Source organism: Lachnoclostridium sp. Marseille-P6806 (genome assembly GCF_900625025.1).
In the GTDB taxonomy this organism is placed as follows: domain Bacteria; phylum Bacillota; class Clostridia; order Lachnospirales; family Lachnospiraceae; genus CAG-791.
This window is the reverse complement of the sequence record NZ_LR130584.1, coordinates 1-57,671: the sequence shown is the minus strand read 5'-3', so window position 1 is coordinate 57,671 and position 57,671 is coordinate 1. Positions and strand designations below refer to the sequence as shown.

Below are 57,671 nucleotides of genomic sequence, written 5' to 3'. Positions count from 1 at the left end.
GTCCCCCACAATTACGTAAACCTGTACTGGGCGACCAGCATCTTTAATGTGATTTTTGCGCTCGGGATGGTCGCTTACTATAAGTTCGGAAACTGGAGCAGATACGTGGTGGTCAATCGCGGAATTGACTTCAGGGAAGAGGTTTGAGATGGATGCCGGGCTGCCGTACCGGCGGAGAATGTGGCTGGTTTCTGTCCGGATAATAAATATCAGGAAGGTATTTTTGCTTTTTTTATCCTGATTCTCTGATTTTTGCAGCAGGGAACGGGAGACAGCAATAAAAGCATAAACAAATTGCATAAAAGATTAAAAATAAAATAGTGAATATTGTACAAATTAACCTATAATTATAAAAGATTCAACGGGAAACAGCAAAAAACGTATAGTGTCCGGGTGGACAAACCATTTTTATTCAGGGGGCGTAGTGTGAAAAATCATGCCGATGCGATGATTTTTCACACGGCGATTTGTGCCGAAGCCCAAATCGCCTCCCGTCGCAGCCGCAAAACCGCCTGCGCGGACCTTTCAGCAAGCGAAAAATGCTGTCAGGCGGAGGGATGGCATGAGCCGCAGAGCGGCTCGACAGCCTGCGCGCCGGCGCAGGGTGATTGCGGCGCGTGCCTCGCACAAAGTGCTTCGGCATGGTGATTTTTTATGGAAGACAAGAATATCCACAGAGAAAAACCGTTCTTAAGATGGTTGGTACTGCTTTGCGGAATACTTTCGCTTATTTCGCTGGCATTGCCCTTTGGCAGCTACCGTCTGGACAAAACGTATTATGACATCAGCGGTCTGCAGCTGATTACCGGCAAGACGATCATGGGCGGCAGGGTTGTCATTCCGCCGACCGCGCCGCTGATCATCGGCACCATTGCGGCGATTGTCATGCTTGTTTTCCTGATCGCCGGCTATAACAAAATGACGCCGAGAAAATCGGGCCTTCTTGTATTGCTCTGCGGTTTTGCGGACACGATCGTCGGGATTATTCTCGTCGTTACGATGACGACCGCCATCCTGTCGGAGGCAAAGAAGCCCCGCATGGGCGTCGGCGTTTATCTTTATCTGGCGCTCGCCGTTCTGACGGTGGTTCTGGCATATACGATTCTGGCCATGAACAAAGCGGTCAGCGCGCTGGATTTTATGGTGATTCCCGGCGTGATCTATATGATCTGCAACAATTACATCCCCATGGTCGGCATCAGCTTTGCGTTCAAGAAAATCAATTACAGCGTGGGGATCTGGAAGAGTCCGTGGGTCGGCTTCGAGAACTTCAAGTTTCTGTTCCGCTCTCAGGACACTCTGATTATCACGAGAAATACGATACTCTATAACCTCACGTTCATCATTCTCGGCAATGTGCTGGGTGCTCTCGTCGGCATCTGCCTGAGTGAGATTTTTTCGAGGAGACTGCAGAAGCTGTATCAGACAACGATTCTTCTTCCGCAGCTGATCTCATGGGTCATCGTGGCATACATCGCCTATGGCTTCCTCAGCAATGAGGCCGGATGGATCAACAAGACCGTTCTCGGCGCGGGGAATGAAATAAACTTTTACGGAACGACGAAATACTGGCCATTTATCTTAGTATTTTTCCATTTGTGGAAAGGCCTCGGTTACAGCTCCATCGTATATCTGTCGTCCATCGTCGGCATTGACCGTTCGCTCTATGAAGCGGCCAGTATTGACGGCTGCAGCCGGATCGGGGCGGTGCGGCACATTACCGTTCCGCTGCTCAAGCCCACCCTGATTACGCTGATCACGCTGGGCGTAGGACGTATCTTCTTCTCCGACTTCGGTCTGTTCTATCAGGTGCCGATGAATTCCGGCTCGCTGTATGCCGTAACGGATACGATCGATACCTATGTATATCGCGCCCTGATGCAGCTGAACAACGTCAGCATGGCATCCGCAGCCAGTGCATTTCAGGCGATCGTCGGCTTTGGAACCGTTCTGATATTTAACACTATCGTCCGCAGGGTAAGCCGGGAGAACGCATTGTTCTGACAGAAAGGAGCATAAGCCATGGATGACAGATCCGTAAAAGGCGCAAGCGATCACATATTTCAGACGATCATTATCATCGTTTTGACTATTCTGCTGCTTTGCGCAGTACTTCCTTTTATCCTGCTGGTTTCTTCGTCCTTTTCCGATGAAGCGCAGCTGATGCAGAAAGGGTACGGATTCATACCGAAGAACTTTACGGTTTACGCATACAAGTATCTGTTCGTTATGAACAAGGACAGCGTATTCCGCGCGTATGGAATCACGTTCTTCGTGACGATTGTGGGAACCATTGTGAGTCTCTTAGTAGGCCCCATGCTTGCGTGGCCCCTGTCGCGGGCTGACTTTCCGAGGGCAAGAGCTCTTACCTTTGTCGTGTTTTTCACGATGCTGTTTAACGGCGGTATTGTTGCGCAGTACATCATGTATACCAGTATTTTTCATATCAGAAATACTCTGTTTGCATACCTGATGCCCAATATGCTGTTCAACGGCTTCTATATCATTCTGTATAAGAACAATTTTTCGAGCAATATTCATCCCACGCTGGTAGAGGCGGCGAGACTGGACGGAGCGGGAGAGTTCTACATTTACAGAAAGATCGTGCTTCCGCTTTCGCTCCCGATTCTCGCCACGATCGGACTGATGACCGGTATCGGCTATTGGAACGACTGGACAAACGGCCTGTATTATATCAACAATACTAATTTATACAGCCTGCAGGTTCTGCTGAACAACATGATGCAGAATATGAGAGCGCTGGTGTCCATGTCCTCCGGTGTCGGTACGGATCTGGGCATCTCCGAGCTGCCGTCCATCAGCATCAGAATGGCGATCGCCGTGATCGGAACCATACCGATCATGGTGCTGTATCCTTTCTTCCAGAAAGCATTTATTGCCGGCATTGCACTCGGCGGGGTAAAGGAATAGCTTCCGGAAGCGCTTTCACATGGATATGGCGATTTGCTCCGAAGCCCAAATCGTCTTCCATCGCAGCCGTAAAACCAGAAAATGCGGTTTTGCGGCACGTGCCTCGCACAAGGTGCTTCGGAATGGTGATTGTTTTGGCAGCTGATAAAATTAAAAGTTCGCAGATCGACCTGACAGAGGGCGGCGTTGCATCCGGGCTTATGCGCTTTATGTGGCCCATTATTCTCGGCAACCTTTTCACGCAGGTCTACAATATGGTCGACTCCATCATCGTCGGCCGGTTTCTGGGAGGCGAGGCGCTTGCCGCGGTGGGCTCGAGCTTCTCGATCACGATGATGATCTATTCTTTCTGCATTTCGGTCGGTGCAGGCGCGACGGTCGTTATTTCGCAGTGCTATGGCGCGCATGACAAAGAAAACATGGACAAAACGGCAAACACGGCGCTCGTTCTGGCGCTGGTTGTCGGGATTGCCATCACGATCGGCTTCGGACTGTCCGCAAGAGGACTGCTGAATCTTTTGAACACACCCTCCAATATTTATGAGGATGCGTATACCTATTACATCATCGTCGTCATCGGTACGGTCGGCCATCTCTATTATCAGATGGGCAGCTCCATACTGCGAGGGCTGGGGGATTCGGCATGGCCGCTGAGACTGCTGATTTTCTGCAGCGTTTTTAATATTCTGGCCGATCTCCTCTTTGTGGTGAAATTCGACATGGGCGTTGCGGGGGCCGCGTGGGCGACCATCCTTGCGCAGCTCATATCCGGCATCGCGGTTGTTTTCCGCCTGTGCGGGAAGCGGTACGGCATCACGGTCAGCCCGGGGACGCTGCGCATTGACGGCTCCATCGCAAAATCCATGCTGAAGATCGGAATTCCCGCGGGAATGCAGCAGCTTGTTTTCGCGGCCGGATCTTCGGTTGTGCAGTCTTTCACAAACAGCTTCGGCAGTGATGTCGTCGCCGCGCAGAGTACGATCATCAAGATCGACGGCTTCATCATGCTGCCGATGCAGGCGATCGGAACGTCCATCCAGACCTTTGTGGGACAGAATATCGGCGCCAACAAGACCGAACGCCTGAAAGAGGGCTCGCGGCTTGCGATGCTTTTCTGCGCTGTGATTTCCGTTGGTCTGGGCATTGTTATCATGGCCATCGCGCCGCTCGGCGTTTCGCTGTTCACCTCGGAAAAAGAGATCATCCGGATCGGAGCGATCGGGCTTCGCACGCTCGGCTGCTTCTACATCTTCATGGCGGCGAATCAGGTGCTGACCGGCATCGTGCGCGGCGCCGGTGCGTCGTTCGTGCCGATGGTCTGCGCTTTCATCAACATTGCCGTGCGCATCATCATCGGATATCTTCTGGCGATCAGGGGTGTTTTCGTCTATAACAACGAACCGTTCCGGGGGCTCTGGTATGCCATGATCATCAGCAATTTCATCAGCATTGCAATCATGTGGATGTATTACCGCAAGGGAACATGGAAAAATGCACGCATCGCTCAGGTGCGGGCCAAAATATAAGGAGGTTGCGTTTATGTTTGACAGTTATTTGATCAGGAAAGACAGCCTTGAAAACGTATATGAAGACGGCAAAGCGGTGGGCTTCAAATTTGCCGTCCGCATTGCGGATTATCGCGGCTGCTATCTTTCGCTTCACAACGGATATTACATCAGCGTCGATGGCGCCGAGTATCCAAGAGAGCTTCAGAGCTTTGAAATTAACGGCAAGGCGCCCAGAAGCTTTGAGGAGATCAAAAAGTGTGTGTGGGAACACTGGGACTATGATGACGAGGGCTACGTTTATGTAAAGAAAGACGGCGGCCTTGAGCCCGGAAAGCATAGGATCGGCCTGCAGCAGTCCGTCCTTGCGCAGTACGGCTACTTCCCGTTCCACGATGAAGAATGGGTCAAGAATCCCCCGGTTCCCGGAAAGGGCGCAGGCGCCGGCAAAACGGCATTCATCTGTTATTATGAGCTGGAGCTCTCGGAAGGAGGTAACAAGTAATGGGGATTAAGAGAGGCGTTTCTTTTTACAGCTATCAGCAGACACAGTTCTTCGGGAAAATGCACTGGAAAGACATGGTCAGAGAGCTCCATGATAATCTGAAGTGCGATGGCGTAGAGATTATCGACGAGTCCACGATCCCCCATTATCCTTTTCCGCCGGAAGAGTTCATTTATGACTGGAACAGCTTTCTTGCACGCTATGACATGAAAGCCGTCACGAAAGATATCTATCTTGATGTGCATCAGTTCCGCGACCATGTGATGACGCACAGGGAAGCCGCGGAGCGCCTGAAATACGACATCAGGCTCGCGGCGGAAATGGGCTTTGAGAACGTAAGATGCCTCTGCCTCGTGCCGATCGACGTGATCGAAATGGCGCTTCCCACAGCCGAGAAGTATGGAGTCCGCATCGGAAAGGAAATCCACGCCCCGCTTCCGATCAACACAAAGGGAAAGAAGCAGCCGACGCAGGGGATGGCGGGTGCTCTCAGCATTCACATGGTGGATGAGGTGATTGAGCTCGCACGGAGAACCGGCTCCAAGTATGTCGGGCTCGTGCCTGACTTCGGAATCTTCCAGTTTCGTCCGACGGACCTGCATATCGCCTATGTTAAGAGGCATGTCAGGAATACCGACGAGGTGGACTGGCTGCTTGAGAACAGCAAGAATTTTGCACCGCATGATCTGGATGCGGCACAGGCGGCGTTCAAGGCGAAGTTCCCGCACGGTGAGCTCAGCATGGGTGAGATCGAGGGTCTGTCCCTGCATGAATCTTCTGCGGATCCCGAGGATCTTCGCGCGATCGTCCCGTATATCTGCAGCATGCACGGCAAGTTCTATGAGATGACGGAGATCGAGGGACAGCCCGGCCACTATGAGGACAAGGCGATCAACTATGCCGATCCGATCCGCGTCTTAAACGAGGAGGGCTATCAGGGATACATTGATTCGGAGTATGAGGGCCAGAGAGATCAGCAGGACCGCGGAGAGGAGTTTCTCCCGAATGAAGTAGAGGAGGTGCGGCGGCATCACGAGATGCTTCAGCGGCTGTTTGACGCCACGCCGAACAAAAACGGCTGATTTTATTTTCGCTCGGCGAATACCGGGTGTGATTTCCACACTCTAATGTTATATCCGTCATCCGGAACCGGCGCCCGCCCTTGTCTCCGGCATGAATCCATGATATAAATATCAGATAGCAGGCAGAAGCCTGCGGATTCCGGCACAGAAGTGCCAAGCTTCATTTTTTGATATTATCCGGCAAGTAGGTCATGAAGGCGTACATTTCTTCAGAACGAAGAACTGTACGCTTTTTGTGTGCACATTGATAGCGGGGGGCGGTTTGACAACAATCCTTTCTTACAGGAAAAGCAGGCGACGGCAGGCAAACGCCGTCATGCTTCTTCTGATCGCGGTGATTCTGCTTGCGTTTGCGGGGCTGTTCATCGGATCGTCGCATATGACAATGCGGGACAGCTTCGGTGCGCTGTTCAAAAAAGGGAACGCCGCGCAGGTCCGGATCCTGTGGAACATCCGGATCCCGCGGATTCTGGCAGCGATCATTGCGGGCGCGGGGCTGTCGGTTTCCGGCCTCATCATGCAGACCAATCTGAACAATCCGATGGCGTCGCCCGCAACGCTCGGTGTGTCCAACGCCGCGGTTTTCGGCGCGAATCTGTCCATCATTGCCTTTGCGGGCGGTTTTCTTTCGACCGGAAACAACCTGAATCATTATGCCGTGGGGGCGAATCCCTATGCCACCTCGCTGGTGGCTTTTCTTTTTTCGACGCTGTCGATTCTGGTGATTCTTGGCTTATGCCGTCTGCGGTCGTTTCAGCCGGACGTCGTGGTTCTCGCCGGAATTGCCGTCGGCTCTGTCTGGACCGCAGCGACCACCATTCTTCAGTTTTATGCCACGGACGTGGGACTTTCGGCGGCGGTGATCTGGACCTTTGGAGATCTTGGCCGGGCGGCATACCGCACGGATCTGATCATGGCGGTGGTCGTGCTGGCCGGAGCCCTTTACTTTTATGCCGTGAGCTGGCGGCTCAATGCGCTGCTTGGCGGGGACGCCGCGGCGAAAAGCATGGGCGTCAATGTGGAGCTGCTGCGCTTTTCCTCCATGCTGGCAGCGTCGCTGATTACGGCCGTCTGCGTCTCTTACCTCGGGATCATCGGCTTTGTCGGCATCATCTGTCCCCATGTGGTAAAGCGCCTGCTCGGGTATGATCACCGCATCTCCATTCCGGCGTCCCTGTTATCCGGCAGTATTCTGCTGCTGCTGGCGGATACGCTCTCCCGCAGCATCGGGAACGGCTCCGCGCTGCCGGTGGGTGCGATCACCTCTCTGGCAGGGGCACCGTTTTTTCTGGCGATTATCTTCAGCAGAAAGGGGGAGTAGCACGGATGCTGGAAATCAATAAGCTTTGCTTCCGTTATTCCAGACGTTCTCCTTTCGTGCTGAGAGATGTGGATCTTGTGCTTGCGGACGGAGAGATCGGGATTATCTTAGGGAAAAACGGCTCCGGGAAAACCACGCTCTGCAAAAACGTACTCGGGATTCTGAAGCCCGTGAGCGGGAGCCTGCGCTTTGACGGCGAGGATCTGATAAGGATGAGCCGCCGGGAGCGGGCGCGGCGCATCGCATATGTTCCGCAGAATATACAGTTCGGTGCATTGAGCGTTTACGACAGCATACTGGCCGGCCGCATTTCTTACTTCGCTTACCGGGCCGGAAAAGAAGACGAAGAAATTGTGGAAAAGGTGCTGGACGATATGGGGCTGACCTCCTTTGCGGATCGCAATGTGGAGGAGCTTTCAGGCGGCGAACGCCAGAAAATCGCCATCGCCAGAGCGCTGGTTCAGGAGCCGCGGATGCTGATTTTCGACGAGCCGACCGGGAATCTGGACATTGCCAATGAGCAGCTGATCCTCGCGGAGGCGCGGCGTGCCGCAGCAGAGAAGCACATCGGCATTCTCATTTCTCTTCATGATCTGAATCAGGCGCTGGAGATCGGCGACCGGTTCTTTCTTATAAAAAATGGCCGGATCCTCTATACGGGAGGAAAAGAGGTCATCACCGAGGCGGCGATTCGCGAGGTTTTTGACGCGGAGGTGCGCATCGTGGAGATAGATCATAAAAAAATCATTATCAATGGAGGAAAAATATCATGAAGAACAGAGCTCTGGCGTTTCTGCTGACGGTATTCATGCTGCTCTCTCTGTGCGCCTGCGGACAGACCGCGGCGCCGGCGGAGACAGCGCCAAAGGAGGCGGCTTCCGCAGATATGGCGGCGCCGGATTCGGAAGAGACATCCGCAGAGGCGGCAGATTCTGAGGAAGCGGCGGAAACGGAAGCCGCAGAGGCAGCGGAAATCGTGCTTACTGACATGATCGGCCGTGAGGTGACCGTCACGCCCGGAAGCTATACGCGCGTTGTCTGCATCGGCGCGGGGGCGCTGCGTATGTACAGCTACATCGGCGATGTCAGCCTGCTCTGCGGGGTGGAGGACATCGATAACCTCTCTCTTGAGGAGCGGCCGAAGATGTTCGATTCCGTAGCCCGCCCCTATGTGCTCGCGTTCGGGGAGCACTTTGCCGTTCTGCCCTCCTGCGGCGTCGGCGGCCCGCAGGCACAGACGGCGGAGGCGGAAAAGATTCTTTCCTGCAATCCGGATATTGTGATTTCCGAGTATGAGGACGCGGAAAAAGAGGATGCGCTGCAGGAACAGCTCGGCGTTCCGGTCATTACGCTGAAAGCCGGCCCGGGCGGCGTGTTTGACGAGAGCTTCTCCGGATCCATGAAAATGCTGGGGCAGCTTTTCGGACAGGAGGAGAAGGCGGAGGCGCTGGTCAGCTTCATCGAAACGGAGCGAGCGGAAATTGCAAAACGCACGGCGGACATCCCGGATGAGGAAAAGCCTCTCGTCTATATCTGCGGTCTGGGGAACTGGGGGACGACCAACCACCTCATGACGGCGCAGAACTACGTTCCGTTTCAGGTCGCGAATGTAAAGAATGCTGTTACTGATCTTGAGGCGCCCGGAATTCAGGAGATCGAGGAGGAAAAATTTGTTGCCGCCGGCGAGGATATGGACATCATGATTATGGACGCCGCGGCGGTAAAGAACATCAAACCGCTCTATGCTGAGGACCCTGCCATGTTTGACAGCTGCAGGGCGTGGAGGAACGGAGAGGTTTATCTGGAAATGGCGTATAATGCCTACTATACGAACTATGAGATTGCCCTGATCAACACATGGTTTATTGCGAAGACCGTCTACCCGGACCGCTTCGGGGACATCGACATGACGGAGAAGATGAACGAGGTCACGCGGAGGTTCTTAGGGCAGGAGCTCGCGGAGCAGATCGAGGCCGCCCCGTCCAGCTTCGGCGGCTACCAGAAGATTGACACGGCAGCGTTTTTTGAGTGAGCGATGATTAAGACAAGCGAAGTAATTGATTTTTTTGATCGTCTGGCGCCGGGCTGGGATGCGGAAATGATCCGGCATGAGGACGTCATAGCGATGATCCTCGATAACGAAGATATTTCCGCGGGAAAGGATGTTCTGGATGTGGCGTGCGGAACCGGGGTTCTGATTCAGGATTATCTTGACCGAGGGGTTTCGTCGGTCACCGCGGTCGATATTTCCCCCAAAATGGCGGAGATCGCAGAGAGCAAGTTCCATGATTCACGGGTCACGGTCCTCTGCGGAGACGCCGAAACGATCGTATCGGACAGAAAATTCGACCGGATCGTGGTTTATAACGCGTTTCCGCATTTCCCTGATCCGGAAAGGCTGATCCGGAGGCTGGCGTCCGGATTAAGGCCCGGCGGCATGCTCACCATAGCGCACGGGATGAGCCGCGAAAGGATCGAGGCGCATCATCGCGGGAGAGCGGCCCATGTCTCCAACGGACTGATGCCCGTGGAGGCTCTGGGCGAAATCATGGGGCGGTATCTTGATGTGACGACGCTCGTTTCCAATGGGAAAATGTATCAGGCGGTCGGAAAATGTGTCCGGCGGCCGGGCAGAGGGCATTCTCACAGCATTCCGGCGCTCCGCAGCAGCATGATGATGAAGAACAGAGAGCCCATGCTGAGTATGCTCGTCCACACAATGATCTGAGAACAGAGCTTCCCGTCTGCGCCCATCTCGGCGCTCATCACTGCGGAGGAAACCGCCATCGGAGAGCCGAAAGCGGCGACCAGAACGCCGGTCATGGCCGGCGTCAGCGTGTATAAATGCAGGGCATACGAGGCGGTCAGCGCAATGGACAAGCCGACCGCCGGCGCGCCGATCAGCCGCATGACAACGCCCGATATCAGCTCTCTCCGGAAGCCGCCCGCTTCACTCCTCTCCAGCTGCCCGCCTAAGATAATCAGCGCCATCGGTGTCGTGAGACGGGCCAGATAGGAGATGGACGCGTAGAGCCATGTCATGTTGTTCCTTATCGTAAAAAGCGGATTTTCCCCGGAAAAGCAGGGGAACGCTTTGCGGGCAAGAACAATGGTCAGCCCTGCGGAAATCCCCTGAATGAGGGGATTGGAGAGGAGGTCTCCGGCCAATCTCTTCGCGGAAAAATTCACGCCGCTTTCAGAAGCTCCGTGATAGAGGCTTAGAATAACGGTGCTGACGATATTGTAATACAGTATGGCCGGTATCTGGCAGATGGACGCCAGCGCGAGCCCCTCCCCGCCCGCCAGAGATTCCGCGAGGGCAAGCCCGATGACCGCGTAGTTGGATCGGAACATGGCCTGAATCAGAACGGGCTTCCGTCCTTTGACCGCGGTGATTCTGTCTGCCAGAAATACGCCGGCGGCGGTGAGAACAAGATAGGAGAAGACCAGAAGAAGAAAAAATATCCACGGAACCGGCGCATCCAGATCCATATCATAGATATTTTTGAACATGATGGCAAAAAAGCCGAAGCGATAGACAAATTTGTTGGTCTGGGTCAGCGTGCCGGGGCTCAGCATCCCGCTTTTTCTGCCGCAGTAACCCAGCAGGATCAGGACAATAAGAGGAGCGATGGCGTTAAAGGCAAATTCGATGACAGCGATCATACATTCCTTTATAAAAACGGCGATGAAACAGGTGATGATGAATCCGTGTTAAAATCCGGCTGAGGCATTCATTCTTCTATTATCATACCGAAAAGGAAGTACGGCAATGCCGGTCATGGCAATGCTGTGATTCCGGCGGTTTCTTTTCTGTACTGAACAAGGGCGATCAGCAGGGAGAGGAGCGCTGCGCCGATGTCTGCGGCGGTGTGCGCCGCGGCGATGCCGGTGAGCCCGAAGAAATGATGCAGCGCATACAGCAGAGGAATGAGCATTATCCCTTGGCGAAGAACGCTGGTCACGGTCGCCATGGGGGCGTTTTTTGCAGCCTGCAGGAAATTTGTGGAGATGTAGTAAAAGCCCATGAACGGCGCGCCGAGGACGAGAAAGGGAACGAAAACCTCGCCGAGAGCGGCCGCCTCGCTCTGCCGGAGGAACATGCCGATGAGCGCGCGGCGGAGGGCAAAGCACAGGACGGCGCTGACGGTCCCGATTCCCAGAGTGAGGAGAGTGAGCTTCTGAAGAATTTCCCTCATCCGGGCGTGATCCCTTGCGCCGTAATTGTAGGCGATGAGGGGCTGGACCCCCATGCAGATGCCCATCATGACCATGGCGATGATCATGCCTGCTTTGCCGGCGGCCGCCATGGCGGCGATGGCAGCGGTACCGTATTCGGAGAGGAGCCGGTTGCTGAACGTGGAGGCAAACCCGCTGAGAATCGTACTGACGGCATTCGGGATGCCGAGGGCCAGAATGGGAAAGAGCATGGCAGGGCTCTCCATGGCGGCAGCGGGGGAAACGGTGAGAACAGCGGCTTTCCGCTTCATATACAGAAGATAGAGAAACGTCGCGGCGGCGTTGCCGATAACGGTCGCCGCGGCAGCTCCCGCTACGCCCCAGCCGAAAACGAGGATGAAGAGCGGGTCCAGAATGATGTTGGTCAGAGTTCCGGCGATGTTTCCGAAAAGCGCATCCCGGATCGCGCCCTCCGACCGGACGATGTTCGCCATGGTTGTGGAAATGAGAAGAAAAGGCGTCCCCAGAGAGAGGATCGTCAAATATGTTGAAGCGTAGCCCCGCATGTCACGGGTTGTGCCGAGAAACGATAAAAGCGGCTGCCGGATCATGAGCAGGACTGTGATTAGGGCAAGACCGATGAGAAAGGCGGCCCAGAAGCAGACGCTCGAGGCGCTGCGGGCTTTCTCTCTGTTGCCTGCGCCGAGCTCATTCGCGATGATGGTGCTTCCGCCGATGCCGATCATAGTGGCAAAGCCCATGATCAGGGAGAATACCGGACTTACGACAGAGACGGCGGCGACCATGGAGGTGTCGCCGAGCCGGCCGATGAAGAACATGTCGGCCATGTTGTAAAAAATCATGACAAGTACCGTGATCAGAGCCGGAATTGCCATGGAAAGAAGAGATCTCCAGACGGAGCCGGTTTTATAAAGCTTTTCGTAGTTCGGCATGTTCTGCACCTCAAAAACAACAGTTGTCGATTAACTGTGAGCCGATTATAATGGACCTGTGAGTGCATACGCAAGCATCAAAACGGCGGCAGATGAAACTTACGCGGCAGAAAGGGAAAAAATGACGATTAAGCGGTGGTTTATGTAAGAAAATATTCAGAAACGGGGGACGACAATGAATCAGAATGACGCAAGAGTGCGCTATACGACGCAGGCAGTCCGGGCGGCGTTCATTGCGCTGCTGCACGAAAAGCCGCTTTCAAAGCTCACGGTAAAGGAAATCTGTGTGCGGGCGGGGATCAACCGCGCAACGTTCTATAAGCATTACGCTGACGTGTATGATCTGATGGAAAAGACGGAGGGGGAAATGCTGCGCCACATCCGGGACAGTCTGGGGAAGATCGATGAGCGCGGCGTGGAAGCGGTTCTCACAGAGATGCTCATGCAGGCAAAGGAATTTGCCGCGCCGTATCTTATCATGTTCACGGAAAACGGAGATCCTTTTCTCGCGCACAGAATCGGCAGAATCTGCCGTGACATGATGATAGAGAGACTGCCGCGGCCCGCCGGCGCGCAGGAAAACGGCGAGCTTACGGAGATGTATTACGCCTATCTGTCCGGGGGGACGGCCGGCGCCGTCAGCGTCTGGTTCGGCGGCGGGATGAAGACGGAGCCCGCGGCCGTCGCAGGGGAAATCATGAGGATGACCGGGGCGGCCGCAGGCAGCATGCGGGAGCCGCGGGAAAACAGGGAGTGAATGGGGAGGTTTTCTATGAAAGCGTATCAGTATGAGACTCTGGAGCTGGTTTTTGAGGCGCGGCCGGAACACGGCTCGGAGGCGGCGATCGACCTTGCCGCAGAATTTACCGTAAATGGCAGGACGCACACCGTAAAAGGCTTTTATGCAGGAAACGGACAATGTAAGCTGCGCTTTCTGCCGGAAGAGGCAGGGCAGTACCGCTATGTGGTCAGAGGGCTCGCGGAAGAAAGCGGCACGGTCGAGGTCGCGCCTGCGAGGCCGGGGCAGCACGGAATTGTCCGCGCGCAGGGTATTCACTTCTTTTATGAGGACAGTACGCCGTATTACGGCTTCGGTACGACTGTCTACGCGCTTGCCCACCAGTCCGACGAGCTGATGGACGAGACGATAGAGACGCTGCGCTCCGCGCCGTTCAATAAGATTCGGATGTGCGTGTTTCCGAAGCATTACAGCTATAACAGCAACGAGCCTAAGTATTATGCCTTTGAGAAAACAGAGGATGGCAGGTGGGATCCCTCGCATCCCTGCTTTGCGTTCTGGGATGCCTTTGAGAAGCGGCTGAATCAGCTGTTCGAGATCGGAATCGAGGTCGACCTGATTCTGTTCCATCCGTATGACCGCTGGGGATTTTCCTCCATGCCGCAAAAGGACAATCTGATCTATCTCGATTATCTGCTGCGCCGCTTTGCCGCGTATCCGAAGCTGTGGTGGAGCCTTGCGAATGAATATGATCTCTGCCCGGCAAAGTCCATGGAGGACTGGCATGAGATCGAGCAGTTTGTCGCGGATCATGACCCCTATCACCATCTGCTCTCGAATCACAACTGCTTTATGTACTACGATGCGTCGCGCGCAAACATCTCACATATGTCATGGCAGACAAAACAGCTCTCCCGCATTCCCGAGATGCAGCAGAAATTCGGCAAGCCGGTCTCCATCGATGAGTGCTGCTATGAGGGAAATCTTCCGGACAGCTGGGGCGCCATCAGCGGAGAGGAGATGACCGCAAGATTCTGGCGGGCGATGGTCCGCGGCGCCTCCTGCACCCACGGCGAGACGTTCTTCCCGGATGAAACGGAAATTGTGTGGTGGGCAAGAGGGGGAAAGCTCACCGGCAGGAGCCCGGAGCGGATTGCGTTTCTCCGCGGAATTATCGAAGCACTGCCGGCGCCGCTGGAACCGCAGCTTTCCGGCCTGCAGAAGCTGGCGCAGTTTATCGGCGTGCAGGGCGGAGAAGTGGAAAAAGTGCTGGGCGAGCAGAACGTTCCGGAGAATATGCGCTTCTTTATGAAATCGACGCTCCGCATGCCGAGGGAAGAGGCAGAACGTTTCTTTGCATGTGAACCGGAGAGCTTCGGGAGAACAGCGGATGATTCCGCCATTCTTCACTACTGCGATATTCTGTGCAGCTGCAGGACGCGGATGGAGCTGCCGGAGAATAAAAAATATACGATCGATGTGATCGACACATGGAATATGACCCGCGAGACGGTGCAGACCGGGGCCTGCGGAACGATATGGGTCGAGCTTCCCTCGAGGCCGTGGATGGCGGTTCTGGCGGTGGAAGAAAAACAGAATGCAGATTGCTGACCATCGTCCCGGCGGGCGATTCGGCGGCTGTCGGCATCGCGGAGGAGAGATGCCATGAGCGAAGCATATAAAAATACTGCGTTATCACCGAAAGAGAGGGCGGATGCACTTCTGGAGGAGCTGACGCTGGATGAAAAAATCGCCCAGATCCGCGGAATCTGGGGTCTGACGGACAGGATGCGGGGAGAGCACGGCATCGATGATGCGGCATATGCCAAGCTGTTTGAAAACGGCATCGGTCAGGTTTCGACGCTGCATGTCCGCGAGCTTCACTCTCTGGAAGAGGTGGTGAAGTTCCAGAGAGATACGCAGAAGAAAATCATGGAACAAAGTCCGCATCATATTCCGGCGGTATTTCATATGGAGGGCTTGTGCGGCCCGTTCATCATCGGCGCGACGAGCTTTCCGTCCGGAATCGGCCGGGGCTCCTCTTTTGATCCGGAGCTCGAGAGGAAGATCGGCGGGATTGTGGCGCGCGAGGAGTTGGCGGCGGGCATCACACAGATTCTGGCGCCGGTTCTTGACGTTTCCCGCGATTCCAGAATGGGACGGCAGGGAGAGAGCTATGGCGAGGACCCGACGCTCGGGGCGGCTCTCGGAGCCGCGTATGTCCATGGAATTCAGGAAACAGGAACAGACGGAAGACACGCCGATGCCTGTGCAAAGCATTTTTTGGGCTTTCATAATTCGCAGGGCGGTATTCATGGCGCAAATGTAGATATCGGGGATGCGCTGCTGGATGAGGTTTACGGAAAGGCTTTTCAGGCGGCCATTGCAGAAGCGGATCTTCATGCGGTCATGCCGAGCTATAACTGTGTCAGCGGAATCCCGAATTCTGCGTCGAAAAAAGTTCTGACAAGGCTGCTTCGCGAGGAGATGGGATTTGACGGCTGTGTCGTCTCGGACTACGGCGCGGTCGGCAATGTCCACGAGGTGCAGAGAGTCGGTGAGACGAAAGCACAGGCTGGACTGAAATGCCTGAACGCCGGGATGGACTGTGAGCTTCCGGATGGGGATGCGTTCGGTCAGGCGGAGTTCCGGGAGGTGCTGGAAGCAGAGGAAAGACTTCATCGGGAGACCGGGACAGCCTGCGCGGAGCTTGCCTCGCTGGACCGCGCCGTCCGGAATGTCCTTGCAGCGAAGTTCCGTATGGGCCTCTTTGAGCATCCGTATGCACAGGATGCAGAAAGTCTGAAAAAGCTCTTTGACAGGCCGGAGAACGATGAGGTTTCTCTGCAGTCTGCGAGGGAATCCATCGTGCTTTTGAAAAACAACGGTGTGCTGCCGCTGGATTCTGAGCGGATGGCAGAGCTCAGAAAGAACGGAAAAGAAAAACTGGCGATCGCACTCATCGGACCGCATGGGGGTAATGCCCGCCAGTTCTTCGGCGGCTATACACACCTGTCCATGGTGGAAGCGGTGCACGCCGTGGCGAACTCCACGGCCGGTGTCGGAGAATCCGGAACGACGGAGGGAAAGACGTATCTTCATGTGCCCGGGACGGATATCCAGAGCGATGAGACGGAGGAATTCGATGAAATCCTCCGCTGGATCCATCCGGACTGTCTCAGCCTGCGCGAGGAGCTTGCAAGGACTCTGCCGGAAGCGGAGATACGCTGTGCTCACGGCTACTATATTGCCGGCGCGGATGAATCGGGCTTTGATGAGGCTCTGAGAGTCTGCGGGGATGCCGATGTGATTCTCGTGACGCTTGGCGGAAAGCACGGATCGTGCTCTGTGGCGTCCATGGGCGAGGGTGTGGACGGGACAGATATCAACCTGCCGGCAGCACAGGATGCGTTTATTCTGAAAGCACACGAGCTGGGGAAACCGATGATCGGTCTTCACTTTGACGGAAGACCGATTTCGAGCGATGTCGCAGACGAATATCTCGATGCGATCCTCGAGTGCTGGAACCCGTCGGAAAAAGGAGCGCAGGCAATCACGGAGACGCTTCTCGGGGTCAATAATCCGTCGGGAAAGATGCCTGTGACCTGCGCAAGGAGCGCCGGACAGATTCCGATCTACTATAATCATCCGAGCGGCTCGGCATGGCATCAGGGCGGCAGCATCGGCTTCAAAAACTATGTCGATATGTCGCATCTGCCGCGGTATTTCTTTGGGCAGGGGCTGTCCTATACGACGTTTGCATACAGCGGTCTGAACGTGGGAGATGCGGAATGCGATGCCGTATCGGTGGGGCCGTCCGGAAAGCTCAGAATCTCCTGTGATGTGCAGAACACCGGAAGTCGGAGCGGCACGGAGACCGTCCAGCTGTATCTGAAAGATGTCTATGCGTCGATGACAAGGCCTGTCATGGAGCTTGCCGGATTTGTGCGCGTGAAGCTTCGCCCGGGGGAGAAGAAGACCGTCACATTCACTGTGGAACCGTCTCAGACGGCCTTTCTTGACGAAAGCGGGCGCTGGAAGATCGAGCAGGGCAGGATTGAGGTTCTTATCGGGGGAGCTTCCCATGAACTCCCGCTGCGCGGCGCCTTTATCATCGCCGGCGATCAGTACATTCAAGGGAAGGACCGGAAATTTTATGCAGCGGCGGAGGTGAAAGAAAGCGTATGAAGCTGAAAAAGAATGCGGATCTGATCCGCTTCATAAAGACCGCTGCCCGCTGCAGAGGCGAGGTTCTCTATCAGACGGCGGAGGGAGACCGGCTCAATCTGAAATCGACCCTGTCGCAGTATCTTTTTGCGACGGCGGCAGGCGGTGAGGGCTTTATTCCGGGAGGAGAGCTGTGCTGTGAGCTGGAGGCGGATGCAGAGCTTCTGAAAGAGTTCCTGCAATGACAAGATCAAAATCAGATCAAAAATGACGAAAGATTGTGCAGGAGGAAACACCATCCATTGATATGATCCTTTCAGCAGCAGCGGCAGTTCTTCGGGAAAATCCCCGGAACATGGGCGCCGGGAGCGGGACTGCCGCAGGGGAGATGATTTCCATGGAGGGGTACGGAATGGATAGGGCAGCAGAGAAAAGGGGAAAGGTCCGGGATCCGGAAAGCAGAATCGGATTCGGAAAACTGATGATCTGGCAGAGCAGGATGATCTCAACGACGATCCTTGTTTTGCTCTATGGCTTCCTGATGATTTACTGCACGGATACTCTGAAAGTCAATCCGGCGCTGGTTTCGGTGCTCCTGATGGCCTCCAAAGTCGTTGACGGAATCACGGATGCCGTCGCCGGCTTTCTTGTCGATAAGACGAAGACCCGCTGGGGGAAAGCCCGACCCTATGAGGTGTTTATTGTCGGCTTCTGGCTCTGCACGTGGCTGCTCTTTTCCACGCCGGTCGGATGGAGCCAGACGGTAAAGGCGGTCTGGATCTTCGCGATGTACTGTCTTGCGAATGCGGTCTGCTACACGTTTCTCAATGCAAACGGAACGCCCTATATGGTCCGTGCATTCAAGGACAAGCAGATTGTGAAGCTCACCTCCTACGGCTCGGTTGTCACGATGCTGGTGGCGGTTGTTTTCAACGTTGCGTTTCCGATGATTATGGCAAGGGTTGCAACCAGCGCGGCCGGATGGTCCGCTCTGGTCGCCATGTTTGCCGTACCGTTCGCGGCAATCGGACTGCTGCGCATGCTCTTTGTTCCGGAGAAATATGATGTCGATGCGAAAGCCGGTCAGACGGAGCAGCTTAAGCTCAGGGATATCGTCACCTGTGTCAAAACGAACCGGTATATTCTGATTCTTGCACTCATGAATCTGGTGTTTAATTTTGTCTGCAACATGGGTGTCAACGTTTACTATTATACCTACATCGTCAAAAACGTCGACCTGATGGGTGTGGCCTCTCTGGCAACCGTTGTCGTGATTCCGCTGGCGTTTCTGTTTCCCCGGCTGATTGCGAAGTTTTCAACCATCCGGCTTATGACGGCCGGTTTTCTGATCTCTGCGCTGGGCTATCTCCTCAACTTCTTTGCAGGCTCTCATATCGTGCTCCTGCTGATTGCGGCTGTTCTGACCGGCGCCGGCACCGTTCCTGCAAGTATGCTGATCGCACTCGTCATCATTGAGTGTGCCGACTTCAATGAATGGCAGGGAAATCACAGAATGGAGGGAACCATGAGCTCAATCACCGGACTGGCAAGCAAGGTCGGTGCGGCTGCCGGAACCGGCATTCTGGGGATTCTCCTTGCGATATCCGGCTTCACCGGCGATGCTGCGACGACTCCGGAATCCTCCGTCATCATGATCCGCATGCTGTTCTCTCTGGTGCCGATGATCCTGTACATTCTTACTGCGCTGACGCTCAGACAATATAAGCTCGGCGGACAGATCGAAGAGATTCGTGCGGATAATCAGAAGAGACGCGACGCGATTGCCGCACAGAACGGAACGGATACCGCAGAAGAGCGGTAAATCTCCTGTATGCGAAAGCTCCTGTATGGTAGAATGAGGCCATCAGGAGGACGGCACGGCGCCGACGGACAGGAATGGGGTATGTTCCGGTTGAGGAAAGAATACGGCTCATAGCGGGAGAGCTCTCGTGCGCCAATATCGGGACGTGGTGCTTCGGGACGGAGGGACAGTTTTATTATTCCACCAGCCCGAACGAGAAAGAGCTTTTGCCTCTGTTTCAGCTCGGCGTTCTGGACAAGATCCGAAAGAAGAAAGAGCTTTCAGAGCCGCAGCTCTTCAGCGATGCGCTGGGGCTTCTCTGGTGTGCGGAAAGAGCGCCGCTCGAAAGCGGGGGAGAGCTTCTCATCACGTTCGGCCCGCTCTGTTATAATCGGATGACCTTGAAGAGTCTGGAGGAGCGGCTCAGGGAGATGACGCTTTCCGTTTCGGTCAAAAGCCCGCTGTTCCGGATTTTCAAAGAGATTCCGGTGATGACGGTCGGCGAGATTGAGCGGCTGGGAAGCGCCCTGCATTTTATGCTGACGGAGGAGCATCTGTCGCCCGGTGCAGTGGTATTCCATCAGGATGAGGAGCAGAACCGGTATCAGGATGAGGGAGAGATCCGGCACCCGGCTTCGGAATATGATTCCTCTGGGCCTGCCGCGTATTCGCAGCTTGATGTCGAAAGGATGAGCCGCGCGGAGGAGCAGATCCTGAAAGCGATCCGCGACGGGAATCCCGATTATATGCAGGTGATGGAGGAGACGGGAGCGCTTGGCGGGGAGCTGATCTCGCAGACGGGAGATCCTCTGCGGGATGGAAAGAATACGCTGATGATCTTCTGTGCGCTCTGTACAAGAGCTGCGGCGGAGGGGGGAATGTCCGCCGGAGCCGCCCGGGATCTTCGGCGGGAATATGTGTCAAAATTTGAAGCATGCCGGAATATGAACGATCTCATCCCGCAATCGGAAGAGATGATTGAACGCTTTGTCCGGGGCGTCCGCGAGGCAAAATCCGATCCGAATGTGTCTGATACGGTCCGCGCCTGCTGCGATTATATCCGCGCTCATCTGAGGGAGTCGCTTTCGGCCGAGAGGATTGCGCAGGAGCTGGGCTATTCGGGATATTATTTTACAAAAAAATTTTACAGAGAGACCGGAATGCGGATGACGGACTACATCAATAAGGCCCGCATCGAGTATGCGAAGATCGAGCTGATCACAACCCGGAAAGGGATTCAGGAGATCAGTGATGATCTTCAGTTCGGCACACGGAATTATTTCGGAAGAATTTTCCGGGAGCTTGTCGGTATGACGCCGGCACAGTACCGGAGCCGGAGGAGAGGGAGAAACCCGGCCCGGGAATGATCTGTCTCATGATCAAAGGCCGCCAAAATTTATCTTCAAGCGCCAATTTATATTCAGAGTACAAAGCCTCTTTTTACTATACTGCAGATACAGGGCGGTCTAGTAAGTTCTCCTTTTATATTCCGGCAAAGGAGAATTTCAGGGGCCGTTTTTTTCAGTATCTTTCTCCTCTTCCGGGGCCTGACGAGGAGTTGGCTTCGGTGCAGATCATCCCGAGGAGATTCTGGCAAAGCTGGGGCCCGGCGATACGGTACGGCTGGATAATTCCGACTATATTGCGATGCAGTCCTATTATCGCTATCGGGTTCCGGACAGGAGTTTTCATGCGTGGGATCAGTTCCGCGATGAGAACGGCAATCCGGTTACGCCGCAGAGAGCGAATGTCATGGGCTACACGCTGAACGGCACAGGATACCGTGGTGTGCGGACTGGTATTCATGGTGATTGTTACGACCGGCGCAGAGTCATTTGAACAGCTGAATGTCTCCGCTCCGGTTGAGCTGCACCAGAATCGTGGCGATGATGGGCAGGCCGAACAGCCCGACAAAGCCGAACAGATAGGTGCCGACAAACATGCACACCAGCGTCACCAGCGGATACAGACCGATCTGCTTGCCCACCACGCGCGGCTCAAGCGTCTGGCGCACGACGGTGATGACGGCATACAAAATGAGGAGCCCGATGCCCAGCGGGAAGTTGCCGAGGATCAGCATGCCCGCCGCCCACGGGAGGAGCACCGTGCCGGTGCCGACCACAGGCAGGATATCGAGAATGGCGGTGAGCAGCGCGATGAGCAGGGCGTAATCCACCCGCAGCAGCGAAAAGCCGATGAGAAGCTCTACGAAAGTAATGCTCAGCAAAATGGCGTAGGCCCGGCCGAATTGGAAAATAACGACCACGCCCTTTTCCTTTGCCTTGAACAGCATGTCCCGTGCTTTCGGGGGCAGCTGCCGCGCAAGGAAAGAGGTGATGGTGTAATAGTCCGCAACGAAGAAAAACGACGCGACGATGGTGATGATGAACTTAATGAGGAACGACGGCACGGAACCGGCGACATTCGTCGCCGCGCTGAGGGCGCCCGCAGAAATCGCCGTAACCATGGAGGACAGCGAGGACGACAGATTGTTGCCGGTGCTTTCCACAACATCCGTCAGCGTGGGATTCAGGGCCAGTACCCAGTTTTCCAGTGTGTCCTGCAGCGAATTCAGCGCCGGGGCCACAGCCGTGTCGTACACCTGCGGCATCGCGTAGAAAATATCGCGGAAGAAAATCACGAGCCGCGTACCCAGCACCGCGATGAGCGCGGCCGCCAGAACATAAAATGCAATGAGCAGCAAAACCGAAACGGGCTTGCGCCCCAGTTTTGTCCTCTGCGTCACCCGGTTGATCACGGGCTTCAGGATAAAGGCGATGAGAAATGCAACCAGAAAGGGCATCAGGAGCGGCAGCGCGTATTTCAGCACGGCGTAGGCCAGCCCGAGGATAATGCAGTAAAACAGGATTCTGATGATAAAGGCATGCATCTTTTCGATCTGCAAGCGTCCACCTCCATATCCGGCCGCGCGGCGCGCCGGTGATCGTGGCTGTCCTCTTTGAATCAACAAAGCAATATCAAAAATTCCCTTTGGCCGGAATTCCGGGTTATCGCAGGCGCCGGGATTTCGGGTTATCGCGGGCGGAGCCGCCTCTCCGGCCTGACGCCATCATTATACCAGAAAAGTTTGAACCGCCGCTTTATCCGACGGTTCTGATTTTGAGAATCTATGTTCCGATGACAGAGACCGGCTTTTATATTCTGTATTGTCTGCAAACCCCGCAGCACGGATACGGAATCAGTCAGCAGGTAAAGGAAATGACCGGGGCGCCGTCACGATCAGCGCGGGAACCATGTACGGAACGCTTTCAAAAATGGAGAAAGACGGCCTGATTCATTTCTGCCGTAAAGAAGAAAAGCGAAAGCTGTACCGGATCACAGAGCTGGGACGGGAAATTCTTTCCGCGGAAATCAGAAGAATCGAGAGGCTGTATAAAAACAGTAAAGGAGAAAGTATTTCATAAAAAAAAACGTTGATGCGCTTCTTTTCGATTGCCGATTTCGCCGAGGAGGAAATCTGGCTCAGAGAGCAGCATAAGAAAGGCTGGAAGCTTGCCAGAATGGTTCCTCCGTGCTTTTATATTTTTGAGGCCTGCGAGCCGGAGGATACCATTTACAGACTGGATTACAGGAATAAGGAGCAGACCGCCGAATATATGCAGATGATGGAAGATTTCGGCTGGGAGTACTTTGCGAAATGTGTGGGGTGGTTATATTTCAGGAAACCGGCGGCAGCCGCCTCCGCAAAGGAGGACTGGGGCTGTTCTTGGGCATCACATTCGGTCTTCTGTTTGTCATCTGCGATTTCCTGATCGTATACTGCGGGATCAAGCTGAAAAGGCTAAAGGACGAAAACCGGATGAACACATAATTCCGGAAGAAGAGGTATGCTGCGCATGAGCTTGTACGCGATCGGTGATCTGCATCTGCATTATCAGTCGGTGCTGAAAGCGCCGGGACAGCTCCATGACCGGGTGTGGAGGAATCATGAGGAGAAGCTGCGGAAGAACTGCGAAAAGCTCCTTGGCGGCCGGGATACCCTCGTGCTCGCGGGCGATCACAGCTGGGGCAGAAATCTTGCAGAATGCGAGGCGGATCTGCAGTATATCTGCGATCTTCCGGGCAGGAAGATACTTACCCGCGGCAATCATGACATGTTCTGGGATGTGAAGAAGACGCGGCAGCTGAATGAACGGTATCAGCCGCAGCTGACCTTTTTGCAGGACGACTATGCGGTCTACCGGGATTATGCCCTTGTCGCCACCAAGGGATTTACGTTCGAGGGGCCGTTTTATCTGGACCGCCGGGGACGGATCACGGGCTGGGATGAGGAGGCGGAGGAACATGCAAAGAAGCTCGTTTCGCGGGAGCTGATGAGGCTTCGGACGTCCTTCGAGCTGGCAAAAAAGGATGGCTGCCGCAAATTTATCATGTTTCTGCATTATCCTCCGACCAATATTATGGAGGAGCGGAGCGGGTTCACGGATATGGCCGAGGAATACGGCGCGGAGCAGGTGATCTATGCGCACTGCCATGGAGAGAGAAGATTTCATGACAGCATCCACGGCGAATACCGCGGGAGAAGCTATCATCTGGTTTCGGGGGACTATCTGCGCTGGAAGCCGCTGAAAATATTGGAGTGATGCGGCGGCAGGCAGCGTTACGGGATATCGTCTGTGATTGAGTATCTGATTCGGATCGGTGCGCCTTTCGCTGTAATCAGAATTTTTATCCTGCCGTTCGTCGGGTAAATCATGGAAGTGTAGTTATATTTCCCGTCGAAAAGGAATATCTCCAGAACATTCCCATCCCGAAGTAGATCGAACAGAATGACGGTTTCATCTTCAATGTCAGACTTGAAAATCTTGATCCCATTCGCAGTCCAGACATCTGCTCCTGTTGTATTGGCAATGATATTGCCAAACAGAAAATCCATAGTAAGCTCTATCCTGTGCTCGTCTTCATCACATAAAGAGAGAGTCACTGCGGAACTGGCTTTGCCTTTTTCGATGACACCCTGCAAATGTATTATCGTGTTTTCTGCATCGGAGGATACAAGCTCTGCAGAGGAACCGCGTGAGATTGTTCTGGACAGCTGTTCTGCGTATCTTGAAGCGGCATCATTTTCTTCGAGTGTTTTACCTCCGTGTGCATTGATGTACGGTTTCATCCGTAGTCTTCCGTTCTCATCCAGTGAGACGAGGCGCGGATAGGACAGAATGCCCCGATAACCATTTTTTTCTGACGGCCCGTGATCGTGGATCCAAGGCATCCATTCCCAGCCTCCCAGCCATGCCATCGACACTGGCTGACGGTATCTGTCATAATAAACCTGTGAAGCATAAAAATGCGGGCCGTAGTCCAATGTTCCTGAATATTCCTTGCAGAACAGGCAGTTTTTGAAATTCACAACACCAGTCATATACACTGTTGGCCGGAAATCAGTGCGATTCATCGGCGATGCAGTGATAATCCATTTTCCGTTGATTTCAAAAAGATCCGGGCATTCGAACATGGTTCCCTCGCCGTCCGGCGCCTCATATAGAATTCCATCATAATTCCAATGGAACAAGTCCAGGGAATGATACAGATAAATGCGTCCGTGGCTTTTCAGGTCTGCGGCATCGCCGCTCGAGCCCCCGACAATCATCTGCCAGCGGTCCTTGTAAAATATGACTTTCGGATCGCGGAAATCATGGCTTTCACATGGCCGCTCCGGGATGATGGGGTTTTCCGCAGGCTTCACGAACGTATATCCGTCATCGGAATATGCGATGCACTGCGCCGGAACAGGCTGCCCGCCCCGCATCGAGACAGCGGTATAGAAAGCATACAGCCGATTTTTATGTACAATGACTGATCCGGAAAAACAGCCCCCGCGCTGGTAATTCTCGTATAAATGATCCGGTATCAGAGATGGAACACATTCTTCCCAGTGGATCAGGTCTTTGCTTACGGCATGTCCCCAGTGCATCTTGCCCCACTCATTGCCGTAGGGGTTGCATTGAAAATATAAATGGTATCGTCCTCGAAACCATACAAGGCCATTGGGATCGTTGATCCAGCCATGCCGCAGGGCAAAATGCCGCTGCGGACGGATAATGATCGCCTGTGTTTTTGTCATGGGCATACTTTCAATATGATCGCATTCTGCGTTTTGAATCACTGTCTGCCTTGCTTTATATTCATTCACGATTTTACGGCTCCGAGCGTCATACCGGCGGTCATTTTTGTGTTCAGAGAGAAATAAAGCGCTAATGTTGGAAGAATAGAAAGAGCAATGGCCGCATACGTTGCGCCCCAGTCCTTGAGTCCCCGTGGCCCGATAAAATCAGTGAGTCCGATGGAGATGGTCTTGAGCTCCGTGCTGTTAATGAAAACCAGACTAAAAGTGTAATCATTCCACACCGTGATAAAGTTCATTGCAAGTACAGTCAGTATGGTGTTCAGCGAGAGCGGAATAATGATTTTGGCGTAAATTTCATAGATACTTGCACCGTCGATTACCGCGGCTTCCACGATTTCGTCAGGAATAAACGCATAAAAATTGACAAAAAGCATAACCGAGACTGGAAGCTGGAATGCCAGAAGAGGCAGGATAACGCTGATTCTGGTATCTACCAGACCGATACGTGCAAACATGGTAAACAGAGGAATCAACGTTATGGAATACGGAACGGTAAGTCCGATCAGGAAGAAACGGTAGACTTTTCTGCTTCCGGCGAATTTCATCTTCGCAATGGCAAAGGAAGCCATTGAGCTCAGAATCACAATAAGAGCCAGAGAGATCATGGAGACAATGGCGCTGTTTTTGATATAGGTAAGAACATGGCTGGTGGTAAAGATTGTCACAAAGTTTTCCGAAGTCAGTTGTTTCGGAAAACGGAACGGTTCGGTCAGCAGTTCCATGTTCGGGCGAAAAGCTGCAAACAGGAGCCAGAGGATCGGATATGCCTGAATGACCAGAAATGCAAGCATAACAAACCAGTAGATTAATTTTTTTAGTCTGTTGCGAAGTATATAGTTCATTTTCTATCCTTTGTCACGATCACGTATCTTCTCTGTCCATATACCGGCTGATCAGGAGAACGCCGATAATGCTCAGAACCACAATCACGACAGCAATGGCACTGCCATATCCGTAGTCCCGGCTGGTGAAAGCTTTTTTGTACATATATGTTGCAAGGATCTCGGAGCGGTGGTTCGGACCGCCTTTCGTCATATTCATAGGAGCGGCAAAACCGCGAAGCGCGCCGACAAGACTCAGGATACAGGCAAGCATGATTACGTTTGCAATCGAGGGGATCCGGACGCGGAACAGAAGTTGAAGCTCTGTGGCACCGTCAATTCTGGCGGCTTCCAGAATATCCGGGGAGACCGATACAAGTGCGGAGTAGAAAATAATCATATAAATGCCGATGTACTGCCAGCCCTCTACTGAGGCAACAGCGGCCAATACTGTCTTGTATTCGCTTAAGAATGCAATCGGTTCCAGTCCAATCCACTCGCGAAAAATATTGAACAGGCCGATCGGTTCGTATGAATAAAAGCTCGTAAACAATTGCGCAATCGCAATCACAGTGATGACAGAGGGGATATAATAGACTGTCTGAATAAATCCTCTCCCTTTTTTCAGATAGGTCAGCAATACGGCAATGATAAAGCCCAGTCCCAGCTGAAGCGACATGACAATCACTATATAAATCAGATTATTGCTGAATGCTCTTACAAAAACATCGTCGCGGAATAGTTTGATGAAGTTATTTATACCGACGAACTTCTTCGGCCCGATGCCATCCCAATCGATCATACTGTAATAGACGGAAACGCCTATCGGAATCATGACCATGATGGAATACACGATCAGCCCGGGAAGAAGGAAGAATGCGATTGCCTTTTTATCACGCAGAACTTTCATGTTTTCTTTCTTCACTCCGATTATGACGGGATGAACTGCCGCATTAAACTGAATTTGCACAACATGCTGCGGATGTCATTGTTCTCATTCACGGCTGTTTGTGTCAGATTCTGGTAATGCAGCAGTTCTATCCGGAACCTATTATGTGTACTGGCCGGTATGGTTATTTCGCGTTAGCCTCAAGCGCTTCGTCGACAGCGGCTGCGAAATCCTCAGGCGATTCTTCGCCCATACACAGACCGGGCAGATTGTCATTGATTGTTGCAATGACATCCTCATTCAGTACAACATCCCATGGGCGTGCTGCCGTATCGCCGATTTTTGCCGTATCATCCATCACCTGCAGGAACAGAGGATCAAACATGGAGGTGTTGTCCGTTTCAACTTTCTGCGGCGCAAGATGCTGGTGTGCAAAGTATGCGGGGCTGTAATTCTTAACGATGAAGGTCAGGTAATCTTTATACTGATTGTCAAAGACATTCGGGTTGACGGCCAGACCGATGCCGCCGAATGCCCAGTATTCGTTAGGTTTTGTTACAGCGCCGTCACATACAGGCATATAAAAATAGCTTACGTTCAACTCTTCCGGACGGTTTTCATCGGTAAAGTAGTTCAGCTCCCATGTGCCGGTCGGATACATGGCACATTTACCGCCGAGAAACAAGTTAAGACCGGTTGCAACGTCTGTTGTAGAGAATCCGGGCTGGAAATAAGAGCCTATCTCTGCCATGAACTCACAGGCTGCAGTGCCTGCGGCATCTGTCATTTTCGCTTCACCGGATGCAAGCTGATTCAGAAAATCATTGCCTGTCATACGGAAAGGATAGGTGGCAAGGAGCCTGAGGAGAGGCCAGCCATCACCGCCGCCGATGCCAAAGGGAGTATAGCCTTTGTCCTGCAATGCTTTGCACACCGCCAGAAGATCATCCAGAGTTTTGGGTGCTTCCACGCCGGCGTCTGCAAACATGTCCGTGTTATACCAGATCATTTCGGTGGAAAGCTCCAGAGGCAGTGTATACAGCTTACCATCCGAAGTGCGTCCGTAATTCAGAGCAAGAGGAATGTAACTGTCCTTTTCTCCGATTTCCTCCAGAAATGCATCCATATCTGCCAGCATTCCCTGCTCACCCAGTTCAACGGCATACGGTGTGGCATCCAGATCAAACATATCAGGCATTTGGCCGCCCGCGATCATAGTACGCAGCTTCTGGTCATAGGAAGATCGATCCGCATTGCTGTCGATGACGAGCTTGATGTTTCCTCCCTGCGCATTATATTCATCCGTAATCTCCTGGAGAGTGACCATCGTGTCGTCCGATGCGGATCTGGAAGAGAAATAGTGGATCTCTCTTGCCTCTCCGGAAGACGCAGCGGGTTCCTGTACCTCCGCTGCGTCTGCTGTGGTCTGCGCTTCTGATGCGGAAGCTGCTCCTGTGCCGCAGCCTGCCAGAACCATTGCCGTTGCAAGTCCCATTATCCCAATACCTCTAAACTTTTTGTACAACATGTTGTCCTCCTTTGTGAGCTGTTTATTCAGCTCTTGAAAACATATGAACATCAGAGATTTCTATACTTCCGTCATTCACCAGAAATCCCCAGTGTTTACGTTCTGTGACATACCCCCTTGTTGTGAGCGCGACCTCGTCGTTAACATACAGGCAAAGGATGGAACCATCTGCAATCAAGCGGAGATGAATTTTATTCTGTTCCAGTTTTCTGTAATCAAAAGGCCTTTCCAGCTCGAGCATAAAGGGCTTGTCGCCGTCGATATACCATTGATTCACACCTGCCGGGCGCCTTGGCCACATATCCGCTACGATTCGATTGTAGAACGGCTCAAGCCGCAGGAAATATCCCTCCTCCAGCAGAGAGTCCTGCCTTACTGCGAGAGCAAAGGACCTTGTATTCTCTGAAAACGTAATATCGGCTTCAATCATGCAGGTTTCAGGCATTCCGTTTACAGCAATTCCCCTGCGGCCTTCCTGATTAACAAGTTTTACTGTGGTGTCCGTCAGCTCTTGCGGCGTGATCTCCTGATGAAACGATGCTGTCAGAGCTTCCGGCGGATGAACGGTCAGCTTTCCATCGGCCTGTTGCTGTATTTCATGCACGATCAGTGTCCCGCCCCATTCATATTGACCATAATCGCTGTCACCGCGTTTTGTGGGAACCCATGCGAAAGCGAAGCGGTTGCCGTTTGTCGCTGCGGTCTTGGCGGCATAGAAAGCGCGTCCGTCAAAAGTATCTTCGATTGGTGCGATCCATGGTCCGCAGATGGAATCGGCAACGCGGTAATGTGTAACAAACTTCTCAGAGAAGGTTGAATAAACGAGATACCACCTGCCGCCCATCTTAAACAGATCCGGACACTCATGCGTCATATAGGATTTCGGACTATAAAACGGCTGCTGTGCTTTCCAGTGGATCAGATCCTTTGATTTGCATAGGCCCACACATCCTCCGTTTTTGCTGCCTGCACCTATGGTTCTTGCGGCGAGCAGCATGTTGTAGCAGCCGTCGTCTTCATTGAAGAACACATAGGGATCACGCCAGTCCCACGGCTCATAGATCGACTCGCCGGCTCCAAAGGTTGACGCTGGATCCTTGTCCCAGTGAATCAGGTCGCTGCTGGTTGCGTGGGCAATAAACTGCAGTGGACGGCCGTTCTTATGGTATTTGGGATTGTAATTATTCTGCGCTGTGTAAAAAAGATGAAAGCCTCCGGCCTTATCCTCAATAACCGAACCGGTATAACAGGCATAATCCGCTTCGTTATATCCGCCAACCGGCAGAACCACGCCATAGTCTGTTATATTGACGCCGTCTTCTGTCACCAACAGGTTCCAGCTGGTACGGTAGCCGTATTCATCCTCCGTATGGCCTTTTCTTTCATCGTGAAGATAAAAGATATAAAACTTTCCGTCATGTGCGAATGGAATGGTGTCACCGACCCATCCATCCTTTGGCTGATAAAAAACGTTCTTCATGTGGATACACTTCCTTATTTAGGATACCCATATCCTACGGTATTTTATTGCGGCATAATATACGCAATTAAAACAAAGTTTTCATCCCTTGATTATGCAAACCATTGTTTTCTTGCCTTTTCATTGAAAATATGCAACTATTTTCATAAGTTTCATGATCTGTGCTATTTGCTTTCATTTTGGGTTTTCAACGTTCGGAGTTTATATGGTTACAATCAATGAAGTTGCGGAAGCTGCAGGCGTTTCAATTTCAACGGTTTCCAGAGTCATGAATCAGAGCGGCATTGTTTCAGCGGAGACGTGCCGCCGGGTCATGGAAGCGGTAAGAGAGCTTGGCTACATTCCAAATATATCGGCAAAAAAGGCCGCCCATAAATCCAATAAGCTTATTGGTGTGCTTTTTCCGGACATATCGAATAATGTTTTCGGCAGAATTATGCAGGGGATCAATAGTGTTGTCACGCCGCTTGGGTATAATCTCATTATCTGTGAAACCGACGGGGAGCTCGAGAAAGAGATCCATTTTCTTAATGTATTGAAGAACAAGCAGGTTGACGGCGTTATCATGGCAAATATCCATATTCCCGGAGAACATATGATGTGGATCCACAGAAATCACATACCGGTCATTTATGTCTGTCAGGATGTACCGGAATTTGATCTGAAAGTTCCATGCAGCTCTGTCAACATGGACAACAAACAGGCTATCTGTGATATGGTTCATTTTTTATATCATATGGGACACCGGCAGATTGCTTTTGTGGGAGGCCCTCTTCACGACCTCTCGGCAGGAAAGAAAAGATATGACGGTTATATGAAAGGAATGAAAGAATGCAGCCTGCCGATACGTCAGGATATGATTGCTTTTCAGGATGCATTTACGATTGATGCCGGTTACAGGGGCATGCATGAGATCTATGAAAAATCCTCCGCTCTGCCCACGGCTGTTCTGTGCGCCTGCGATAATATGGCAGTAGGTGCGATTGATTTCATGTATGACAATCATATTAAGGTTCCGGAGCACATTTCCGTAACCGGAGTGGATGATACGGAGCTTGCAGGAGCAATCCGTCCATCCCTTACGACTATCCGCCATGCAACACCAGATACCGGTGTCAAAGCGGCGCATCTGCTGCTCGAATACCTTGCGGCTCCGGATTTTGACGGAGGCGCGTTTAATGTGCCATATCAGATTCTGCGCCGTCAGAGCGTGCTACAGATCAGGAGTTTGCCATAAAAGCAGTTAGTGTGAAAAATCACGCTGATGCGATCGCGGCCGAGAAATCGCCTGTATGGATTTTTCGGTGCGTGCTGCCCGGATTAATGAATGTGGCGGCGGGGAGGGGGCGATGTTCAAGAGTCCGACCTATGGAAAAATGGACATCTCGGAGATTCCGGACAGGATCCTGATGTTCTATCAGAAGCATATGGAGTACGACACGCCGATTCATATCATCGTGGGTACGGATTCTCAGAATTTTGACCACACGAAGCTCGTCTCGGTGATTGCCGTCGTCTGCGAGGGGCACGGCGGGATCTTTTTCTATGAGATCACGCGGCAGCCGCTGGTGCGCGATGTCAGAACCAAGCTGCATATCGAGACGGACGACAGCCTGCGGGTGGCGGAGGAGCTGGTGAGAATGATGGAGAGCGACGAAAAGTACGAGGAGATGTACCTTAACTGTCCGATCGCAATCCATGTGGATGCCGGCAACAGTACGAACGGCAAAACAAGAGAGCTGATCCCCGAGCTGGTCGGCTGGATCAGGGCCTGCGGCTACGACTGCCAGATCAAACCGGACAGCTTCGTGGCGAGTACGATTGCGGACAGAATTACGAAGTGAATGCGATGGGAGAATAATGCTGTAAATTAAGCTAATTTATTAAGTTTATATGTGTTAACTAGAATTTAGAATGTATGCGCATAGACTGCTCGGTAACGAGTCGATATAATAAATTTGTTATATGTTGTATTTTATAGAGATTGAGGCTTGTTAAATTATGAATGAAACACATACATTTTACTATGATAAAGAATTATATCCTAAGGTTGCTGTGATTAAAACGGCGTATCATTTTACAGATTGTGCATATATTCATCTTGATAGTGATAAAGATAATTATATTGTAACGATTACTCCAAAATCTGGCTGTTCATTAGAGCATCAGGACTTTGATAACGAAGTGCTGGCACAGACGGCGAGATACGTGATTTTTCAGCAGACAAAGGAATTGCGAAAAATAACTCTTGCGCGAGCTATGGCATCCAGCATAGTCGAAATCAATCCTAAAGATTCAACATATAAAGAAATCTCGTTGCCGGCAGATGATATTTTGAAGAGTTGGTTTGACTCATGAATAATAAATTGTATCTTTCATCGGAAATATATAGTATTGAATCAATTAGAGAGGCAATAGAGGCATATCGGGAGTTGGCAGATATTTCTATTGAAGAAATAAACGGCATTTATGTCTTATCATTTAGGAATTGTCAATATGATGAGTATATTACAAAATGTGAGTTTGAAAATTACTGTATTGGACTAACAAATGATATGTGAAATTTTGTTATTAATGATGTGCATCATAGTCTGTCTGTATGCATCCTATACCGATATTCGTTACGGCCTGATTAAGAACGCTATAATTTTTCCCTTTGCTGTTATAGGAATATTTATCGATACATTTTACTACATAAAAATATTTCCAACGGGTGTTCGTGCATTTTTACTAAATGTCATAACAATGCTTATATTTTCCTTTATTCTTTATATGACACATATATGGGCAGCCGGGGACAGTAAGCTGCTTATACTAATATCCATATTAATTCCTATACGAATAACTGTGATCGAAAATGGATATTATTACGGATTTATGATAGTAGTTTATGCTTTCGCTTTCGCATTTTTTTATCTCATAGGAGATACTATACGCGGATTAATAAAAATTAAGGGGCATGTGTCAGGGGAAAAAATATGGAATCAGTTTAAGCAATATATTAAACGTTTGGTGATAAATAGCATATATATACTGACTTTGTCAAAGCTTGAAAGATACATATTTATGAAGCAGGGATTTATGAATATGTATATTCAAATCATTATTAATATATGTGTCCTGCTGCTGATAGTCAGGATCCCTTTGTTTCAAAAAATATATATTCTGGGACCGGTCTCCATAGCATCATTTGGATTTTCATATTTTACGGGACTTTGGATGCTAGGGAAAGATAGAGCAATTTATTATTGTATTGTAGCTATCTTTCTGCTGCTAGAGATATTAATGGGGGAATTCAATTATGAAATGATTCCGACAGACAGCGTAAAGAAAGGTATGATTCTGTCCAGATTTACGACAATTACATTTACTGTTTCCAGAATTAAGGGACTTCCGGCAGTTTCTACGGAAGATCTCCGCAGTAGGTTGACAGAAGAGGAAGCAAAGGCTGTCTTAAAATGGGGAAAATCTAAAATGGGGGCGGAGAGGGTTCAGGTTGTAAGAAAAGTGCCTTTTGCGATATTTATTACGTTGGGAACCGCCATGTTTATGATTGTAAGTTATATATTTAGGTGATCAAAAAATGAATATCAAACTGGAAAACTTCAATGGATGTGGCATCTTTTATTCTTATACTTCTTCCGTTCTTATAGCAGAGCGCATGATATCAGATGGTAGAAACGTTTTTTTTAAGAATGGGCAGCAATGTACGTTAGCTCCCGAGGGGAAAAATTTTCCTGTTAGTTTAGATGAGGCGTTAGAACTCAATAAGTTATCAGAAGAAGATGTACTGATCAATGTTGGTCGAAAAAGGCTTGACGTTATATACGAACACGCCTCGTTGGACAATACAATAGTTGTGACAGAAGCCTGCAATTCAAATTGTGTAATGTGCCCTGTTCCAGAAAGTGTTCGACGCTACGATCAAGGCTTCACAATAAATGAATTATTGGACTATGTGAGGTATATTCCGGAAGACGCGGAACATATTACCATAACTGGTGGAGAGCCCTTTCTGGTAGGGGAAGATATTTTTAAGCTATTCAAGGCGCTTCAGCAGTATCATAATAATACAGAATATTTGCTTTTGACTAATGGCAGAATATTTGCCAATCTTAATTATGAACAGCAATTTGCTTTATCCAAACCGGATAATCTTACTGTCGGAATTCCGATTCATGGATATAGTGCGGAAACTCATGATGAAATAACGCAAGTTCCGGGAAGCTTTATGCAAACTGTCTTGGGGATTCACCATCTTGTTAATGATGGCATAAACGTTGAGATACGTTTTGTTGTCAGTGGTCTTAACCATCGTTTTATTACCAAAATGTCTAAATTAGTAGTTGACCAATTTCCTGCAATTGATAGTGTGAAATTTATGGGATTGGAAATGATGGGGAATGCTGCAGTGAATCAAGAAAAGGTATGGATACCCTATGAACTTGCATTTAATGATTCTAAAGAAGGGATTGATTATCTTCTGACTAATGGAATAGATGTTGAATTATATAATTTCCCTCTTTGCGCGGTTGAGCAATCGTATTGGGGAATCTGTCGGAAGAGTATAACAGGGTATAAGATACGTTATCAGGAACAATGTAATAGTTGTGTAGTTAAAGATGCGTGTGGCGGACTTTTTGAGGGAACAATACGACTGGTGAATACGTTGAAACCGGTGTTGTTTGAAAAATAATGATAAATTATTTTAATTTTAAAATTTTTAATGATAAATATCTTATCATTAATGATTTGGGATATTCCTCTTTTGTAACAAAAGAGGAACTCTCCCAATTAATATATGATAATATTGATATAACGAATTCAAAGGGTAAAGAATTAGTACGCAAATTTTTTGTAGTTGGTGGCAGTAAGCAGGATTTTTTGAGTAGAACAACATACCTGTTGCGAGAGAATAAAAGTTATCTGCTTCATAGCACATCGTTACATATATTTGTGCTCACAACAGCATGTAATTTGCAGTGCGTTTATTGTCAAGCGCGATCTGGAGAAGAGACATCATATGGAATGATGGATTGTAAAACAGCAGAAAAGGCTGTTGACTTTGCGCTGCAGTCTCCAGATCAATTTATTACCTTTGAATTTCAAGGAGGAGAACCATTATTAAATTTTCCCACAATAAAGCATATAATCGAGTATACGGAAGCTCATCGTGGTAAAAAACAAGTGGACTATACATTAGTTTCAAATTTGCTTTTACTAAATGATGAGATTTTAGATTATATTTTGCAACACAAAATTAGCTTATCAACCTCTCTTGATGGCAATGAGGCTGTTCATAATATCAATCGACCATTTATAAATGGGGCTCCAAGTTATGGTATTGTTGTAGAAAAAATTCGATATTTGCAAAATAAAGGGATCAATCTTGGAGCTATTGAAACTACAACCGCTTACAGTTTGCAATATCCAGAACAAATAGTTGATACATATGAAAAACTTGGATTTAAATCTGTTTTTATCAGGCCACTTACTCCTCTCGGGTATGCAGCGCGGAATTGGAAAACAATTGGCTATAAACCGCAAGAATTCGTAGAATTTTATCGAAAGTGCCTAGAACGCGTCATACAAATTAATAAACAGGGAAAACAATTTGCAGAAAGTCATGCTGCTATACTGCTGAAAAAAATAATGTGTAACGATTCCGGCAATTATATGGAATTAAGATCACCATGTGGAGGCGTAATTGGACAGATCGCATATTTCTATAATGGTGATATATACACCTGTGATGAGGGCCGAATGCTTGGGGAGATGGGGGACCCTATTTTTCGGCTAGGCAATGTATATAATGACAGGTTTGATGATGTGATATGTTCAAAATCATGTAAAGCAATGATGGCATCCAGTTTACTTGAGGCATTGCCGGAATGCTGTGATTGTGTTTATCAGCCATATTGCGGAACTTGTCCAGTGTTGAATTATAAGCAGGGAGGTGATATATATTCGAATGTTCCAAATGATTATAAGTGCAGAATCTATAAAGGAATAATGGATATTTTGTTTGAGTATATTAGTCAGAATCAAGAAGATATCATCAATATATTTCATTCATGGATTAGTTGAATTTCGTCAGAGGGAAGAATGAACGTATGAATAATGGGCTTGAGATATAATAGGGATACAGAGGAAAAAGCTTGATAAATAGGAGCTTTCAGCACTGTATCCCTATTTTTAAAATCAAACAAAATATCGAAAAGGAGGCTTTTATGATATGTAAAAGAATATTTCAAGCCATTATGTCAGTTATTCCATTAGCAAAGGCGGTGGAGAATAAATGAGATGGATATTAAAAATAATTTTATTTCCGATCAGCCTGCTGTTAAGTATTCTTACTGCATTTTTAACATTCTTACTAAGCATAGGAACAGCGTTACTGTATCTGCTAATGCTGATGTGTGTATTTGCGGCAATAGGCTCGTTCTTTATGTTGCACAACACAAGAGCAGCAATAGAAGCACTCATACTCGGATTTCTGCTAAGTCCTTACGGAATACCGATGATTGGAGCTGTAATTATAGCTTTTATACAAGGAATCAATGAAGCCATAAAATCAATATAAAAAATTTTATAAAAATGGTTACCAAGGGCGATAGATAAAAACTATCGTCTTTTTTAGTGGAAAAATATCATGGAAAGGAGAGCTTTTAGATGAGTATGTATTTATTTGATGAACAACCTATCGTTGCAAATAAGACATTGGCAAGGGAAATAGGTTTAAATGAAGCTCTTATCTTACAACAAATAAACTATTGGATAGAAATAAATAAGAAATCCGGCAATAACTTCTATGACGGAAGATATTGGACATATAACTCAATAAGAGCATGGCAGGAAAAAGATTTTGACTATATGAGTTTCGATACTGTAAAAAGAACCTTTGCGAAGTTGGAAAAGGCAGGTTTTCTACTCGTAGGAAACTACAATAAAGATCCAAGAGATAAAACAAAATGGTACACCATAAATACCGAAAAGCTGGAGGAACTTTATGCTGAAATTGAGAACAAAAAGAAAAAAGAAGAATTACAAGCCTTAGAAAAAGCTGTGCCTAATGCATTAGGGCAAAATGCACCAATGGAAAAGTGCAAAATCCACCAATGCACAAGTGCAGATTGCACCGATGCAACAGAGCAAAATCTGCCAATGCAAAATGGCAATATGCCCCAACCATTACCAGAGATTACTACAAATAATTCATCAAAGATTACTACAGATATTTCATCATATAATTTCACCCATCATTCCGTCATAGATGCCGAGTATTCAGAACCAAGAAAAAGGATGGATGGAGAGGCGGAAATAGAAAACAAAAATATATATCAGAAATATTTAGATGAGTTAAGAACACAGACAGGCTATTATGAACATCTTGAGTTGGGCAATAAATTTATAGTTAAAGACTTTGATGAGATATTAAAGATACTGGCAGATATTATGATACTTGATGATAGAGAGTTTGTTACAATCAATCAAACGAAGCTTCCGGCACATATAGTAAAAGAAAGATTTAGAAAACTTAGATCAGAGCATTTAGAGTATTTGTCAGATGTTATTAAGGAAAATGAATACAAGATTAGGAATATCAGAGCATTTGTCCTAACAGCAGCATATAATGCACCAAGCGGGATAGATGCACACTACTCTGCCCTTGTAAGTTATGATATGAGAGGAGGATATTGAATGTGGTTAACGAAGAAATTGCAAGCAAGACATTAAGCCTTGAAGTTAAGGCTGCTAAAGTAACAGGAAAACTTCTTTTAAATCTGTTGAAAAAACTGATAAAAGAAGCAGAGAAACTGGGAGGACTTGAAAAGCTCGTTAAAGTAAACGGAAATGAAGTCAAGCTCAAAGATATGGCGAAAAAAGGGCAACTGGAAGAAATACCGGTAGAAGAAGCGGAACTGAAAGAACTGAAAAAAGAGCTTAACAAATATGGTGTTAAGTTTTCGGTAATGAAAGATAAAGAAACAGGCAAATACTCCGTATTTTTCCAAGCCAAAGATATGAAAATGATGGAGAAAGCCTTTAAAAATGCCCTTGCAACATCAGAAAGAAAGGCTGAGAGGAAAGAGTCCATTCACAAAAATATTGAGAAGTTTAAGGAGATGGCAAAAAATACTGTTTCTAAGGATAAAGTTAAGAATAAACAAAAGGAGCAGAGCTTATGAGCAACTTAATAACATTTGAAAATATGGAATTTGGGAAACTCACTGTAATGGAAAAAGACGGTGAGTTTTTCTTTATCGGAAAAGAAGTAGCTGAAAAGCTTGGCTATTCAAACACAAGAGATGCTTTGGTAAGACATGTGGATATAGCTGATAAAGCTGATGTCGTGTTTCACGACGGCAGGCAAAGAAGAAGTATGGTATCTATCAACGAGTCAGGATTATATTCTCTGATCCTATCTTCAAAGCTACCACAGGCAAAGGAATTTAAGAAGTGGATCACCACAGAGGTATTACCGAGTATTCGTAAGAATGGAGGATATATCAAAAATCAAGAAAAAATGAGCAATGAAGAAATATTGGCAAATGCGGTACTCCTTGCCAATCACCTGATTGCTGAAAAAGAAAAAATCATAGAAGATTTAGAGCCGAAAGCCAAGTATTTTGATGAACTGGTGAATAACAATCTGCTGACCAACTTTAGAAACACAGCAAAAGAGCTTCATATCCCACAAAAGGTATTTATTCAATTCCTCTTAGAGAAGGAACTCATTTACAGAGATAAGAAAAACAGACTTCTACCCTATGCTAAGAACAATAAGGGATATTTTGAAGTAAAGGAATGGTGTAGAAACGATAATGATGCAGTGGGCATTCAAACCTTTATAACACCTAAAGGAAGACACTTTCTTTTACTCTTGATTGGAGGTGAAAAGACTCGTGATAAATAAGATATTAAAAGACATCAAAGGCTTATTCAAGGTTCAAGATAAGGCAAAGTTTGTAAAACAAAACATTCCCTATCTTGCATTTTTCTATTTAGGAAACATTTTCTCTCATCATGTAAGAAGTTATGTAGGTGGAGATATGATTGATAAGATATTTCAGGGGATATTAGAGCTTAATACAATGAGTTTTATCCCAAGCATACATCTTATTGATATACTGGTAGGAGTTGGAGTAGCAGCCTTAATTAAATTTATTGTCTATACCAAAGGAAAGAATGCCAAGAAGTTTAGGCAAGGCAGAGAGTACGGCTCGGCAAGATGGGGAAATAAAAAAGATATCGAGCCATATATGGACGAGAAGTTTCAAAGCAACATCTTGCTAACACAAACAGAACGACTGACAATGAATGGCAGACCGACAAATCCGAAGTATGCGAGAAATAAAAATGTACTTGTCATAGGAGGTAGTGGAAGTGGCAAGACGAGGTTTTATGTCAAACCGAACCTTATGCAAATGCACTCGTCATATTGCGTAACCGATCCGAAAGGAACGATAGTCCTTGAGTGTGGCAAAATGCTTGAAGATAACGGATATGAGATAAAAATTTTAAATACCATCAACTTCAAAAAGAGCATGAAATACAATCCATTTGTCTATATTCGTTCTGAGAAAGATATATTAAAACTTGTTCAGACTATCATTGCAAATACCAAAGGTGAGGGAGAAAAGGCAGGTGAGGATTTTTGGGTAAAAGCCGAAAAACTCTACTATACAGCCCTTATAGGATATATCTTCTATGAAGCACCAAGAGAAGAAAAGAACTTCGCTACTCTCCTTGATATGATAGACGCTTCAGAAGTCAGAGAAGATGATGAAACCTATATGAATCCGATAGACAGACTCTTTGAAGCATTAGAAAAGAAAGAGCCTACACATTTTGCGGTGAAACAATATAAGAAATACAAATTGGCTGCGGGAAAAACTGCGAAATCTATCCTTATAAGCTGCGGTGCAAGGCTTGCTCCATTTGACATTCAGGAACTTAGGGACTTGATGCAAGAAGATGAATTGGAACTGGATACTCTTGGTGATAGAAAGACTGCCCTCTTTGTTATTATATCCGATACCGATGATACTTTTAACTTTGTAGTGTCCATTATGTACTCGCAGTTATTTAATCTTTTATGTGATAAAGCGGATGATGTATATGGTGGCAGGCTTCCTGTCCATGTGCGATGCCTGCTTGACGAATTTGCAAATATCGGCTTAATTCCAAAGTTTGAGAAGCTGATTGCAACCATCAGAAGTAGAGAGATTTCAGCAAGTATAATACTTCAAGCACAATCTCAGCTAAAGGCAATCTACAAGGATAACGCCGATACAATTGTAGGTAATTGTGATAGTACCCTATTTTTAGGCGGAAAAGAGAAAACAACTCTAAAAGAGCTATCAGAAACGCTTGGTAAAGAAACCATAGACCTATATAATACTTCTGAAACAAGGAGCAATCAAAAGAGTTTCGGATTAAATTATCAAAAGACGGGAAAAGAGCTGATGAGTCAGGACGAAATAACAGTAATGGACGGTGGTAAATGTATCTTTCAACTTCGTGGTGTTCGCCCTTTCCTATCGGATAAATTTGATATTACAAAGCACAAGAACTATAAGCTACTTGAGGATTATGATAAAAAGAACCTGTTTGATATAGAAAGCTATATGAAAAGAAGGGGCAAGGCTAAACTAAATAAGAATACGGTTATTATGAAGTTATAGCTGTTAGATATTATTTGCATTTGGTATAATAATCAAAGAGAAATACACAAGGAGGAAACATTATTGAACGATAAAGAACTGATAGGAAAAGTTCATTCATCTATGTATCACCAATTAAAAAGAAAAGGATATGCAACAGCAGTAGATGTGCTTATGGATTTGGAAATACTTTCAAAGACCGACTATGAACTTTGGAGAAATGGAAAAGTTTTGTATTTGGAAAAAGTATGCAAGGTCAATCTTAAAAAATTGTCTACAATACTGCATGAAATGAGGGTATATGCAAAGAAAGGAAATCTAAAACCGTCGTTTTGTGTATATAAGAAATGGGCGATTAAGAAAAAGAACGGGCAAGGGAAAAAGCCGGTTATTAAACTACGGTTTAGCAAAAGTGATTCTGAAGATATTGAAAAATGGTATGCTACTCACTTTGTAGACACGAAGAAGATAGAAAAGATAAAAGAAGAAAAACAAGTAAACAGCAGTGATGATAAGCAGTAAGTCTAAAAATAGATTTGCTGCTTTTTTCATACTCAGAAAATCAGGAGGCAAGATGATAAGGATAAGAAGTCCCACTTAATGGACAGAAAAATTTAATATCGAGGTTATGAAGCGATTGAAAACTTAAACTTTCAGTCGCTTTTTTTATTTGAAATGAAAAGGAGAAATTAAAAACATGAAGCAGGAAATGATGAACATCAACGCCAACTTGGTTGCAGAGCCTACTTTCTCAAGTTTTGAAAAAGACGGAGAAACGGTAGAAGTCGTTAATTTTGCACTTGTGAAGAAGTACGGGAAAGGCAAGGAATATATCAACTGTGCAGCTTATGGAGAGAAAACGGAAGTGGCAAAAGACTTTGAAAAAGGCGATCTCATTCATATCTTTGGATATTTCAAAGAGCGTGAAAAAGACGGTAAGACTTATAAAAACTTTGTAGTAAAGTCATACAACAAAATTGAGAAGAAAGAAAATAGGGAGGAAGAATAAAATGGAATTTTTTACACAGGCGGTAGATGTATTAAAAATATTAGTTATGGCGGTAGGTGCAGGACTTGGTGCATGGGGAGTTATCAACCTGATGGAAGGGTACGGTAATGACAATCCCGGAGCAAAATCACAGGGTATAAAGCAGCTTATGGCTGGAGGAGGTATTGTCCTTATCGGCTTAAAGCTTATTCCGCTACTTGCAAATCTTTTGAAGTAAGGAGAAATCTATGTTTGGTATTTTCGATAAGATAGAAGAATTTTTCAGAGAACTTCTGCTCGGAGGTATCAAGGCAAACTTAGAGTCCATGTTTCTTGACATAAACAATCAGGTAAACAGCGTTGCAGCAGATGTAGGAAAGACACCTATGGGGTGGAACGGAGAAGTATTCAGATTTATTAAAAATATTAATGACTCCGTTATTATTCCCATAGCAGGGCTAATCATAACGGCAGTCCTTTGTATCGAGCTTATCAATATGGTCATGCAAAAGAACAATATGCACGATACGGATACCTTTGAGTTTTTCAAATACATCATCAAGATGTGGATTGCTGTATGGTTAGTATCTCATGCCTTTGAGTTTTCAATGGCGGTTTTTGATGTTGCACAAAGTATGGTAAACAAGGCGGCAGGGGTAATCAACACCTCTGCCACCGTTTCCGGAGATCAGATTGTTCAGATGGTGGATGCCCTAAAGGATAAAGGACTGGGTGAGCTTTTAATGATTCTGTTTGAAATCTCACTTGTAAAAGTTGCAATACAGGCAATATCCATCGTGATTATGCTTGTAGTTTATGGAAGAATGTTTGAAATCTATGTGTACTCATCTGTTTCAGCCATTCCTTTTGCGACGATGGGAAACAAAGAATGGGGGCAGATAGGAACAAACTACATCAAAGGACTGTTTGCTTTAGGGCTTCAGGGATTGATTCTAATGGTTTGTCTTGGAATTTATGCAGTATTGGTTAAAACGATAAACTTTACGGACATACACACGAGTATATTTATGGTACTCGGATATGCCGTATTACTGGGACTGATGATGTTAAAGAGCGGAACGCTTGCAAAAAGCGTGATGAACTCGCATTAAGGAGGAAAAGATGAAAACAGAAAATAAAGAAAGACTCTTTTTAGCTGTGGAAGTTTTACTTGCAGGATTTGCAGTAGCTTTTACTGCACTAAACAGGAGAAAACTAAGCAGACTGGAGAAAAAGATTGATACTGTCAAAAGAGACAGCAATTCCATTTTGATGTTTCAAAGTGAGAAAAATAATGAGATGGAAAGAGAAATCGAAGAAGTAAGGGACGAAGTTTCAAGCGTATATGGGCATATAGAGGAACTTTTGAGAATAAAGGAAGATGGGAGGTAGCTTATGGCGTATGTACCAATTCCAAAAGATTTAAATAAAGTTAAAACAAAAGTTGCTTTTAATCTTACCAAAAGACAGCTCATAGGATTCAGCGTTGCAGGACTTATAGGAATCCTCGTATATATCTTTACAAGGAAATTTGTACCAAATGATATAGCGGTCATACTTCTTATCGTATCAACGCTTCCTATATTTTTCGCAACTCTTTTTGAAAAAGACGGACTGCCCTTTGAAAAGTATTTTAAGCATATCTATTTGCACAAGTTTTACCAACCGATGAAGCGTGTGAGAAAGGAGGTTTACCTTGAACAGCAAAAGAAAAATTCAGCAGATAAAGTTAGAAAGAAACAAAAAGGCACTGAAAAGTCAAAAAAAGGACTTAAAGCAAAATAAGGGAAAGATTAAAAAAGATGGAAGCCTACTTGACCTTATCTTTAAGAAAGAGCAAAAACGCTATACCGTAGAAGATACCCTTCCCTATCTTAGAATGGTAAAAAGCGGTATATGCCAAACAGATGAAAGGCACTTTAATAAAAGTATCGTCTTTGAGGACATTAACTACCAGCTTGCCTTAGATGAAGATAGGGACTTGATTTTTAACCAGTTTGCAAACTTTCTAAACTCCTTTGATCCGAGTGTAAGTATCGAGCTTTCATATATCAATCAGCTTGGAAGAAATGAAGAAATGCAATCGGCAATACAAATACCGGATAAAAAGGACGGCTTTGACGATATACGATTAGAGTTTAGAGAAATGCTAAAAAGCCAGATAGTAAAGGGAAATAACGGACTGAAAAAATCAAAGTATGTAACATTTACAGTAGAGGCGGACAATATGGAACAGGCAATCTCAAAATTGGAAAGACTGGAGATAGACATCTTATCCAATCTTAAAAATATGGGAGTAAGGGCGGAAAGCCTTACCGGCGAAGAAAGGTTAAAGATTCTTCACGATATATTAAATCCAAGTAGGACATTTTACTTTTCATATAAGGACTTGCAAAGAAAAGAAAGTACAAAGACATATATTACACCTGATGAGTTTAACTTTACACCAAGCAGATATTTTAAGTTCGGTAAATTCATCGGAGCAACAAGCCATTTTCAAATCCTTGCAAGTGAGCTTTCAGACCGTATGCTTTCAGAGTTTTTAGATATTGATGATAACATCAATATCTCGTTTCATATCAGGGCGATAGAACAGAGCGAAGCCATTAAGATGGTAAAAAGGAAAAATACCGATATTGATAAGATGCGAATTGAGGAAAATAAGAAGGCGGTAAGATCGGGTTATGATATGGACATCTTACCGTCAGACTTAATCACCTATGGGGAAGATGTAAAAAGCCTGTTAAAAGACTTGCAGACAAGAGATGAGAGAATGTTTGTTGTAACCATTGTCTTTATGAATTTTGCAAGGACAATACAAAAACTTGAAAACTCTATTGCACAGATAAGCTCCATTGCCAATAAGCATAACTGTAAGATAAAAAGGCTTGACCACACACAGGAACAGGGACTTGTAAGTGTACTTCCTCTTGGAGTAAATAAGCTTGAGATTAACAGAGGACTTACTTCCTCATCTACGGCAGTCTTTATGCCCTTTACAACGGAAGAACTTTTCATCAACTCAAGCAACAGTTTGTATTACGGATTAAATGCCCTCAGTCATAACCTAATTATGGCAGACAGGAAAAGGCTCAAAAATCCGAACGGTTTGATACTTGGTACACCGGGTAGCGGTAAGTCATTTTCAGCGAAAAGAGAAATGGCTAATGCAATTATTGTAACTGATGATGATGTCATTATCTGCGATCCCGAAGGAGAGTACGGGAATCTTGTAAGACAGTTTGACGGGGAAGTCATTAAAGTCAGCAGTAAGTCAAAGGACTACCTCAATCCTCTTGATATAAATATGAACTACGGAGATGGGGACGCACCGCTTAAAGACAAGGCAAACTTCATAATGAGTATGCTTGAACTTGTAGTTGGCGGTAGCGGACTTACAGCGGAAGAAAAGTCTGTAATAGACAGGTGCTTGCCTAAGATTTATGAGAATTATTTTGACAACCCTATAAAAGAAAATATGCCGATACTTCAGGATTTATACGATATGCTTAAAAATCAGGAAGAAAAAGTCGGTAAGAAACTGGCAACTGAGATGGAGATTTATGTAACAGGCTCTCTTAATGTATTTAACCATCAGTCAAATGTGGATTTGAATAAGAAACTGCTTTGTTTTGACATCAAAGAGCTTGGAAGTCAGTTAAAGAAAATAGGCATGCTTGTGATACAGGATCAGGTGTGGAATAAGGTGTCTTTAAATAGAGGAAATAAGGCAACAAGATACTATATAGACGAGTTCCACCTGCTTTTAAAAGATGAGCAGACTGCATCATATTCCGTTGAAATATGGAAAAGATTTCGTAAATGGGGAGGTATCCCGACAGGTATCACGCAAAATGTCAAAGACTTACTCATGAGTAAGGAGATAGAAAACATCTTTGATAATACGGACTTTGTCTTAATGCTCAATCAGGCTTCGGGAGATAGAGAAATACTTGCAAGAAAACTGAAAATCTCCAAACCACAGCTTAAATATGTTACCAACTCCAATGAGGGTGAGGGACTGCTGTTCTTTGGAAATACCATAGTTCCATTTATCGACAAGTTCCCAAAAGACACCATTTTATATAAGAAGATGACAACAAAACCCGAAGAAGTGAGGTAGGCTTATGAGTAAAAAGGTGAAAAAAGATTTTGCAGAGAGGCAGAAGATAAAAGAAGAAGCAAGGCTTTTAGGTAAAGATAATACTGATATTGATGAAAGCAGCAAGCTAAAACATGGTGATGATTACAGAGGAAAAATTATCCATGACAAAGACAGGTTTCAACATAAGATACATGAAAAGATAAGCAAACGAAATTCTGAGAATGAGCTTATACAGGGAAGTTCCAAGAAAAATGCAAAGTATACTAAAAACATAGCTGATAATGAAAATATGTCTGCATTAAAAGAGAATAAGGACAAAATACAAGGCAGTCCTATTGGAGATTATGAGAATGAAAGCTTTAAGAAGTTTGATGAAAATGGCAAAGAAGATAGCATTACAAATTCAATATCAGAAAATATCGGGAGAGATAGTGAACCTGCCTTTGATAAAGGAAAAGCCAATCTTTTAAAGAAAAGGAAAATGGCTGAAAAGCTTAGAAAAGAATTAAGGACTGATGGAGTATATCCATATAATCAAAGCGAAGAAATCTACGATCCTTTAGGCAAAGACCTTGATAATGACGGTATCATCGACAGATATGACAATGACTTTAGGGACAGCGACTATTTTGAGTCAACTTATGATGTGGAAGATAATCTTCATATAAAAAAGGATATGACAGAAAAATATTCAAAAAAGCACGAGGCTCAAAAGGAAAAGTATAAGAAGAAAAACTATTCGGATAAGCTCTATACAAGAAGTAAGGAGAAGACCTCAAAAGAAGAAAATGCTAAAGATAAGGCTGAAAGCAAGAATACCGGAAAAGAAACTGCCTATGACAAAGAAAAGAAGAACAGGCTTTCCAAAGAGCAAAGAAAGGCATTGAAAAATAAGTCTGCAAAAGTATCCGCACTATCAGGACTTGCAAAAGGAAGTGAAACGGTAAGGGATTATCTTTCCCATGGCAGTGATGAAAACCAAGGAGTGGAAGCAGGAGAAAAGATTGCAGATGTAAACTCAAAACTGCTTCATGGAATAAAGAATTATGCCAATAAGAAAAAGGCTAAGAAAAGCTATAACCTCAGTCAAAAAGATTACAAGATACGAAAGCGTAAATCAAAGCTTGAGTTTCGGGAAGCCAAAGAGGAATTAAAGAAAACGGATGAGTACAAGAAAGTTGATACCTTTAAGAGATTTCAAAAGCGTAAGCAAATGAAAGATACTATAAGAAAGCAGAATAAATCAAGGTTTAGGGACAGGATTAAGGAAGGAGTTATTAACACCTTAAAGAGTTCAAAGGAAATGATTGTACGAAAAGCAAAGGGACTTATGATGATTGTCATAGGTCTTATTATTTTACTGACTTTCTTTACCAACTTTGCAGGCACATCTATGACCGGAATGATAAACTCTACAAGCGGAGTATTAACCACAACCTATCTTTCCAACCAAACTGTGCTAAATGAAATCAATCAGCAGTTTTCGGGATTGGAGGAAGGACTACAGGACGAGATAGATTCCGTAGAGGGAAATTATCCCGGCTATGATGAGTATATTGTAAATAAAGAGGGAGAAATCGGACATAACACCCATGAACTTTTATCCTATATCACTTCAAGATGTGGAGAAATTAAGGATTCAAAGGAAGTTCAAAGCATTATCAATGACCTTTTTACAAAGATGTATGATTTATCTTATCGGGAAGAAATTGAAATCAGATACAGGACAGTTACGGAAACATATACCGATGAAGATGGCAATGAGCATACCGAAAGCCATGAAGAAGCCTATGAGTATAAGAAGCTCATAGTAACGCTGAAGAAAAGAGAAATGGACAGTGTTGTAAGAGAAATCTTTGCAGAGTATCCCGATAATGTTCTTCACTATGAAGCCTTGCTTGCGTCTAAAGGAAATATGGAAACTGTCTTTGGAAGCGGAAACGGAAATTTATCGGAGATTGTAGACAATCCCGACTTTTCAAATCCGGGAATTGCCTTTGATGATGCGACAGTTAAGGCATTGTTTAACGAAGCGGAAAAGCATATCGGAAAGAGATATGTTTTTGGGGCGAACGGGCCGAATAACTTCGACTGTTCGTCCTTTGTGTGCTGGAGTTTTACTCATTCGGGTGTCAAGAATATGCCACGAACAACCGCTTGGGGGATTTACAAAACTTACTGCAATCCCGTATCTCCATCGGAAGCAAAGGCGGGAGATATTATCTTCTTTAAGAACACCTACGACAGCGGCTCCCCTATTTCTCATGTCGGCATTTACGCAGGGAACGGAATGATGATACACGCAGGAGATCCGATTCGATTTGTCAGTATCAACACACCTTACTGGAGGGAGCATTTCTACGGCTTCGGCAGAGTAAAATAAAGAAAGGACGGTAAAATGTGAAAAAAGAACTTACAGCAGTGAAAAACAAAATACAAAAGTTAAAGGACAAGAAGGCTCTGATTGATGAAGAATTGGAGCCTTTATTTATTCGTGAAGAAGAACTTGAAAATGAGGAGATTATTGCCATTTGCAGAAAAAACAATATCACGATTACAGATTTAATGGCAAAGGTTAAAAAAGAACAAACGGAAATGAAAAAGGAGAAAACAGATGAGAACAGTTATGAAAAATAAGGTATTTACAAGGTTAATGACAGCTTTATTTCTTGCGGTTATGGTCATGATAGCAGCTTACCCATCGGTAGCCTATGCACAAATTGATGAAAAAGAAGCGGCAAAGGAAACAGTAAAGGAAGAACCGAAAAAACCGGAAATTACAGTTATTAAAAAGGAAGAAGAAAAAGAAGTCCGCTATCCCAATAAGTTAAATGCCAAAGAACCTGAGAACTTAAAACAAAATAATGCGGCTTCAAACAGTGAAAAGGTAAATACAAATAAGGGAGTGGCTTCCGCTCCCTCAAAAGCAAGGGCTTCCGTTACGGAAAACAAGGATAATGCAAACAAAGATTATCCGATTCATCATAACAGTGATAAGGACAATAAAGAAACAGACAAATATTCTGCCGATGCCAGACAGTTTATTACCTTTAAGACGAAGAACGGTAAGACCTTTCACTTAATCATCAATCACGATGAACAGGGAGAAAATGTAATGCTCCTTACCGAAGTTTCCGAAGATGATTTACTAAATATGGTTGAAGCAAAGGAAAAACCGAAAGAAGTAGTTAAGGAAGAACCTGTAAAACAAGAGAAAACGGAAGAAGCAAAGTCTGAAAAAAAGGAAGAAAAAAGCAGCACCGGAACATATATCCTGCTTGCTCTTGTAACTTTGGGGGCGTTGGGAGCAGGCTATTATTTTAAGGTAGCAAAGAAGAAAGAAGATAAGGAGCTGGAATCCTTAGAGGAAGATGATGATTTCTTTTCGGAAGGGGAAGGCAATGAAGAAATGGAAAATGAAACAGAAACAGATGACAGTGAAGATGAATTAGAAGAATAATTCTTCACGAAAAACATATAATATTCATAACATAACACAGGGCGAGAGAACTACAACTTTCGCCCCATTTTACTGAAAACAAGGAGGAAAAACGATATGGAACTTGTGATAGCAGAAAAACCGAGTGTTGCCCTATCCATTGCCAAAGTGATTGGAGCAAAGAATAAAAAAGACGGATACTATGGGGGTAACGGATACAAAGTAAGCTGGTGTGTCGGGCATTTAATTCAAATGGCAAATCCCAATGCTTACGATGAAAAGTATGCAAAATGGAAGATTGATGACTTGCCGATTATTCCAAGCGAGTATCAGTACGAAGTGGCAAAGGCGACAAAAAAGCAGTTTAACACCCTTAAAAAGCTGATGAATGATAAGGAGATTGATACAGTTATCAATGCCTGTGATGCAGGACGGGAGGGAGAAGCAATCTTTAGACTTGTATATAACGAAGCTAAATGCAAAAAGAAGATGAAAAGGCTTTGGATTTCATCAATGGAAGATTCTGCAATTAAAGACGGCTTTGATAATATAAAAGACGGGAAATACTATGACAATCTCTTTGAATCGGCACAGGCAAGGATGATAGCAGACTGGCTTGTCGGAATGAATATCAGCAGGCTATACTCTTGCCTGTATAAGCAAAATTACAGTGTTGGGAGAGTTCAGACACCTACCCTTTCCATGATTGTTAAAAGAGATGACGAGATAGCAAACTTTAAGAAAGAAAAATACTATACGGTAGAACTTGAACTTGACGGTTTTACTCTTTCGACAGAACGAATTGACAGCTTGGAAGTGGCAGAACAGCTTAAAAATTTACTCGAAAACAGAATAGAAATTGCGGATGTGATTCAGAAAGAAAAAATTACTAAGCCTGATCTGCCCTTTGACCTTACAACCTTGCAAAGAGAGTGCAATAAGTATTTCGGATACAGTGCAAAACAAACTCTTGATTATGCCCAGAGCCTTTATGAGAAGAAGCTGATTACTTATCCGAGAACGGACAGCAGATGTTTAACCGAAGATATGATTACAAGTACCGTCAATAATATACTTGGCAAAAATGATTTTGATACAGAGCGTATCAAGGTAGTATTCAACTCTAAAAAAGTTACGGATCACCATGCGATTATTCCGACCGTATCATCGCTTAGTGAAGATATATCCAAGCTTCCTGAAAGTGAAGCAAAAGTATATCGACTGATTTCTAATAAGTTTCATGCAAGTGTAGGCTATCCACTCACCCAAAATACTACAAAAATTGTAGCTGAATTTGACGGTTTTGAATTTACAAGTACCGGCAATGTAATTAAAGAGGAGGGCTTTACAAAATACCTTAAAGAATACAAATCTAAGAAGAATGAAGAATCTGTTTTGCCGGAGGTAAATGTGGGAGATGTCCTTGAAATAAAGGAGAAAGAGATTAAAGAGAAATACACCAAACCTCCAAAGCATTTTACAGAGGATACACTCCTAAAGGCTATGGAGCTTGCAGGTAATGATGTACTGGAAAAAGGTGTTGAAGTGGAAAGAGAAGGACTTGGAACACCGGCAACAAGAGCAGGCATTATTGAAAATCTGATTTACAAAGAATTTATTGAACGAGATAAGAAGAATCTGATTGCAACACCGAAAGGGAAAAGCCTGATAGAGATTGTTGCAGATAACTTCAAATCAGCAGAAATGACAGCACAGTGGGAAATGGAATTGTCTGAAATAGCACAGGGCAAATCTTCCAAAAAAGAATTTTTAGAAAAGATTGAGGAACAGATAAAACATACGGTAGAGGAACACCAGAAGAATGAATAGGAAAAATGAATAGGAAATTAAATCCCCCGAAATCGGGGGAATTAGAAAAAGGAGGTAAAAATGCGAATCAATGATTTTCATAACATTTTGGAGCTTGTAAAACAGGACATTTTGCATAGTGAAGCAGAGTACCTGAAGCTCCTAAAGGTTGTCGGAAACAATCAACGATATGACTTTAGAAGTCAGCTAAGTATCTATGATAAAAATCCTGAAGCAACAGCCTGTGCCAAGTTCGACTATTGGCGTGAACGCTTTCATCGAACCGTTATGCGAGGACAAAAAGGAATTCCGATCTTAGAAGATTTCGGCATAAAAAAGAGAGTGGACTACATCTTTGATGTAAGCCAGACCGTTTCAAGAAACAGAAATGTCAATGAGGTCAATCTCTGGCGATTTGATAAAGAAGCTCATCAAGAGGTCTTAAAGGAAATGATAGCAAATGAAGGCTATGAAGAAAGTGAAAGTAACCTTGAAAATATCTTTTTTCTAAGCAGAATCTATGGCGATGAAAAGATAGACAGCTTGATGAATGAGCTTAGAATAGCTGATGAGGACAGAATATCCTTTGTCAAATTTGTAAGGGACTCCATCAGTTATGCGGTAGCTTCAAGATTTAAGTTATACTACCCTATGGATAAGGAGCTGTTAATAGAAAACTTCAAAAGACTGGACAGCATATCCCTTATGAGCCTTGGTGAAACCGTATCGGATATTAGCGGAAATATCATAGATACAACCATTCAAAAGAGCAAAAAGATAGAGCTTCAAAAAGGAGTTTTAAGAAGCAGAGAAGCAGGATATAATAAGATTAAAGAAGAAATTGAGGAAGGAGAAAACCATGTACTTCGACGAGATGATAAGGAAAGAATTAGTGAAACCGAGCGAGTTTTCAGAAATGGAGAGTACGGAGGAGATAGCAGTCAAAATCAGGGAGAATACACTAAGCAGCTTGGAGGAACAGATGGAATTCATCAAGGAATATCCGAATCCGACCTACGCAGTGATGAGGCTGGATTATCTTTCACAGAGCGAGAAGCAGAGCCGCTTCGAGATGTTAGTGGATCTATACAAGGAGAAGAAGCTGACAGAACACCTGATGGATATTCAAAAACAGGCGATAGCATTTATGAGGACAGAAAAACCGAAGCTGATGAAGTCTTGGAAGATAGAGGACGAGAACAATCCACAGTATGGGGCGATGATTTCAGCCTTGAAGGAAATGACCATCAAGGAAATCGTGGAAATCTAAAAGAAAATACTGAAGTAGAGATAAGAGAAGCTGACAAGGTTTCTTTTTCTTTGCCTGAAAATTCTTATGGACAGATAAGGCTTAGCATCCCTCTTGCTCAGAAAGATATAGACACTGTCCTTATTAACGGAGGAAATCACGATGGTGGCAGACTTCCTGTTATTGCCGAGTTTTCAAAAGGAAAAAGCAATGAAGAATTGGGAGAATATCTTAAAAACACTTTTCAAGGTGGGAATGGTTTTGAACTGGAAGAAAAGAAAATATCCGCTTGGTATTCGGATAAGGGGATTCATTTTGCTTCCGGAACATCGGCAAGAGAAGATGATACGGAGGTTTTAAGTTGGAGTGATGCTGCCAACAGAATTGCTGAACTTTTGGAAAACGGAGAGTTTGCTACCAATGTGGAGATTTCAGAAGCCTTGGATTATGAAAGGGACAGAATTTCAGAATCCCTATGGTATCTAACACACGATTTAAGCGAAGAAGGAAAAGAGCAAGGATATTTTGAACTTCTAAAAATAAGCGGCGGCTTTCCGGATGAAACAAAACGATTATCCGAGGCACTGAAAAATCCTGAATACCTTGTAGATGTTATCAAAGAGTATGGACGATTTTTAGAAGCATATAGAGAAGATAGAGATGTACTAAGGTTTCACTATCATAAGGTGGACAGCCTTTATCAGAAGCTACAGGAGCTTGAACTGTCAAGAAAAGAATACAGTACCAATCTGACCGAACTTCCGAAAGTAAAAGCATTTATTACGGAAGATGAAGTCCTTGCTACTCTTTCAAGAGGAAGCGGAATCGATAGAGGAAAAGAGCGAATTACAAAGTTTTTCAAAGAAAACCACACTTTACAGGAAAAAGCCGACTTCTTAAAAGATGAATACGGAACAGGAGGAAGAAGCCATGCGGTATCAGGTTTGACAGGTAGTGGAGAATGGCACGATGCCAAAGGAATAAAACTGGAAAAGAATGATTGTAATGATGTGTTTCTTACTTGGTCAAGCGTAGCAAAGCATATTGATGAACTGCTTTCTAAAAATCTTTATGAAGAAAAGAAAATAGAAAGTAAGGCAGAGAGAGAAGAATCAAAAGAACCACAAAAATCACAATATTATTCCAAAGATGAACCTGAAAATCTGATGACAAAGGAAATGCTTGAAAGAGTACCGGAGCTTTATGCACAAGAAGATGTGGAGTTGGCGGATAAGGAAGTTCATGCAGCATATATTATTCCTTTCCGTTCTAACTGGACTTGGTATATGACGGAGTACGATAGAGAAAGCGGTGATGCCTTTGGACTGGTACTTGGGATTGAGCCGGAATGGGGATATTTCAATCTGAATGAATTGAAAGAACTTAATGCTCAAAGACTTGTGTTGGAAGATTTTCCAAAGACTTTTCGAGAAATCAAAGATACCGAGCTTGTAAAACAGATGAGCGAGGAAGAAATAGACCGAGTATTTAACGGACAACTATCATTAAAAGATAAGCAAAAGGAACAGGAAATCTTTTATCTTAGCGATGAAATGGGAATTTCATTAGAAGAAGCCGAGCATATTATCAACGATAGGAGCAGGTTGTCAGGAGTTAGTACAGAGGATACCGAGAACAAAGGAACTTCACCGGATGAGAAAAGTCCTGTTCAACCTACCCTATTTGACTACATTCAGCAAAAAGAAGAAGTAGAACTGAATGAAAAAGAAGAAAGCCTTGCGGATAAATTTGCAGTGAAACAAGGTGATACCGTCTATTTTGACCATGAAGCATATATCGCAAGGGATATTGAAAAAAATAAAGTAAACGGAAAGCCGGAGGTATGGCTTTATCCGGCAAGAGATGGAAATAGGCAAATTGCAATCGTACCGTTTATGAATAATGAGGAGCTATTAAGAAAGATAAGCCTTGAAAGACCGAGCTTTTTAGTTGGCGATGAAGTGAAATACAAGGATAAGGACTGTACCATTACCCGCTTTGACAATATGGGAAATAACCTAAAGACCGTAACGGTTAAGGATAATACCGAGTATCTTGGCGGTATGATAACAGGCTCCGATGTGATTCCCTATCGTTTGGATAGCGACCTTGAGAGAATATTTGAAAATCTGACATACAAGAAAGCTAAAGATACAATTCAAGACATTGATGAAAAGGCAGAAAAACCTAAAATAGAAGCTCATAACTTTAAGATTACCGAAGAAATCCTCCCTGAAAAACTAAGTCCGAGCGAAAGACTTAATAACAACCTTGAAGCGATCTCTATGCTTAACCGCATTGAAAGCGGACAAAGAGAGCTTGACAGCACAGCTCAGAAAGCCTTGGCAAAATATGTCGGTTGGGGCGGATTATCCGAAGTATTTGATGAAGAAAGAGGTGGTCAATGGAAAGAAGCAAGAAGTTTCTTAAAAGAAAATCTATCGCAGGCAGAATACGAAGCTGCAAGAGAATCTACCTTAACGAGCTTTTACACACCGAAAACAGTGATTGACAGTATCTACTCTACCCTGTCAGGAATGGGCTTTAAGAGTGGTAATATCTTAGAACCGTCAATGGGCATTGGAAACTTTATCGGAAATCTTCCTAATGAAATGAAAAAGTCCAAATTTTACGGTGTAGAGCTTGACTCGGTAAGCGGTAGAATTGGAAAACTTTTATATCCTGAAAGTGATATACAGATTAAAGGATTTGAGGAAACTTCCTTTTCCAATAATTTCTTTGATGCGGTTATCGGTAATGTACCCTTTGGAGAGTACAAGGTCAATGACAGGGAGTATAACAAAAATAACTTCCTTATCCATGATTATTTCTTTGCAAAATCCATTGATAAAGTAAGAAACGGAGGTATCATCGCTTTTATCACATCTTCAGGTACGATGGATAAAAAGGATGAAAGCGTCAGACGCTACCTTGCAGCAAGGGCGGAGTTTTTAGGAGCAATCAGACTTCCGAACGATACCTTTAAGGGTGTTGCCGGAACGGAAGTAACCTCAGATATTATCTTCCTAAAGAAAAGGGACAGTATAAGAGAAAGAGATGAGGATTGGATACATCTATCTGAAGATGAAAAGGGACTGACCTACAACAAATATTTTGTGGATCACCCTGAAATGGTGCTTGGCACTATGGAAGAAGTGTCAGGCAGATTTGGAAACACCCTTGCTTGCCTGCCAAGAGAAAATGCCGAATTAAAAGAGAGCCTTAAAAGGGCAAGCGAAGAAATATCCAAAGGTGCAAGCTATGAAGAAATCGAGCTTTTAGAGGATGAGATCAGTACCATACCTGCAACGGATGATGTCAAGAACTTCTCATATACCGTTATTGATGACGAAGTGTATTACAGAGAAAATTCCCTATTTGTAAAGAAAGAGGTAACGGAGAAGAACAAGGAAAAGATTAAGGATTATCTTGAACTGAACGAAGCCTTAAAAGATGTAATATACAAGCAAAAAGAGGATTTTTCAGATGATGAAGTAAAGAAAGCTCAGGAGAAGTTAAATGAAGTCTATGACAGCTTTTCTAAAAAGCATGGATATGTCAATAACCTAAGTAATACCAGAGCCTTAAAAGAGGATAGTAACTTCCCTCTTGTTTCTTCCATAGAAATTCTTGACGAAGAAGAAAACTTCAAGGAAAAGGGGGATATATTCTCCAAGAGGACAATCACAAAGGCAAAGACCATTGACTATGTGGACACTTCCCTTGAAGCACTGGTATTATCCGTATCCGAAAAAGGATATGTGGATTTTGAGTATATGAAAAGCCTGACAGGAAAAGATAGACCTACTCTAATAGAAGAATTAAGGGGAGAGATTTATCTAAGTATCAGGGAAGAACAGAACTTTTACAGACCGCTGTCCTTTAACTTGGAAGATGGAGATTTACCTTTCGCCTGTGCAAACGGCAGCAATTCATATAAATATGGCTATGTAACAAAAGATGAATATTTATCAGGAAATATCAGGGATAAAATCGCCATTGTTGACAGTTATCTTTCAAAGCTAAGACAGACCGAAAGAGAACTTCCTCATCTGGGGTATGCGGAAGATGGCAAAGAAAAAGAGCTAATAAGCTATGAGATGAACCGCTTGGAATATCAAAAAGCAGAACTTACCAAAGTATTACCAAAGGAGCTTGAAGCAAGTGAAATCAGCGTTCGTCTTGGTGCAACATGGATACCGATTAAGGATATAGAAAAGTTTATCTTTGAAACACTGAAAACTCCGGGATGGGCAAGATGGGATATTAAAGTTAAATTCTCCAATCTTACAAGCGAATGGAATATTGAAGGAAAGAGCAGAGATAAGGGTAACGATCTTGCAGAAATGACCTACGGAACATCAAGGGTAAACGGATATAAGCTGATTGAAGATGCTTTAAATCTTAAAGAAACAAAGGTATTTGACCAGATTGAAAATCCGGACGGCTCAAAAAGTTCTGTACTAAATAAGAAAGAAACCCTGCTTGCAGGACAGAAACAGGAGCTTCTAAAAGAAGAATTTAAGAACTGGATATTTAGTGATCAGGAAAGAAGAAGCAGACTTGTAAAGCTCTACAATGAGCGTTTTAACTCTATCCGAAATCGTGAATATGACGGAAGTAACCTCTCTTTTGAGGGAATGAATACGGAAATCAAACTCAGACCTCATCAAAGAAACGCCATTGCAAGAAGCCTTTACGGAGGGAATACCTTACTTGCTCATGTGGTAGGAAGTGGAAAGACCTTTGAGATGGTCGCTTCCGCAATGGAAAGTAAAAGGCTTGGAATGTGCAGTAAATCTCTCTTTGTCGTTCCGAATCACCTAACAGGACAGATTGGCAGAGAGTTTATGCAGTTATACCCGTCAGCCAATATTATGGTGGCGGATAAGAAAGACTTTGAGCCAAGAAACAGAAAGAGATTTATCGGTAAGATTGCTACCGGCGAATATGATGCGGTTGTGATCGGGCATACGCAGTTTGAAAAAATCCCGATGTCAAAAGAATACCAAGAGAAGCATATTCAGGATCAGATTGATGAAATTTTGAATTATATTGAGGAATACAAGCACGACAGAAACCAAAATTTTACGGTTAAGCAACTTGAAAAGACTAAGAAAAAACTTGAAACAAGGCTTGAGAAACTAAACGATGATTTTAAGAAAGACGATGTCATTACTTTCGAGGAACTGGGTGTAGATAAGCTCTTTGTGGACGAAGCACATGGATTTAAGAATTGTGCGAAACGTTGTGCATAAGTTATCGTTGACAGCGATAGCGAACAGCACCATGTGAATGCACTTAGTAATAAGAAAAGTTCACAGAGAACTTGAATCTCAAATCAGGGGTGAAAGCCCCCTGCCAT

At 45.8% G+C, this 57,671-nt stretch carries 53 protein-coding genes (1 of these 53 running past the window's edge); 44 read left to right on the top strand and 9 right to left on the bottom strand.

The features are described 5' to 3' along the window. From E0E20_RS11420 to E0E20_RS11370, 10 genes are all read left to right on the top strand, one after another. Positions 1–147, top strand: the end of a protein-coding gene (locus E0E20_RS11420; RefSeq protein WP_165444088.1) for an MATE family efflux transporter. 1,254 nt of this gene lie to the left of the window's left edge; 147 of the gene's 1,401 nt are visible here — the last part of the coding sequence; its start codon lies off the left edge, out of view; its stop codon occupies positions 145–147. A gap of 507 nt (positions 148–654) precedes the next feature. Further along, on the top strand, positions 655–2,004 hold the full coding sequence (locus E0E20_RS11410; protein WP_330508955.1) for an ABC transporter permease: 1,350 nt from the start codon (positions 655–657) through the stop codon (positions 2,002–2,004). A gap of 18 nt (positions 2,005–2,022) precedes the next feature. Continuing rightward, positions 2,023–2,931 (top strand): carbohydrate ABC transporter permease, encoded by a 909-nt coding sequence (locus tag E0E20_RS11405; RefSeq protein ID WP_130838318.1) that lies wholly within the window; start codon positions 2,023–2,025, stop codon positions 2,929–2,931. A 134-nt stretch (positions 2,932–3,065) separates the two neighbouring features. Further along, positions 3,066–4,457 (top strand): MATE family efflux transporter, encoded by a 1,392-nt coding sequence (locus E0E20_RS11400; protein ID WP_165444087.1) that lies wholly within the window; start codon positions 3,066–3,068, stop codon positions 4,455–4,457. A 13-nt stretch (positions 4,458–4,470) separates the two neighbouring features. Next, complete coding sequence (locus E0E20_RS11395) at positions 4,471–4,941, top strand: C-glycoside deglycosidase beta subunit domain-containing protein (RefSeq protein ID WP_130838316.1); 471 nt, start codon at positions 4,471–4,473, stop codon at positions 4,939–4,941. Beyond that, on the top strand, positions 4,941–6,023 hold the full coding sequence (locus E0E20_RS11390) for a TIM barrel protein (RefSeq protein WP_130838315.1): 1,083 nt from the start codon (positions 4,941–4,943) through the stop codon (positions 6,021–6,023). Before E0E20_RS11395 ends, E0E20_RS11390 begins: the two co-directional genes overlap by 1 nt. Before the next feature lie 262 nt (positions 6,024–6,285). Beyond that, the gene (locus E0E20_RS11385) at positions 6,286–7,344 is read left to right on the top strand and encodes a FecCD family ABC transporter permease (protein ID WP_130838314.1); all 1,059 of its coding nucleotides are present in this window, start codon (positions 6,286–6,288) and stop codon (positions 7,342–7,344) included. A 5-nt stretch (positions 7,345–7,349) separates the two neighbouring features. Then, positions 7,350–8,117 (top strand): ABC transporter ATP-binding protein, encoded by a 768-nt coding sequence (locus tag E0E20_RS11380; RefSeq protein ID WP_130838313.1) that lies wholly within the window; start codon positions 7,350–7,352, stop codon positions 8,115–8,117. Continuing rightward, positions 8,114–9,376, top strand: coding sequence for an ABC transporter substrate-binding protein (locus tag E0E20_RS11375; protein ID WP_130838312.1), 1,263 nt, complete (start codon positions 8,114–8,116; stop codon positions 9,374–9,376). The genes E0E20_RS11380 and E0E20_RS11375 overlap by 4 nt, the downstream gene beginning before the upstream one ends. A gap of 3 nt (positions 9,377–9,379) precedes the next feature. Continuing rightward, a complete protein-coding gene (locus tag E0E20_RS11370; RefSeq protein ID WP_130838311.1) occupies positions 9,380–10,072 on the top strand; it encodes a class I SAM-dependent methyltransferase in 693 nt (230 codons plus the stop codon). Here the strand turns inward: E0E20_RS11370 and E0E20_RS11365 are convergent. Both E0E20_RS11365 and E0E20_RS11360 read right to left on the bottom strand, forming a co-directional pair. Further along, complete coding sequence (locus tag E0E20_RS11365; protein WP_130838310.1) at positions 9,988–11,010, bottom strand: AEC family transporter; 1,023 nt, start codon at positions 11,008–11,010, stop codon at positions 9,988–9,990. The two genes, E0E20_RS11370 and E0E20_RS11365, sit on opposite strands and share 85 nt — an antisense overlap. Before the next feature lie 113 nt (positions 11,011–11,123). After that, positions 11,124–12,476 carry an MATE family efflux transporter gene (locus E0E20_RS11360; protein ID WP_130838309.1) on the bottom strand — a complete coding sequence of 451 codons (1,353 nt, stop codon included), beginning with the start codon at positions 12,474–12,476 and terminating at the stop codon, positions 11,124–11,126. Between the two features lie 175 nt (positions 12,477–12,651). Here E0E20_RS11360 and E0E20_RS11355 point away from each other — a divergent pair, with 175 nt between their 5' ends. The 7 genes from E0E20_RS11355 to E0E20_RS11325 all read left to right on the top strand — a co-directional run bounded on the left by E0E20_RS11355 (position 12,652) and on the right by E0E20_RS11325 (position 21,022). Next, positions 12,652–13,233 (top strand): TetR/AcrR family transcriptional regulator, encoded by a 582-nt coding sequence (locus E0E20_RS11355; protein ID WP_130838308.1) that lies wholly within the window; start codon positions 12,652–12,654, stop codon positions 13,231–13,233. A gap of 15 nt (positions 13,234–13,248) precedes the next feature. Next, entirely contained in the window at positions 13,249–14,826 is a 1,578-nt protein-coding gene (locus E0E20_RS11350) for a DUF5605 domain-containing protein (RefSeq protein WP_165444086.1), read from the top strand. Positions 14,827–14,880: 54 nt separating this feature from the next. After that, positions 14,881–17,403, top strand: coding sequence for a glycoside hydrolase family 3 N-terminal domain-containing protein (locus tag E0E20_RS11345; protein WP_130838306.1), 2,523 nt, complete (start codon positions 14,881–14,883; stop codon positions 17,401–17,403). Further along, entirely contained in the window at positions 17,400–17,627 is a 228-nt protein-coding gene (locus E0E20_RS11340; protein ID WP_130838305.1) for a polya polymerase, read from the top strand. Before E0E20_RS11345 ends, E0E20_RS11340 begins: the two co-directional genes overlap by 4 nt. Before the next feature lie 167 nt (positions 17,628–17,794). Continuing rightward, entirely contained in the window at positions 17,795–19,204 is a 1,410-nt protein-coding gene (locus tag E0E20_RS11335; protein ID WP_242622772.1) for an MFS transporter, read from the top strand. Between the two features lie 74 nt (positions 19,205–19,278). Further along, positions 19,279–20,550, top strand: a complete 1,272-nt coding sequence (locus E0E20_RS11330) for a helix-turn-helix transcriptional regulator (protein WP_130838304.1) — start codon at positions 19,279–19,281, stop codon at positions 20,548–20,550. 280 nt (positions 20,551–20,830) lie between these two features. Beyond that, entirely contained in the window at positions 20,831–21,022 is a 192-nt protein-coding gene (locus E0E20_RS11325) for a hypothetical protein (protein ID WP_130838303.1), read from the top strand. Here the strand turns inward: E0E20_RS11325 and ytvI are convergent. Then, the gene (gene ytvI, locus E0E20_RS11320; protein WP_130838302.1) at positions 21,015–22,088 is read right to left on the bottom strand and encodes a sporulation integral membrane protein YtvI; all 1,074 of its coding nucleotides are present in this window, start codon (positions 22,086–22,088) and stop codon (positions 21,015–21,017) included. The two genes, E0E20_RS11325 and ytvI, sit on opposite strands and share 8 nt — an antisense overlap. A gap of 349 nt (positions 22,089–22,437) precedes the next feature. On the opposite strand from ytvI, the gene E0E20_RS14825 reads away from it, so the two are divergent. From E0E20_RS14825 to E0E20_RS11305, 3 genes are all read left to right on the top strand, one after another. Beyond that, positions 22,438–22,608, top strand: coding sequence for a helix-turn-helix transcriptional regulator (locus E0E20_RS14825; protein WP_330508949.1), 171 nt, complete (start codon positions 22,438–22,440; stop codon positions 22,606–22,608). Positions 22,609–22,620: 12 nt separating this feature from the next. Next, positions 22,621–22,956, top strand: a complete 336-nt coding sequence (locus E0E20_RS11310) for a DUF2812 domain-containing protein (protein WP_242622776.1) — start codon at positions 22,621–22,623, stop codon at positions 22,954–22,956. Positions 22,957–23,040: 84 nt separating this feature from the next. Continuing rightward, positions 23,041–23,787 carry a metallophosphoesterase gene (locus tag E0E20_RS11305; protein WP_130838300.1) on the top strand — a complete coding sequence of 249 codons (747 nt, stop codon included), beginning with the start codon at positions 23,041–23,043 and terminating at the stop codon, positions 23,785–23,787. Between the two features lie 17 nt (positions 23,788–23,804). Here E0E20_RS11305 and E0E20_RS11300 read toward each other — a convergent pair whose 3' ends face one another. The 6 genes from E0E20_RS11300 to E0E20_RS14820 form a co-directional block, all read right to left on the bottom strand. Continuing rightward, positions 23,805–25,337: a glycoside hydrolase family 32 protein gene (locus tag E0E20_RS11300; protein ID WP_242622771.1), complete on the bottom strand. Its 1,533-nt coding sequence runs from the start codon at positions 25,335–25,337 to the stop codon at positions 23,805–23,807. Beyond that, positions 25,334–26,173 (bottom strand): carbohydrate ABC transporter permease, encoded by an 840-nt coding sequence (locus E0E20_RS11295; RefSeq protein WP_130838299.1) that lies wholly within the window; start codon positions 26,171–26,173, stop codon positions 25,334–25,336. The genes E0E20_RS11300 and E0E20_RS11295 overlap by 4 nt, the downstream gene beginning before the upstream one ends. A 19-nt stretch (positions 26,174–26,192) precedes the next feature. Further along, a complete protein-coding gene (locus E0E20_RS11290; RefSeq protein WP_130838298.1) occupies positions 26,193–27,062 on the bottom strand; it encodes a carbohydrate ABC transporter permease in 870 nt (289 codons plus the stop codon). A gap of 163 nt (positions 27,063–27,225) precedes the next feature. Further along, entirely contained in the window at positions 27,226–28,368 is a 1,143-nt protein-coding gene (locus E0E20_RS11285; RefSeq protein ID WP_242622775.1) for an ABC transporter substrate-binding protein, read from the bottom strand. Between the two features lie 223 nt (positions 28,369–28,591). After that, positions 28,592–30,049, bottom strand: a complete 1,458-nt coding sequence (locus tag E0E20_RS11280; protein WP_130838296.1) for a glycoside hydrolase family 32 protein — start codon at positions 30,047–30,049, stop codon at positions 28,592–28,594. A gap of 67 nt (positions 30,050–30,116) precedes the next feature. After that, complete coding sequence (locus tag E0E20_RS14820) at positions 30,117–30,227, bottom strand: hypothetical protein (protein WP_130838295.1); 111 nt, start codon at positions 30,225–30,227, stop codon at positions 30,117–30,119. A 27-nt stretch (positions 30,228–30,254) separates the two neighbouring features. Between E0E20_RS14820 and E0E20_RS11270 the strand changes: the two genes are divergently transcribed. The 24 genes from E0E20_RS11270 (at position 30,255) to E0E20_RS11155 (ending at position 57,564) form a co-directional block, all read left to right on the top strand. Continuing rightward, positions 30,255–31,286: a LacI family DNA-binding transcriptional regulator gene (locus E0E20_RS11270; protein ID WP_130838294.1), complete on the top strand. Its 1,032-nt coding sequence runs from the start codon at positions 30,255–30,257 to the stop codon at positions 31,284–31,286. 112 nt (positions 31,287–31,398) lie between these two features. Beyond that, positions 31,399–31,893: a ribonuclease H-like YkuK family protein gene (locus tag E0E20_RS11265; RefSeq protein ID WP_165444085.1), complete on the top strand. Its 495-nt coding sequence runs from the start codon at positions 31,399–31,401 to the stop codon at positions 31,891–31,893. Positions 31,894–32,050: 157 nt separating this feature from the next. Continuing rightward, positions 32,051–32,407, top strand: a complete 357-nt coding sequence (gene hxsD / locus E0E20_RS11260) for a His-Xaa-Ser system protein HxsD (RefSeq protein WP_130838292.1) — start codon at positions 32,051–32,053, stop codon at positions 32,405–32,407. Continuing rightward, the gene (locus E0E20_RS11255) at positions 32,404–32,610 is read left to right on the top strand and encodes an HxsD-like protein (protein ID WP_130838291.1); all 207 of its coding nucleotides are present in this window, start codon (positions 32,404–32,406) and stop codon (positions 32,608–32,610) included. Before hxsD ends, E0E20_RS11255 begins: the two co-directional genes overlap by 4 nt. Before the next feature lie 13 nt (positions 32,611–32,623). Next, on the top strand, positions 32,624–33,625 hold the full coding sequence (locus E0E20_RS11250; RefSeq protein WP_165444084.1) for a prepilin peptidase: 1,002 nt from the start codon (positions 32,624–32,626) through the stop codon (positions 33,623–33,625). A 7-nt stretch (positions 33,626–33,632) separates the two neighbouring features. Beyond that, positions 33,633–34,745: a His-Xaa-Ser system radical SAM maturase HxsC gene (hxsC, locus tag E0E20_RS11245; protein ID WP_130838289.1), complete on the top strand. Its 1,113-nt coding sequence runs from the start codon at positions 33,633–33,635 to the stop codon at positions 34,743–34,745. After that, positions 34,745–36,136, top strand: a complete 1,392-nt coding sequence (gene hxsB, locus E0E20_RS11240) for a His-Xaa-Ser system radical SAM maturase HxsB (RefSeq protein ID WP_242622770.1) — start codon at positions 34,745–34,747, stop codon at positions 36,134–36,136. The genes hxsC and hxsB overlap by 1 nt, the downstream gene beginning before the upstream one ends. Positions 36,137–36,347: 211 nt before the next feature. Further along, the gene (locus E0E20_RS11235; protein ID WP_034910996.1) at positions 36,348–36,632 is read left to right on the top strand and encodes a CD1845 family protein; all 285 of its coding nucleotides are present in this window, start codon (positions 36,348–36,350) and stop codon (positions 36,630–36,632) included. Between the two features lie 89 nt (positions 36,633–36,721). Further along, the gene (locus tag E0E20_RS11230) at positions 36,722–37,750 is read left to right on the top strand and encodes a DUF6017 domain-containing protein (RefSeq protein ID WP_130838287.1); all 1,029 of its coding nucleotides are present in this window, start codon (positions 36,722–36,724) and stop codon (positions 37,748–37,750) included. Positions 37,751–37,752: 2 nt separating this feature from the next. After that, a complete protein-coding gene (locus tag E0E20_RS11225; RefSeq protein ID WP_004804166.1) occupies positions 37,753–38,238 on the top strand; it encodes a PcfB family protein in 486 nt (161 codons plus the stop codon). Next, on the top strand, positions 38,235–38,966 hold the full coding sequence (locus E0E20_RS11220; protein ID WP_004804163.1) for a phage antirepressor Ant: 732 nt from the start codon (positions 38,235–38,237) through the stop codon (positions 38,964–38,966). The genes E0E20_RS11225 and E0E20_RS11220 overlap by 4 nt, the downstream gene beginning before the upstream one ends. Beyond that, the gene (locus E0E20_RS11215; protein ID WP_130838286.1) at positions 38,956–40,737 is read left to right on the top strand and encodes a VirD4-like conjugal transfer protein, CD1115 family; all 1,782 of its coding nucleotides are present in this window, start codon (positions 38,956–38,958) and stop codon (positions 40,735–40,737) included. The genes E0E20_RS11220 and E0E20_RS11215 overlap by 11 nt, the downstream gene beginning before the upstream one ends. Positions 40,738–40,800: 63 nt before the next feature. After that, positions 40,801–41,238 (top strand): hypothetical protein, encoded by a 438-nt coding sequence (locus E0E20_RS11210; protein WP_004804425.1) that lies wholly within the window; start codon positions 40,801–40,803, stop codon positions 41,236–41,238. Between the two features lie 175 nt (positions 41,239–41,413). Beyond that, the gene (locus E0E20_RS11205) at positions 41,414–41,725 is read left to right on the top strand and encodes a single-stranded DNA-binding protein (protein WP_009530137.1); all 312 of its coding nucleotides are present in this window, start codon (positions 41,414–41,416) and stop codon (positions 41,723–41,725) included. A gap of 1 nt (position 41,726) precedes the next feature. Further along, the gene (locus E0E20_RS11200) at positions 41,727–41,942 is read left to right on the top strand and encodes a Maff2 family mobile element protein (RefSeq protein WP_006268811.1); all 216 of its coding nucleotides are present in this window, start codon (positions 41,727–41,729) and stop codon (positions 41,940–41,942) included. A gap of 10 nt (positions 41,943–41,952) precedes the next feature. Continuing rightward, complete coding sequence (locus E0E20_RS11195) at positions 41,953–42,816, top strand: VirB6/TrbL-like conjugal transfer protein, CD1112 family (protein ID WP_009530123.1); 864 nt, start codon at positions 41,953–41,955, stop codon at positions 42,814–42,816. Between the two features lie 10 nt (positions 42,817–42,826). After that, positions 42,827–43,096 (top strand): hypothetical protein, encoded by a 270-nt coding sequence (locus E0E20_RS11190; protein WP_130838285.1) that lies wholly within the window; start codon positions 42,827–42,829, stop codon positions 43,094–43,096. Positions 43,097–43,099: 3 nt separating this feature from the next. Next, a complete protein-coding gene (locus tag E0E20_RS11185; RefSeq protein ID WP_130838284.1) occupies positions 43,100–43,489 on the top strand; it encodes a PrgI family protein in 390 nt (129 codons plus the stop codon). Then, the gene (locus tag E0E20_RS11180; RefSeq protein WP_130838283.1) at positions 43,401–45,827 is read left to right on the top strand and encodes a VirB4-like conjugal transfer ATPase, CD1110 family; all 2,427 of its coding nucleotides are present in this window, start codon (positions 43,401–43,403) and stop codon (positions 45,825–45,827) included. The genes E0E20_RS11185 and E0E20_RS11180 overlap by 89 nt, the downstream gene beginning before the upstream one ends. Positions 45,828–45,831: 4 nt before the next feature. Then, positions 45,832–48,192: a C40 family peptidase gene (locus E0E20_RS11175; protein ID WP_130838282.1), complete on the top strand. Its 2,361-nt coding sequence runs from the start codon at positions 45,832–45,834 to the stop codon at positions 48,190–48,192. A 17-nt stretch (positions 48,193–48,209) separates the two neighbouring features. Then, positions 48,210–48,446 carry a conjugal transfer protein gene (locus E0E20_RS11170; protein WP_072520299.1) on the top strand — a complete coding sequence of 79 codons (237 nt, stop codon included), beginning with the start codon at positions 48,210–48,212 and terminating at the stop codon, positions 48,444–48,446. Further along, a complete protein-coding gene (locus E0E20_RS11165) occupies positions 48,424–49,269 on the top strand; it encodes a CD1107 family mobile element protein (RefSeq protein ID WP_072520300.1) in 846 nt (281 codons plus the stop codon). Before E0E20_RS11170 ends, E0E20_RS11165 begins: the two co-directional genes overlap by 23 nt. 96 nt (positions 49,270–49,365) lie before the next feature. Beyond that, positions 49,366–51,078 carry a DNA topoisomerase 3 gene (locus tag E0E20_RS11160; protein ID WP_130838281.1) on the top strand — a complete coding sequence of 571 codons (1,713 nt, stop codon included), beginning with the start codon at positions 49,366–49,368 and terminating at the stop codon, positions 51,076–51,078. 60 nt (positions 51,079–51,138) lie between these two features. Beyond that, the gene (locus tag E0E20_RS11155; protein WP_442911487.1) at positions 51,139–57,564 is read left to right on the top strand and encodes an Eco57I restriction-modification methylase domain-containing protein; all 6,426 of its coding nucleotides are present in this window, start codon (positions 51,139–51,141) and stop codon (positions 57,562–57,564) included. The last annotated feature ends 107 nt before the right edge of the window (positions 57,565–57,671 follow it).

Excerpts from the sequence above, each read along its gene's own strand:
- E0E20_RS11410 (WP_330508955.1), top strand. The coding sequence starts at position 655 with ATGGAAGACAAGAATATCCACAGAGAAAAACCGTTCTTAAGATGGTTG.
- E0E20_RS11405 (WP_130838318.1), top strand. The coding sequence starts at position 2,023 with ATGGATGACAGATCCGTAAAAGGCGCAAGCGATCACATATTTCAGACG.
- E0E20_RS11395 (WP_130838316.1), top strand. The coding sequence starts at position 4,471 with ATGTTTGACAGTTATTTGATCAGGAAAGACAGCCTTGAAAACGTATAT.
- E0E20_RS11390 (WP_130838315.1), top strand. The coding sequence starts at position 4,941 with ATGGGGATTAAGAGAGGCGTTTCTTTTTACAGCTATCAGCAGACACAG.
- E0E20_RS11380 (WP_130838313.1), top strand. The coding sequence starts at position 7,350 with ATGCTGGAAATCAATAAGCTTTGCTTCCGTTATTCCAGACGTTCTCCT.
- E0E20_RS11375 (WP_130838312.1), top strand. The coding sequence starts at position 8,114 with ATGAAGAACAGAGCTCTGGCGTTTCTGCTGACGGTATTCATGCTGCTC.
- E0E20_RS11370 (WP_130838311.1), top strand. The coding sequence starts at position 9,380 with ATGATTAAGACAAGCGAAGTAATTGATTTTTTTGATCGTCTGGCGCCG.
- E0E20_RS11365 (WP_130838310.1), bottom strand. The coding sequence starts at position 11,010 with ATGATCGCTGTCATCGAATTTGCCTTTAACGCCATCGCTCCTCTTATT.
- E0E20_RS11360 (WP_130838309.1), bottom strand. The coding sequence starts at position 12,476 with ATGCCGAACTACGAAAAGCTTTATAAAACCGGCTCCGTCTGGAGATCT.
- E0E20_RS11355 (WP_130838308.1), top strand. The coding sequence starts at position 12,652 with ATGAATCAGAATGACGCAAGAGTGCGCTATACGACGCAGGCAGTCCGG.
- E0E20_RS11350 (WP_165444086.1), top strand. The coding sequence starts at position 13,249 with ATGAAAGCGTATCAGTATGAGACTCTGGAGCTGGTTTTTGAGGCGCGG.
- E0E20_RS11345 (WP_130838306.1), top strand. The coding sequence starts at position 14,881 with ATGAGCGAAGCATATAAAAATACTGCGTTATCACCGAAAGAGAGGGCG.
- E0E20_RS11340 (WP_130838305.1), top strand. The coding sequence starts at position 17,400 with ATGAAGCTGAAAAAGAATGCGGATCTGATCCGCTTCATAAAGACCGCT.
- E0E20_RS11335 (WP_242622772.1), top strand. The coding sequence starts at position 17,795 with ATGGATAGGGCAGCAGAGAAAAGGGGAAAGGTCCGGGATCCGGAAAGC.
- E0E20_RS11330 (WP_130838304.1), top strand. The coding sequence starts at position 19,279 with ATGGGGTATGTTCCGGTTGAGGAAAGAATACGGCTCATAGCGGGAGAG.
- E0E20_RS11325 (WP_130838303.1), top strand. The coding sequence starts at position 20,831 with ATGCAGTCCTATTATCGCTATCGGGTTCCGGACAGGAGTTTTCATGCG.
- E0E20_RS14825 (WP_330508949.1), top strand. The coding sequence starts at position 22,438 with ATGTACGGAACGCTTTCAAAAATGGAGAAAGACGGCCTGATTCATTTC.
- E0E20_RS11310 (WP_242622776.1), top strand. The coding sequence starts at position 22,621 with ATGCGCTTCTTTTCGATTGCCGATTTCGCCGAGGAGGAAATCTGGCTC.
- E0E20_RS11305 (WP_130838300.1), top strand. The coding sequence starts at position 23,041 with ATGAGCTTGTACGCGATCGGTGATCTGCATCTGCATTATCAGTCGGTG.
- E0E20_RS11295 (WP_130838299.1), bottom strand. The coding sequence starts at position 26,173 with ATGAACTATATACTTCGCAACAGACTAAAAAAATTAATCTACTGGTTT.
- E0E20_RS11290 (WP_130838298.1), bottom strand. The coding sequence starts at position 27,062 with ATGAAAGTTCTGCGTGATAAAAAGGCAATCGCATTCTTCCTTCTTCCC.
- E0E20_RS11285 (WP_242622775.1), bottom strand. The coding sequence starts at position 28,368 with ATGGTCACTCTCCAGGAGATTACGGATGAATATAATGCGCAGGGAGGA.
- E0E20_RS11280 (WP_130838296.1), bottom strand. The coding sequence starts at position 30,049 with ATGAAGAACGTTTTTTATCAGCCAAAGGATGGATGGGTCGGTGACACC.
- E0E20_RS14820 (WP_130838295.1), bottom strand. The coding sequence starts at position 30,227 with ATGAAAGCAAATAGCACAGATCATGAAACTTATGAAAATAGTTGCATA.
- E0E20_RS11270 (WP_130838294.1), top strand. The coding sequence starts at position 30,255 with ATGGTTACAATCAATGAAGTTGCGGAAGCTGCAGGCGTTTCAATTTCA.
- E0E20_RS11265 (WP_165444085.1), top strand. The coding sequence starts at position 31,399 with ATGTTCAAGAGTCCGACCTATGGAAAAATGGACATCTCGGAGATTCCG.
- hxsD (WP_130838292.1), top strand. The coding sequence starts at position 32,051 with ATGAATGAAACACATACATTTTACTATGATAAAGAATTATATCCTAAG.
- E0E20_RS11255 (WP_130838291.1), top strand. The coding sequence starts at position 32,404 with ATGAATAATAAATTGTATCTTTCATCGGAAATATATAGTATTGAATCA.
- E0E20_RS11250 (WP_165444084.1), top strand. The coding sequence starts at position 32,624 with ATGATGTGCATCATAGTCTGTCTGTATGCATCCTATACCGATATTCGT.
- hxsC (WP_130838289.1), top strand. The coding sequence starts at position 33,633 with ATGAATATCAAACTGGAAAACTTCAATGGATGTGGCATCTTTTATTCT.
- hxsB (WP_242622770.1), top strand. The coding sequence starts at position 34,745 with ATGATAAATTATTTTAATTTTAAAATTTTTAATGATAAATATCTTATC.
- E0E20_RS11235 (WP_034910996.1), top strand. The coding sequence starts at position 36,348 with ATGAGATGGATATTAAAAATAATTTTATTTCCGATCAGCCTGCTGTTA.
- E0E20_RS11230 (WP_130838287.1), top strand. The coding sequence starts at position 36,722 with ATGAGTATGTATTTATTTGATGAACAACCTATCGTTGCAAATAAGACA.
- E0E20_RS11220 (WP_004804163.1), top strand. The coding sequence starts at position 38,235 with ATGAGCAACTTAATAACATTTGAAAATATGGAATTTGGGAAACTCACT.
- E0E20_RS11205 (WP_009530137.1), top strand. The coding sequence starts at position 41,414 with ATGAAGCAGGAAATGATGAACATCAACGCCAACTTGGTTGCAGAGCCT.
- E0E20_RS11200 (WP_006268811.1), top strand. The coding sequence starts at position 41,727 with ATGGAATTTTTTACACAGGCGGTAGATGTATTAAAAATATTAGTTATG.
- E0E20_RS11195 (WP_009530123.1), top strand. The coding sequence starts at position 41,953 with ATGTTTGGTATTTTCGATAAGATAGAAGAATTTTTCAGAGAACTTCTG.
- E0E20_RS11190 (WP_130838285.1), top strand. The coding sequence starts at position 42,827 with ATGAAAACAGAAAATAAAGAAAGACTCTTTTTAGCTGTGGAAGTTTTA.
- E0E20_RS11185 (WP_130838284.1), top strand. The coding sequence starts at position 43,100 with ATGGCGTATGTACCAATTCCAAAAGATTTAAATAAAGTTAAAACAAAA.
- E0E20_RS11175 (WP_130838282.1), top strand. The coding sequence starts at position 45,832 with ATGAGTAAAAAGGTGAAAAAAGATTTTGCAGAGAGGCAGAAGATAAAA.
- E0E20_RS11165 (WP_072520300.1), top strand. The coding sequence starts at position 48,424 with ATGAGAACAGTTATGAAAAATAAGGTATTTACAAGGTTAATGACAGCT.
- E0E20_RS11160 (WP_130838281.1), top strand. The coding sequence starts at position 49,366 with ATGGAACTTGTGATAGCAGAAAAACCGAGTGTTGCCCTATCCATTGCC.
- E0E20_RS11155 (WP_442911487.1), top strand. The coding sequence starts at position 51,139 with ATGCGAATCAATGATTTTCATAACATTTTGGAGCTTGTAAAACAGGAC.